Origin of the sequence: Loktanella sp. Alg231-35, assembly GCF_900143545.1 — a bacterium.
In the GTDB taxonomy this organism is placed as follows: domain Bacteria; phylum Pseudomonadota; class Alphaproteobacteria; order Rhodobacterales; family Rhodobacteraceae; genus Yoonia.
Map to the genome: position 1 here is coordinate 171,611 of NZ_FREV01000001.1, position 57,282 is coordinate 228,892.

Here is a 57,282-nt window from a genome sequence, read left to right on the forward strand (position 1 = left end):
TGGCCTGTGATCTAGCGAATAAATACGACTCTGAAATTCACCTTGTGCATACACCACAGCCACAAACAGTTGCTTTTGCCTTGGGCGCAGTGGCTAGTTATCACGTTGTAACGACTATGCCGTCTGCCAGTGAGGTTCAGGAAGCAAGCGAGAAAGTCTTGAAAGCAGGACAGGAGCTTGCTGCGAAAAATGGCCAGACCATTGCGCATACATATGGCCAACAGGGTGATCCCGCAGATGAGTTGGTGGCTTGTGCCGAGAACTGCGGCGCGGACCTGATCGTGACAGGACGCCGCGGATTGGGCAGCGTTGGGGCGTTAGTGCAAGGAAGCACGTCACAGCGTGTCAACCATTTGGCCAAATGTGCCTGTCTGTCGGTGGTCTGACCGACCCGCCCATCGGGCGGCAGAATTGATGGCACATGCGATCAATTCCAAAGAAAAGAAAGGCGGCCTGCGCGGCGACGGACAAGGCCACCTCGCAGAGCTTTTTGATTACTTGTTGTAGTAGGCCCGGAACCCAGCCTGCACCGTCTGGAACCACTCGCCGTTGTTACGAATATTCGCCAGACCGGTGTTTACGGCCTCTAGAATGGCGTCTCCATCTGGGTTGTCCTTGTGTACATAGAGGGTCAGAACACTGACGGATGACACCTTGTCATTCACAGCAATCTGTTCGTCGACACCAAGACGGCCAACAACATCGGCAGCTTGGCTTAGCTCCAACTCGACTGCGTCCACTGATCCAGCAACCAATTGCTCAAAGCATTCCTCTGGTGTGGACGGACGGCTGTAGGTCACTGCGTTTTCGGCAACACCACCAGCAGACAGAACAATCGCGCTGTAACCATCGGGCACGCAAACAATCTTGCCTGTAAAATCAGCCGCGGCCGCAGCCGTTGCCAACGGGTCGCCATTGCGGGTGATCATGCCGGTCACGATTTCATAGACTGGGTCAGCAAAGCGGTAGTTGTCACAACGCGCCTGCATGTCGTCACTCAGCGCGTCAGCTTCACAGTTAGGAAGAATCCACGGGAATGTGCCGTCAAATGCGCCGGATGGCAGCAGCACTTCCATGTGGGAACCCCAGTCATTCACGAATGTGATCTTGGTGTCGGCTTGACCCTCGACGGATGCCAATGCATTGCGCAAAATTTGCGTGATGACCCCGCCGCCTTCCATATTCTCGTCGGTGAAAGGCTGGTAGTCGCTTCCTGTCACAAGATGAATGTCCAGCTTGTCGGCTGATGCAAGTGTGACAGCAGGCGTTGCGGTGGATTTTTGCGCGGCAGCGGCGGTTGCGCCCGGCAATGTGCCATCCAGGCAAGGCAGCTCCAGACGCATCCCAACAGAGATGGAATTGGGGTTGCTGCCAATCTGGTTGCGGTTCGCGTCCCAAACCTGCTGGTAGTTGATGCTGCCGTAGGCCTCTTTTGCAATTGCGCTGAGCGAGTCGCCAGCCTGAATCCGGTATGTTGTGCAGGCCTCTTGAGCGCTTGCGATGGAAGTGCCCATAAGGATGATCGCGCCTGCGACGCCCAGTTTAGCTGTCATTTTTTCTCGTGTCCTTTCACTAGAGTGTCTGAAAGCAGAGCAGCCGGTACCAACCGATGGCCAGACAACTTGTCCGGACCGCCAAGGATTGAATGAACAGAAACCCCACTCGATCTACCGGAATTAGAAAGCAATCGTGGTCAAAATTTGGCACAGGTGTGGCCGCTAACGTCAGGTAATCTTACAAAATTTGGGCTTGTGTTGGGCGCGCCAGTCGTGACGCGCCCAACACAACCTAGAGCCAATCCCGCAGGATCGGGATCAACGGAACATCTGCCGCTGGCATTGGGTAGTTCCGCAATTCATGCGCCCGCACCCATTTGAGCGCCTGCCCCTCACGCGATTGGGGTGCTCCATCCCATTTACGGCAAGCAAAGAGCGGCATGAGCAGGTGAAAGTCGTCGTAGCTGTGGCTAGCGAATGTCAGCGGGGCGAGGCAAGACGCCCAAGTGTCGATCCCCAGCTCTTCTTGCAATTCGCGGATCAGTGCCGCCTCTGGCGTTTCACCGGGTTCGACTTTGCCGCCGGGAAATTCCCACAGACCGGCCATCGATTTGCCCTCGGGGCGTTGGGCGATTAGCACGCGCCCGTCGGGATCGATCAATGCGACGGCAGAGACCAGAACCGTCTTCAAGACCGGTAATCCGCATTGATGCTGATGTAGCCGTGCGTCAGGTCGCAAGTCCACACAGTGCTTTGGCCCGTGCCAACCCCAAGATCAACGCCGACCTCTAGTTCCTGGTTTTTCATATACGCGCTGGCCGCATCTTCGGAGTAATCCGGTGCGCGCCATCCGTTTTCGGCCACGGTGATATCGCCAAAACGGATGCTCAACCGGTCCCGGTCGGCCTGCGCGCCGGATTTACCAACCGCCATGACGACGCGGCCCCAATTGGCGTCCTCTCCCGCGATGGCCGTTTTGACGAGCGGTGAGTTGGCGACAGAAAGCGCGACTTTATGCGCATCTAGGTCGTTTGTTGCACCAGTCACCGCGATGGTGACGAACTTTGTCGCCCCTTCGCCATCGCGCACCACTTGGTGTGCGAGATCTTGCATCACTTCGTGCAGCGCATTTGCAAATGCTGTGCTGTCCGTCACATCGGCGCCTGACGCGCCTGTCGCCCCGACCATGAGCGTGTCTGAGGTTGATGTATCGCTATCGACGGTGATGCAGTTGAACGTCTTGCTGTTCAGCTGCGCGACCAATGTTTGCAATGCGTCCTGTGCGATCAGGCCATCCGTAAAGATGTAGACCAACATAGTGGCCATATCGGGGGCAATCATGCCGGACCCTTTGGCGATGCCTGCGATTTTGACGGGTGTCCCATTGATATCGACCGTCGCCGCGGCACCTTTGGGAAAGGTATCGGTTGTCATGATCGCGCAAGCGGCATCGGCGATGCCTTTTGACGTCTGATTCTTGTGCAGTGCCGCGACCTTGTCGATGATCCGATCATGGGGAAGCGGTTCACCAATGACGCCGGTCGATGCCGTAAACACCCGGTTGGCCGCAACACCTGTCGCCCCTGAAATCGCCTTGGTCAGCGCTGTGACCGAGGCCACGCCAACGCCCCCCGTAAAGGCGTTTGAATTCCCTGAATTAACAAGGATCGCGGCCGGGCCGTCAGGATCGCTGCCCAGCTTGGCCTGACAGTCCAGCACTGGGGCAGAGCGTGTGGCGGAGCGGGTAAAGACCCCCGCCACAGACGTGCCCGATGCCAATAGCGCCAGCATCACGTCGTCACGATCAGCGTATTTCACCCCTGCCGCCGCAGAGGCGAAAGTGACCCCATCGATTTGCGGCAGATCAGGGAACTGGGCAGGGGCGAGCGGCGAGACCGGCAAGGGATTAGTCCAGCAGCTCGATCTGGTCGAGCAGGTTGGGGTCAAATTGACCTTCCTCCGGCTCAACAATGGTTTCGGCCTCGGCAAGTTCTTCTAGGCGCGCGGTGATCGCTGCCTCTTGCAGCTCTGCGGCAATTTCGCGGCCAACCTGATCAAGCGTTGGCTGGGGTTGCGCGCGTCTTTCGATCAAGGTGGCAACGTGCCAGCCAAATTGTGTCTCAAATGGTTCGCTCACGCCGCCGATTTCAAGCGATGTGATCTGATCCTCGAACTCGGGCACCATGGCGCCTGCGCCGAACCACCCCAGATCACCACCATTGGGCCCTGTTGGGCCAGTCGAGACATCACGGGCGACATCGGCAAAAGCGGCACCTTCATCGATGCGGGTCTTGGCAGCGGCAGCTTCTTCTTCGGATTCAACCAGCAAATGGGACGCGCGGAACTCGGGGATCTCTTCGGCATTGGCAAAGCGTTCGTCATAGGCCGCCTGCACGTCGTCTTCGGTCACGGCGGAATTGCCGATGTCGGTGATGACTTCTGCGGCGCGCAGCGAACGGCGCTCGTTGGTTAGGATATATGCGATGGTGCCCGGCTCGGCCTCAAGCGCGTCAGACAGAAGCTGCTGCTGGATCAGCTGATCAACAAGACCGTCAAAAAGCAGCTCATTTGGGAACTGGGCGTATTGCTGTGGCAGGTTTTGGCGGGCGATCAGCACCTCACCAAGGGTGATTTCGGTGTCGCCCACTTTGGCCACAACCGTATCAGCAGTGACGTCCTGTGCGGTGGCTGTCGTCGCCAAAGTGGCGCAGACAAGCCCGGCGCCCAAAAATGTCATATGTTTCAGCATTAAAACGATCCCTTGATGTGCCGCGGAGCCCCGCGACGTTGACACTATACATATGGCCCCTTACATCCCATGAAAGCCTCAGAGGGGGCCCGAAGTTGCGTAACCTTGGCCCCTTCTAAGTGGCCTAAGACGGGCCTACAAGCGACCTCCTCTCAAATAGATGTCAGACAGGCGCGACTGCGCCATCGGAGAGAATATGCTGGGTTTCGGAACGATTGCCAAAAAGGTGTTTGGCACCGCAAACGACCGCAAAGTCAAAGCGACCCGCCCGCTGGTCGCCAAGATCAACGACCTCGAGCCGGAATACGAGGCGCTGACCGATGAAGGCATCAAGCAAAAGACCGAAGAACTTGCCAAACGCGCGATGGGCGGAGAAAGCATTGATGCGCTTTTGCCCGAAGCGTTTGCCAACTGTCGCGAGGCCGCCAAACGTGCGCTGGGCCTGCGGGCGTTTGATACACAGTTGATGGGCGGCATCTTTCTGCATCAGGGCAATATCTCTGAGATGAAAACCGGTGAGGGTAAGACCCTCGTGGCGACCTTCCCCGCCTATCTGAACGCGCTCAGCGGCAATGGCGTGCATATCGTCACCGTGAACGATTATCTGGCCCGCCGTGACTCGGAATGGATGAGCAAGGTGTATGGCGCATTGGGCCTGACCACTGGTGTGATCTATCCCCAGCAGCCCGAAGACGAAAAAAAGGCCGCCTACGCTTGTGACGTGACCTACGCGACGAATAACGAACTTGGCTTTGACTATCTGCGTGACAACATGAAGGCGGAGTTGAGCCAGATGTTCCAGCGCGACCACAACTTTGCGATTGTGGACGAGGTTGACAGTATCCTGATCGACGAAGCGCGAACGCCGCTGATTATCTCTGGTCCCGCCCAGGACCGTAGCGAGATGTACGCCACCATCGATAAGATCGTGCCGGAAGTGTCTGAAGATCACTTTACGCTGGACGAAAAGACCCGCCAGGCGACGTTCACCGATGAAGGCAACGATTTTCTGGAACAACGGTTGAGTGCTGCCGGCCTCTTGCCAGAAGGGCAGACGCTTTATGATCCCGAAAGCGCCACGCTGGTCCACCACATCAATCAGGCCCTGCGTGCGCACAAGCTCTTTACCAAAGACAAAGACTATATCGTGCGCGACGACGAAGTTGTTCTGATCGACGAATTTACTGGCCGTATGATGGCCGGGCGTCGTTTGTCCGATGGCCTGCATCAGGCGATTGAGGCCAAGGAAGGATGCTCGATCAAACCAGAGAACGTCACGCTGGCCTCTGTCACTTTCCAGAACTATTTCCGCCTTTATAACAAGCTGGCCGGGATGACAGGCACGGCGGCCACTGAGGCCGAGGAATTTCAGGAAATCTATGGTTTGGGCGTTGTCGAAGTGCCAACCAACCGTCCCATCGCGCGTGCTGATGAAGACGACCAAGTTTATCGCACTGCCGCTGAGAAGTTCACCGGCATCGTGGAAGAGATCAAAGAAGCGCACGCCAACGGTCAGCCTATTTTGGTTGGCACCACTTCGATCGAGAAGTCAGAGGAGCTCGCCCGGCTGCTGGAGGCGCAGGGAATCACCTTTAACGTGCTCAATGCACGCCAGCACGAGCAGGAAGCCCAGATTGTTGCGGATGCGGGTAAGCTGAACGCGGTGACGATTGCCACAAATATGGCCGGTCGCGGCACCGACATTCAGTTGGGCGGCAACGTCGAGATGCGCGTGCTGCAAGCGGTAGCCGATGATCCAGAGGCCGATATCGAAGCACTCCGCGAAAAGATCGAGGCAGAAGTCGCCGACGAAAAGGAAAAAGTGAAAGCTGCGGGTGGTCTGTTTGTGCTTGCTACCGAACGCCACGAAAGCCGCCGGATCGATAACCAGCTGCGTGGCCGGTCCGGCCGTCAGGGTGACCCCGGCCGTTCTGCTTTCTTCCTATCACTCGAAGACGACCTGATGCGCATCTTCGGCTCGGAGCGTTTGGACAAAGTGCTGTCTGGCCTGGGCATGAAAGAGGGCGAAGCGATCGTCCACCCATGGGTGAACAAGTCACTGGAGCGCGCGCAGGCTAAGGTTGAGGGTCGCAACTTTGATATCCGCAAACAGCTTTTGAAGTTTGACGATGTGATGAACGATCAGCGGAAGGTCATCTTTTCGCAACGCCGCGAAATCATGGAAGCCAAGAACCTGTCGGACGTCACCAAGGACATGCGCGATCAGGTGATTGATGATCTGGTGCATGACTACATGCCGCCAAAAACCTATGCAGATCAATGGAATACGGAAGCGCTTTATGCATCTGTCATTGAAAATATCGGCATCGATGTACCTGTCATGGCGTGGGCAGATGAAGAGGGTGTCGATGACGATGACATCCGTGAGCGGCTTGAAGAGGCCGCGGATGCTTATATGGCCGAAAAGGCCGAGGCATTTGGCGACGATACGATGCGCAGCGTTGAAAAGCAGCTTTTGCTGCAAACGATTGATGCCAAGTGGCGCGAACATCTGCTGACGCTGGAGCACTTGCGGTCAGTTGTTGGTTTTCGGAGCTATGCCCAGCGTGACCCGCTGAATGAATACAAGACCGAAGGTTTCCAGTTGTTCGAAAGCATGCTGGACGGGTTGCGCACGGACGTGACCAACAAGCTGTCAAAGATCCGGCCGATGTCGAAGGAAGAGCAAGAGCAAATGATCGCGCAGATCCGCCAGCAACAACAGCAGGCAGCAGCGCAAGCTGCAGCAGCGGCTGCTGCCCCCGCCGCTGCGGCGGCGATTGGCGAAGCGCGCGAAGGTTTTGACGAGAATGATCCGGCGACTTGGGGCAATCCGGGGCGGAACGATTCCTGTCCTTGTGGGTCCGGCAAGAAATTCAAACACTGCCATGGGCGACTTGCCTAAATTCTGACATAATCGGGACACTTTAAGACCGCATTCCGGTCCCGCTCATGTCACTCTCAACCCTCATGAACGGGGCTATTGCTGCCGCAGAATGAGGGACGGGGATGTCTCGTTTTTCCACTATCAAAACGATTGCGTCGACTCTCACTGTCGCGGTCGCTTTGGGATTCGTGATGCAATACGGAGAGTCTGACTCTGGCGCTGGCACGTCGGAGGCCGGCAGCGACAACAGAATTGCACCCCAGACAATGATGATGGCGACAAACGCCCAGGGCGAGGCTGTGTTTGGCGTGCCCGATGTCGTCACCAGCCCATTGGATCACGCAAGCAACGTGCGGCCGATTGTTGCAGTTGACGTGGTCTATACCGAACTTGACCCGCCTTCCTTGGGTACAATTCAATCAAACCCAGTCGACGGCTGCGAGACTGCGCTGACCGCAAAACGTCATGCGGCCGCGATGATTGAACTGACGGTGTCAGCCCCTTGCTTGCAAGAAGAAGATTTCGTCATTCAGCATGAGAGCCTCGTCATTGCGGGTGTCACCGACGATGAAGGGTTGGCAGTTATCATGGCCCCGGCCCTACTGGCGCAGGCCAGTTTTTCGGTCGCCTTTGACAACGTACTTGAAGCCACAACAGACATCTTCGTTCCAGAGATCCGTCAGTATGATCGCGCGGTGTTGCAGTGGCAAACGGCTGACAACATGCGCCTGCACGCGTTGGAAGGTGGCGCAGGCATCGGTGATGCTGGTCACATCTGGTCCGCATCCATTCACACCGCCGAAGACGCACGTGCAGGCACGAATGGCTTTGTCGCCTTCCTGGGATCGACCGATACTGAAATCCCCTACCAGGCCGAGGTTTATACTTTCCCATCTGGCCAAGCGAGCCGTGACGGCGGCGTCACTCTGATGGTGGGTGTTGGTGTGACAAAGGACAACTGCGCCCGCGAAATCGATGCAGCAACGATCCAGACCAGTGCGGGGCAGATACTCGCCCAATCAGATGTCATCGTGCAGATGCCAGCGTGTGATCAGGTTGGTGAAGTTGCACTGCAGGACGACAAGTTCACCGATCTGCAACTGGCATCAAACTAAACCACATCAAACAAGCCTTCTGCGCGAAAACTCAGCTCGCAAGATTTTCCGACGATCAGATGGTCATGCAGCGTTACCCCCAATGCGTTCGCCGCGACGTTGATTTTCTGGGTCATCTCGATATCGGCGGGTGACGGCGTCGGGTCCCCAGAGGGGTGATTATGCACCAAGATCAACGCAGCGGCATTCAATTCCAACGCCCGTTTGACAACTTCGCGTGGGTAGACCGGTACGTGATCAAGCGTGCCTTGGGCTTGCTCCTCATCCGCGATCAGCACGTTCTTGGTGTCGAGAAAGAGGATGCGAAACTGTTCGGTCTCACGGTGCGCCATCGTCGTGTGACAATAGTCCAGCAAGGCGTTCCAACTGGATACAACATGCCGTTGCATCACCTTGGCGCGTGACAGGCGATGCGCCGCCGCCTCGACAACTTTGAGCTCGGTCACAACCGCACCTCCGACACCGTCAACTTGCGTCAGCTGCGTTGGGCGCGCTGATAGGACCCGGTTGAAATCGCCAAATGTATCGATCAGTCGCCGCGCGAGCGGTTTCACATCTTGGCGCGGCAACGCGCGAAATAGGACAAGTTCCAGCAACTCATAGTCGGGCATGGCTGCGGCTCCTCCGGTCATGAACCGCTCACGCAGGCGTTTGCGGTGGTCGCGCATGTAAGACGGCACACGGCCCTTAGCCAACGGCGGAGCGTCCGCAACATCGTCATGATCAGGGAAAAGAGAGGGGATTTCAGCAAACTGGGACATAAGCCCAGTTTGCTGGATCGGTGGTTACTGCGTGGTTAACGCTAGCTTTTCATGGAGTCCCAAAAACCCTTGACCGTGTCGAAGAAGTTGGACCCCTGCGGGTTGTTTTCTTCGCTGAGCTGATCAAATTCCTTGAGGATCTCGCGTTGGCGTGCGGTCAATTTGACCGGCGTTTCGACGACCAGTTCAATGAACATATCACCGGTGCCACCGCCACGCAGTGCGGGCATGCCTTTGCCACGCAGGCGCATCTGGCGGCCTGACTGCGACCCTTCGGGCACCTTCACCCGGCTGCGCCCGCCATCAATGGTGGGCACTTCGATTTCGCCACCCAATGCGGCCGTCGCAATGGAAACCGGGACGCGGCAATAAAGACTGTTTCCATCCCGTTCGAACAGCGCGTGATCCTGCACCTCGATAAAGATGTAAAGGTCACCTGTTGGCCCGCCACGCATGCCCGCTTCGCCTTCGCCAGCAAGACGAATGCGCGTGCCGGTTTCAACGCCGGTCGGGATATTGACCGAGAGTGATTTCTCTTTCTCGACGCGGCCTTGGCCGTGGCAAACCTTGCAGGGGTTCTTAATTGTCTGGCCCATGCCGGAACAGGTTGGGCATGTCCGTTCGACCGTAAAGAACCCTTGCTGCGCGCGCACCTTGCCAATGCCGGAACAGGTGGGACAGGTCTGCGGTTCTGAGCCACCTTCGGCACCGGTGCCGCTACAGGATGCACAGCCGACAGCCGTGGGGACCGTGATGGTCTTTTGCAGGCCAGCGTAAGCGTCTTCGAGGTTGATGCGCAGGTTATACCGCAGGTCATTGCCGCGCTGGGCCGCACTGCGGCGCCCGCCGCCGCGTCCGCCCATGAAATCACCAAACAGATCATCGAAGACGTCAGAGAAGGCACTGCCAAAATCGCCTTGCCCGCCACGAGGTCCACCGCCGCCCATACCGTTTTCAAACGCCGCATGACCATAGCGGTCATAAGCGGCTTTCTTGTTCTCGTCTTTCAGGACTTCATAAGCCTCATTGGCTTCTTTGAACTGAGATTCGGCGTTGGGATTGTCGGCGTTGCGATCTGGATGCAGTTCTTTCGCCTTTTGGCGATAGCCCTTTTTAATCTCGGCGGCATCAGCGCCTTTGGCGACACCAAGCACATCGTAATAGTCACGTTTTGCCATGATATTTTCCCCCTTGGGAATGAAAAAAGACCGGCCCGGTTTTTGGGCCGGTCAATTCTCAGAGGCTTGCAGCCTTAGTTGTCGCGCTTGTCGTCGCCCAGATCTTCAAAATCCGCATCAAGGATTTCTTCGTCTGCACCGGGTGCATCAGGCTCTGCTTCGCCAGCCTCTTCCTGGCTGGCTTTGTAGATGGCTTCGCCCAGCTTCATGGCTGATTCTGTGACGTTCTGGACGCCGGACTTGATCTTGTCGGCATTCTCGCCTTCCAGATCGTCCTTAAGTGCGGCAATCGCCAGTTCGATCGCTTCGATCGTGGTTGGGTCCACCTTGTCGGCATGCTCTTCCATCGACTTTTCGGTCGAGTGGATCAGGCTCTCTGCCTGGTTTTTCGCATCCACCAATTCACGGCGTTCCTTGTCGGCCTCGGCATTCGCCTCGGCGTCCTTGACCATTGCTTCGATATCGTCATCCGACAGACCACCAGAGGCTTGGATCGTGATTTTCTGCTCTTTGCCGGTGCCTTTGTCCTTGGCGCCAACTTCAACGATGCCGTTGGCGTCAATGTCGAAGGTGACTTCGATCTGCGGCAGGCCGCGCGGCGCTGGTGGAATGTCCTCAAGGTTGAACTGACCCAACATTTTGTTGTCAGCGGCCATCTCACGCTCACCTTGGAACACACGTAGTGTCACGGCGTTCTGGTTGTCTTCGGCGGTCGAGAAGACCTGAGACTTCTTCGTCGGGATCGTTGTGTTGCGGTCGATCAGACGGGTGAACACACCGCCAAGGGTTTCGATCCCCAGCGACAATGGTGTCACGTCCAGCAGAACCACGTCTTTGACGTCGCCTTGCAGAACGCCGGCCTGAATGGCGGCACCCATGGCAACCACTTCGTCAGGGTTCACGCCTTGATGGGCTTCTTTGCCAAAGAACTTGGCAACTTCTTCCTTCACCTTCGGCATGCGTGTCATACCACCGACAAGGACAACCTCATCAATGTCGGATGTGGACAGGCCTGCATCCTTGATGGCGTCCTTACACGGCTTGATCGACTGTTTGATCAAGTCGGACACAAGGCTTTCCAGCTTGGCGCGTGTCAGCTTCATCACCATGTGCAACGGCTGCCCGTTTGACCCCATAGAGATAAATGGCTGGTTGATTTCGGTGCTCGAAGACGAAGACAGCTCGATCTTTGCTTTCTCGGCAGCTTCTTTCAGACGCTGCAGCGCCATCTTGTCTTTGGTCAGGTCGACCTGGTTCTCTTTTTTGAACTCACCGGCAAGGTAGTTGACGATGCGCATGTCAAAGTCTTCACCACCAAGGAACGTATCACCGTTGGTGGACTTCACTTCGAAAAGGCCGTCGTCGATCTCAAGGACCGTGACGTCGAATGTACCGCCGCCAAGGTCATAGACAGCGATGGTTTTGCTGTCTTTCTTGTCGAGGCCATAGGCAAGCGCCGCCGCAGTCGGCTCGTTGATGATCCGCAGCACTTCGAGGCCAGCAATCTTACCGGCGTCTTTGGTTGCCTGACGCTGGGCGTCGTTAAAGTAGGCAGGAACCGTGATAACGGCCTGTGTAACGTCTTCGCCAAGATAGCTTTCGGCGGTTTCTTTCATCTTACCAAGGATGAAAGCAGAGATCTGGCTGGGGGAATACTTCTCGCCCTTGGCCTCGACCCATGCGTCGCCATTGCCACCGTTGATGATTTCGAACGGCATGTTCTTTTTCTCTTTGGCGAGGTCTTTGTCGTCGAACCGACGACCGATCAGACGCTTCACAGCAAAGATTGTGTTTTCGGGGTTGGTCACGGCCTGGCGTTTCGCCGGCTGGCCAACAAGGCGTTCATCATCTGTGAACGCAACGATTGATGGCGTCGTGCGCGCACCTTCGGCGTTTTCAACTACACGTGGCTTTGCACCATCCATGATGGCGATGCAGGAGTTCGTGGTTCCCAGGTCGATACCAATAACTTTGGCCATTTTTCAAATCCCTCTAGTTCAGGCGGTTTGAGCAGCGCGAGCCCATTGCGGCACTCGTGCCAATTAGATGTCGTCGGTTCAGGGCGAGGCCTGAATCTTTGATCTTGGCGTATATAGGGTTGGCTTATTTAGCCTGCAACGCCTCAAGTAGGGCAATTTGATGAAAATAGCGGAAAAACGTGGGTTACATCGGGTGTTTTGCAGGATTCGGTCAGCGACCTGCGGCCCAGCTGATTGATGCATGCTGCCGCGAGAAGAATTCGCCCATCAATCCGATCATCAGGCACACCAGCGCAAGATAGAGAGGATAGGTCGTTGATGTCACATGCGGGTTGTAGTGCAGAAAGACAGCGCCCCTGATCTGATCGATGGTGTGAAACAGGGGGTTCCATTCAAAATAGGGCAAAAGATGCGCTGGCAGGGTATTCACGACAAGCATTTTACCCGAAAAAATCATGTTTGATCGCCGGTAAAGCTGCATCAGGATCGTTGTGAACTTTGGAAACCACGGTCTTAGCGCGAGAAAGAGCAGCCCCACGGCACATCCGGTGAACCAGGCCAAAAGGAAAAACCCAAAGGCCGGAATGGGATCGTCGATCACCACAGGTGTAAAGGCGGCGTGGTAAATGCCCAGCACGAAAACCAACGTCAGGAATTGCTGATACAAACAGGCCATGGCCGCCGCGACAATGGCGATGATAGTGTTCATCGGCCCATGCAGCATCATCGCCGAAGTGGAGCTGCCCGCGCCTGCCACCTCTTTCACAGCTTTGATGTGGGTCAGGAACAGAAACACACCTGTGATCAAAAACAGCAGCATATCACCCCTGATCGGTGAACTGCGCATCCCTAGCACACGGAAAAACAGATAGAACATGCCGACAAGCATGACGCCTTGCATCATGTTCAGCAGGAGCGCCACAATCGCATTGCGGTGCCCGCTGCGGGCGCTGCGCACGATCGAGTGGTAAACAACCGTAAGCATCGCCACGAAGCTCTGCGTCTTTGTTCTGTTTACTCTGACCTGAAACATGTCCTGCTTTCGTGAAGGCGCCGGATAACAGTGCCAAGATAACCTTGATGATCGTTTGACGAAACACCATAAACAGCCCAATCAGGGCAAATTGATGGCGGGTACAAACTTGGATTTTGACAAACTGACAGCGGTAATGCGCGAACTGGCACTTCAGGCCGGGGACAAAATCATGGAGATTTATGCCGCCGATGACTTTGAGGTGCGCGCCAAAAGCGACGAAAGCCCGGTAACTGTCGCCGATGAGGCCGCAGATGCAATCATCAGCGCTGGTCTGCGTTCCGCTTTTCCCGATGTCCCGTTGGTGACAGAGGAACAGGCAGCCTCGCATACGCAGACTGTCAGCACGTTCCTGATTGTCGATCCGCTGGATGGGACCAAAGAATTCATCAAACGTCGTGGAGATTTTACCGTCAACATCGCCTATGTCGTTGACGGCGCCCCGGTTCGGGGGGTTGTCTATGCGCCCGCCAAAGAACGCCTGTTCTACACAAATGCCGACGGCCAAGCCGTTGAAGAAAGCGCCCCATTTGCAAAGGGGACCATTGGTGCGCTTCAGCCGATCCGGGTTTCGACGCCGGACAATGCAGCATTGCTTGTTGTTGCCTCCAAATCGCATCGTGATCAGGCGACAGATGATTACATCAGCAAATATGCTGCAAAAGACATGAAAAGCGCGGGGTCGTCGCTCAAGTTCTGCCTTGTCGCTACCGGTGAGGCGGACATCTACCCGCGGCTTGGTCGCACGATGGAGTGGGACACAGCCGCAGGTGATGCAGTGTTGCGTGGTGCCGGCGGTGCTGTTGTCCGGTTCGATGATCATTCCGTGCTGCGCTACGGCAAACCCGGATTTGAGAATCCGTTCTTTATCGCGCATGCTCCCGGTGTTGGGTTGGAGCAGCCCTGATGTCCGTTCTCATCGCCATTCCCGCCCGCTATGCCTCGTCCCGCTATCCCGGTAAGCCATTGGTAGAGCTGCGCGGGGCGGGCGGTGTGTCCAAAAGCCTTATCCGCCGGTCTTGGGACGCGGCCCAGCAAGTCAGCGGTGTCGATCGCGTTGTGGTGACAACAGATGATGACCGCATTGCCGATGCTGCGCGCAGTTTCGGAGCAGAGGTCGTGATGACGTCGACGGAGTGTCAGAACGGGACCGAGCGCTGTGCCGAAACTGTGCAAACACTTGCCGAGGAATTCGAGATTGTCGTTAACCTGCAAGGTGATGCACCGCTGACCCCCGCTTGGTTCATCGAGGATCTGGTCGCAGGCCTGCGCGCAAATCCAAAGGCAGATGTAGCCACGCCTGTTTTGCGGACTGATGCGCGCGCGTTGAACGGATTGCTGCTGGACCGCAAAGAAGGGCGGGTTGGCGGCACAACCGCCGTCTTTGGTGCGGATCACAACGCTCTTTATTTCTCAAAAGAAGTTATTCCCTTTCGGGGCAAAACCTATGCCGAGGGCGATGAGACTCCAGTGTTCCACCATGTGGGTGTCTACGCTTACCGCCCAGATGCGCTCGCGGCTTATGCGGGCTGGCCGACTGGACCGCTGGAACAACTCGAAGGGCTAGAGCAATTGCGCTTTCTTGAGCGGGGCGTGCCGATGCTTTGCGTCGAAGTGGCCGCTAAGGGGCGGCAGTTCTGGGAGTTGAATAACCCAGAGGACGTTCCACTTATCGAAGAAATGCTTGCGGAAATGGGGCACATGTAACTGCTGAATTGTGCTATGCCTTCGCAACTGCACCAAAATTTCTTTGTTGTGTCTTAATGCGATGATGATACGGAAACATGGTTAAACTAGTGAATTCAGTGAAGGCAAATTAATGAATAGAAGAGTCTCAAAGGCGATCTTTCCCGTTGCGGGTCTTGGCACGCGGTTCCTTCCAGCGACCAAATCCGTTCCCAAAGAAATTATGACTTTGGTTGACCGTCCCTTGATCCAATACGCGATTGATGAGGCGCGGGCAGCAGGCATCGAGGACTTTATCTTTGTTACCTCGCGTGGGAAATCCGCGCTTGAGGATTATTTTGACCTTGCCCCAGATCTGGAATCCGCGTTGGAGCAGAAGGGCAAGACAGAGCTTCTGGAAATTCTGCGGTCAACAAATATGGACAGCGGCACCATTGCCTATCTGCGCCAACACAAGGCGCTTGGTCTTGGTCACGCTGTATCCTGCGCGCGCAAACTCATCGGTGATGAACCGTTCGCCGTGATCCTGCCCGATGACGTGATTGCGGCAGAAAAACCCTGCTTGCAGCAGATGGTTGAGGCCTATCAGGATACTGGCGGGGCGATGGTTGCCGCGATGGAAGTCGCGCCCGAGCAGACATCATCCTACGGTGTTTTGGACGTTGCCGACCAAAATGGTGCGGTGACCAAGGTGCGCGGTATGGTCGAAAAGCCAGCGCAGGGCACGGCCCCGTCCAACCTTGCAGTCATTGGCCGTTATATTCTGACCCCGCAGGTCCTTAAGAACATGGATAGCATTGGTAGAGGCGCTGGAGGTGAAATCCAGCTGACCGACGCCATCGCCCAAGAAATCACCGCCGGGCGTGACGTGTTTGGTTATAGCTTCAAGGGCGAACGCTATGATTGCGGGTCCAAGGCGGGGTTCTTGCAGGCCACGGTTGCCTTTGCGCTAGCGCGCGACGATTTGCGGGATGATCTGGCTGGTTTTCTGGCAGACTTGCATAACGGACAGCAGGCCTAACGACAGGACAGGGTGCCCATGACAGCTGCCAAAGACCGGCTGAACAGTTTTGGGCACGCCTATCGGCTTCGTTGGAAGCGGCGGCGGTTGTTGTTTCGCATCTGGCGCAAGCGACGCCAGATTGCCGTCCGCTCTGACAAAACAAAGCAGATTTCACCTGACGCAATCCTCGCCTTTGCGACGATACGCAATGAGATGCTGCGCCTGCCATACTTCCTTGCGCACTACCGTAAGCTGGGCGTTGATCACTTTCTGATCGTGGACAATGACAGCGACGATGGGACGGCGGCGTATCTGGCACAGCAGCCGGATGTCTCTGTTTGGCATACATCGCGCAGCTACCGTTTAGCGCGGTTTGGCATGGATTGGGTGGGATGGCTGTTGTGGCAATTTGGGCATGGCCACTGGTGTCTGACCGTCGATGCGGATGAACTGCTGGTCTACCCGCAAAGCGCGGAACGTGATTTGAAATCACTGACCGCTTGGCTGGATAAGCGGGGCCGGACGAGTTTCGGCGCGATGATGTTGGACCTTTATCCCAAAGGACCACTGGAGGATGTAACCTATGCGCCGGGGGATGATCCGACGCGCGTGCTGAATTGGTTTGATCGGGGAAACTATCGGCAACAAACGCACGCATACTATGGCAATCAATGGATTCAGGGCGGTGTCCGGGAACGCGTGTTTTTTCGCGATGAGCCTGCACGCGCGCCAACCCTGAACAAGACGCCGCTGGTACGGTGGCATTGGCGCTATGCCTATGTTAGTGCGACGCATCAGATATTGCCGCGGCAATTGCACGACGTGTTCGCCGAGAATACAGCAAGCGGAGCGCTGCTGCACACCAAGTTTTTACCCAACATTGGACAGAAATCTGCGGAAGAACTGGTTCGTAAACAGCATTTTGAGAATACGGCGCGATATGAAAGCTATCACCAGCAACTGACCCGCAATCCGGTCCTGTGGCATGAGGGATCTGAAGAATATGTGGGAACTGAGCAACTGGTGGAACTGGGCCTGATATCCAAAGGGGATTGGGTCTGATATGCTGGGCAAAACAAGACGATAGGCGACGACGGGCTTTGGGTATTCTAACATCATATCGGCTGCGGTTGCAGCGGCGGCGCTGGCGCTTGCGGGCCAAGCACAAAGCACGCGAGCTGACGGCGGTTGCTGATCGGACCAGCAAGATTGCCCCGAATGATATCCTGCTGTTCAGCACCTTCCGGAACGAAGACGTGCGCCTGCCCTATTTTCTGGATTACTATCGCAACCTTGGCATCAATCACTTCCTGATGGTCGATAACGGCAGTGAAGATGGCGGGCAGACCTTTATGAAGGACCAGCCTGACGTGTCGCTTTGGACCACCGACGCGGGGTATGGCGATGCCCGTTTCGGGATGGATTGGCTGACCCATCTGCAGGGCAAATATGCCCCCGGTCATTGGGCACTGACCGTTGATGTGGACGAGTTCTTTGTCTACCCGTTCTGCGATACGCGCCCTTTGCGTGGTCTAGCCGATTGGCTGGACGCATCCGAGGTGCGGTCTTTCGGGGCGATGTTACTGGATATGTATCCCAAGGGTCCCGTCGGGCACACATCATACGAAAGAGGGGCCGATCCGTTTGAAGTGTTAAACTGGTTTGATCCGGGCAACTACATCATTTCACGCAATCCGCTGTTGCAAAACCTGTGGATCCAAGGCGGCCCGCGCGCACGGACCTTCTTTGCCAGCAAGCCAAAACAGGCACCTGCGCTGAACAAAATACCGTTCGTGAAATGGCAAAGCCCCTACGCCTACGTCAGTTCGACCCATATGATGCTGCCGCGCGGCCTGAACCTTGTTTATGACCAGCAAGGTGGGGAAAAGGCCTCTGGCGTGTTGTTACATGCCAAGTTCCTGAACACTTTCGCAGATCGTGCATCGCATGAGGCTGCGCGCGCCGAACACTACAGGGATGGGAGTGAATACAAGTCTTATGCCGAACGCCATGGTGCCGATCCTGATCTGTGGTGTCAGTGGAGCGAGAAATACATCAACTGGCGACAACTCGAAGTGTTGGGGCTGATGTCCAAGGGGAACTGGGCATGACGCTGGGTGTGATCATGCTGGTGCACAACGCTTTTGAGCGCGCCGAACAGATGGCGCGCCACTGGACGGATGCGGGTTGCCCGGTGGTGATCCATGTCGACAGCAACGTTGCGGCCACCGACTATGATCGGTTTGTGCAAGTGTTGGGCGGGATCGAGACTCTGCGCTTCTCTAAGCGGCACAGATGTGAATGGGGCACCTGGGAAATGGTGGTTGCCACGCAAGATGCCGCCACGCTGATGCTGGAAGAGTTTGCAGACGTCAGTCACGTCTACCTTGCCTCTGGCGCCTGCCTGCCGCTGCGGCCATTGGCCGAGCTTTGTGAATACCTTGATCGGCATCCCGACACGGATTTCATTGAAAGTGCGACAACCGCAGATGTACCTTGGACGGTCGGTGGGCTGGACCGCGAGCGGTTCACGCTGCGGTTTCCCTTTGCATGGAAAAAGCATCGGCGCATCTTTGACGGGTTCGTCCGCGCGCAGCAGCTTGTCAGGTACAAGCGCAGCATTCCCGAAGGGCTGGTACCGCATATGGGGTCGCAGTGGTGGTGCCTGACCAGGCAAACCCTTGATGCGATCCTCAGGGACCGAAACCGTGACAGATATGACCGGTATTTTCGGCAGGTCTGGATTCCCGATGAAAGCTATTACCAAACACTGACGCGGCTTCATGCGCGCCGGGTAGAAAGCCGCTCACTCACCCTGTCGAAGTTCGACTTTCAGGGCAAACCACACATCTTTTTCGATGACCATCTAGAGCTTTTGCAACGCTCTGGCTGCTTTGTTGCGCGCAAGATCTGGCGGCATGCAGGGCTGCTTTACCGCAATTTCCCTCGGCCCGCCGACCCCGAACGCGCGAAGGCCGAGCCTCGCACAGGAACCGTTGACCGCCTGTTCTCCCATGCCGTTGAGCGGCGGACGTTAGGGCGGCCGGGACTTTACATGCAAAGCCGCTTTCCCAACAGAGAAAGCCAGAACAGTTTCGCGGCGGCACCCTATGCTGTCTTGCAAGGGTTTGATGATATCTTTCCTGCGTTCCAGCCTTGGTTAACCAAACAAACCGGGGCCGCTGTGCATGGCCGGTTGTTTGCCAAGGACAGGGCGCATTTTGCCGACGACAGCACCGTCTATCGTGGGGGCATTTCTGACAATGCGCGTTTGCGCGACTATAACGGCAGCATGTTCCTGACCAACCTGATCTGGAACGCACGCGATCTGCACCACTGTTTTCAGTTTGGACCAACCGACAGTCAGGACATCCGCTGGACCGTTGCAAAAGACACCAATGCAAGTATCTGGGTCGTTTCGGGCGCATGGTCGGTGCCGCTGTTCCTTTCTGGCCGTTCCGCCGGAGAGATGCGCACAGAGGCCGCGCGATTGCAGCAGATCGAAGCAAAGTTCCTGAAATCCCTGCGGTCGCCAAATGCCCGCGCGCGGATCCATATCACGACGCTCTCTGACTTTATCGAAGCGCCGATGGAAACCCTGCAAACCATCATTGATGACATCGCAGGCCATAAGGGTAATGCCTTGGCTGAAGTGCCAAAGATGGCTGATCTGACCGGGTTGCCTGAGTTTCTACAGGACCTCAAAAATCAGGGGATGCATCCCTTTCTTACCGGCGACATCACCGAACAAAGTACACAACCGGCCGCAGGGACGGCGCGCCGCAAACCCTATGTGATCTCGCGGAAATGAGCAGGTTTGACAGTTTCATCCTGCTTGCGGAAATGCGGACGGGGTCCAATTTCCTAGAAGCCAACCTGAACATGATCGATGGCATCACTTGCCATGGCGAGGCGTTCAACCCGGCATTTGTGGGATATCCTAAGACAGATGCCCTATTGGGAATTGACCGCGAAGCGCGTGAGAATGACCCAGATGCGCTATTGGAAAATATCAGGCAAAGCGACGCGTTGGGTGGCTTCCGGTTCTTCAACGACCATGACCCAAGGGTGTTGAGCACCTGCATTGATGATCCCCGATGCGCCAAGATTATCCTCACACGTAATCCCGTTGATAGTTTTATCAGTTGGAAGATTGCGCAGGCCACGGGACAGTGGAAACTAACCAACGCCACCCATGCCAAATCCCACCAGGTGGCGTTCGAACCGGAGGCGTTTGAGACGCATCTGGAGGCGATTCAGGCCTTTCAAACCCGCGTTCAACGGGCGTTGCAGGTGTCCGGTCAGACGGCGTTCTATATCAATTACGATGATCTACGCGACGTTGATGTCATCAATGGTCTGGCGCAGTTTCTTGGTGCAAAGGGGCGCTTGCCTAACATCAACAAGAAGCTGAAAAAGCAAAACCCAGCCCCGCTGGACCAGAAGGTCAGCAACTTTGATGAAATGCAGAAGGCCCTGCGCCAGTTGGATCGGTTTGATTTGGGGCGTACCCCCCATTTTGAGCCCAAACGCGGACCAGCGGTGCCGACCTATGTGGCGGCAGCGCAATCCGGGCTGTTATACATGCCATTGCGATCCGGGCCTGATGTGGCAGTACAGGCTTGGCTGACCGGGCTGGATGGCGTGGACGAAGGGCAGTTGCTGACCAAGCTCTCGCAAAAGACCCTGCGTAGATGGCAGTCAGACCATAAACCGCACCGCAGTTTCACCGTCCTGCGCCATCCGGTAGCGCGCGCGCATGCCGCATTCTGCGACCGTATCTTGGGCGACAGACCGGGCAGTTTCCCCGAGATCAGGGCTAACCTGCGCAAGGTGCATAACCTGCCACTGCCAGAGCATGTGCCGGATCTGACCGATCCCGGCTATGACATTGCGGGTCACAAGGCGGCGTTTCACGGGTTTCTTGGCTTCTTGCGCAGTAACTTGGCTGGCCAAACCAGCATCCGGGTTGATCCTGCCTGGGCGGGGCAACTGACCTTACTACACGGCATCGCGCAGTTGGTGCCGCCAGATTTGATCTTGCGAGAAGAAACATTGGCGAATGATCTGACGGCATTGGCGGCACAGATCGGACGCGACGCGCCTGTATTGGGGGATACGGATCACCCTCAGACTGCTTTGCTGCGCCAGATCTACGACAGTAACACAGAGAAAGCAGCGCGGGCGGCTTACGCCCGCGACTATACTGTTTTTGGATTTGAGGATTGGGCCTAAGCTGCTTGCGAAGCCTGTACTTCGGTCAGGATCGCATGCAGCGTACTGGCGTCACTGTTCGCGCGCAGTTTGGCACAAGTGCCGTGGTCGCGCAGGGTGCGCGAGACAAGTGCGAGCGCTTTGAGGTGATCGACGCCAGCATTTTCGGGGGCAATTAGGGCAAAAACCAGATCAACCGGCTGCCGGTCAACGGACTCAAAGCTCAGCGGTTTTTCGAGGCGCAGGAACAAGCCAATCACCTGATCCACATTCGCCAGTCGTGCGTGGGGCAGTGCCACGCCCTGCCCCACGCCTGTTGGTCCCAGACCTTCGCGTTCGATCAGCGCATCAATGACGCCGCCCGCATTCAGGCCATGGCTGGCCTCGGCCAGTTCGCCAAGATCATGAAAGAGGCGTTTCTTGCTAGTGCAAGACGCAATAGATTTAACCGCATTCGGCTTTAGGAGGGTGCCAAGTTGCATTGCGCGTAACTCTCATCAAGTTGTTGGAATTACCCGGATGTCCGGGGATCTATCCAGCCAATATTTCCATCGTCGCGTCGATACACGACGTTTATTCCACTATGTTTCTCGTTTCGAAAGACCAGAACTGGAGAGCTAGCGATTTCCATCTGCATTACAGCTTCGCCGACCGAGAGAGACGGAATTTTTGTTTCCATTTCGGCGACAATCATCGCGGTTACTGTATCTTGTTCGGCCTTATCCGACTCGTCCGTTGGAGCGAGGATATAGGACCCGGCATCTGAAAGTTCAACAGGTTGTGAACGTTCTTTGTGATGGTCCTTTAGACGGCGTTTGTAGCGGCGCAACTGTTTGTCCATCTTTTCGGAACTTGCATCAAATGCTGCGTAAATTTCGTGCGCCTTCCCAGTGGCTTGCGCGTTCAGACCAGTCGAAAGGTGCACAACGGATTCGCAGACGTATTCATTGCCCGACTTTGAAAAAACCACATTCGCTTCGGTCGGTCGGCCGGCATATTTGCTTAGCATGTCGTCCAACTCGGTGCGCACATGGGTTTGTAGAGCCGCGCCAATGTCGATTTGCTTTCCGCTGATTTGGTAACGCATCGTTTCTCCTTTTTTGGGTCATGACGGCATGATCGCGACGCCTGCCAAGGCAGTCAGTGACCGGACCGTTATGTGAGTGGTAAGTGATAACGCCCTGAATTCATTTGCTTTACCAGCATTCTTCGGCGGAGCGCCGATAGACATGCGGGAAAAGATCTCGGGTCAGTCATCACCTACATTTGGCGATGAATCCCTTGGTGTTGTCAATGATGCAGTGGGGGAATAGCTGAAAAGAATCAGTTCACGCGGAAATTATTGCCAAGATAAACGCGGCGCACGTTTTCGTCCGCGATCACTTCCTGGGTGGTCCCGCTCATCAGTACTTTGCCGTCATGCAAGATATAGGCGCGGTCCACGATCTGCAGTGTTTCCTGCACGTTATGGTCCGTGATTAACACGCCAATACCGCGGTTCTTGAGGTCAGCCACCAGATGGCGGATTTCGCCCACGGCAATCGGGTCAACCCCGGCAAAAGGTTCATCCAGCAACACATACTTCGGGCCTGCCGCCAAACAGCGCGCAATTTCAACCCGGCGGCGTTCACCACCTGACAGGGCTAGGGCGGATGCGCGACGCAGGTGCTCAATCGAAAACTCCGAGAGCAATTCTTCCAACCGCTCCCGCTGGCGGTGCTTGCTGCGCACCGCGATTTCGAGGATCGACATAATGTTGTCTTCGACAGTCATGCCGCGAAAAATAGACATCTCTTGCGGCAGGTAACCGATGCCCAACTGAGCCCGGCGATACATTGGCAGCGTCGTCACCTCGCGCCCGTCAATGACGACGCGCCCGCCTTCGGGTGTCACAAGCCCTGCGATGGAATAAAAACAAGTGGTTTTACCAGAGCCATTTGGACCCAATAGCGCGACGACCTCGCCCCGGCCCAAATCCATGCTGACGTCGCGGATCACAGGCCGTTTGCGATAGCTTTTGCGCAGGTTGCTGATGTGCAATCCTACGTTGCCATCCTGCACTGAAAGGGTCGGCGCATCGGACATTAGTTGTTGCCTTGCTGCAAAACTGTACGCACACGGCCCGCCATGGTGGCGGTGCCGTCATCGACGTTAATGATCATCTCTTCGGCCGATATGGCGCTTGCACCTTGAGTTAACAAGACCTCGCCACGCAAAGACAAAAGACCGGTCTCGATATTGTAGTCAGCGCTTTGCGCTTCTGCGGCCTCTGCGGTGGTCACAAAGGTTACGCCGCCCGTCGCAATCAAACGCGCGATCTGCGACGTGTCGGCGCCATAGATCACTTCGACCCGTTCGGCGGTCAGGCGCAGGTCGCCTTGCCCGATAAACACATCACCTTCAAAGACAGCGACACCGGTGTCCTGATCGACCGAAAGACTGTCAGCTGTGACCTCAATCGCGGAGGTGGTATCAACCGTCATGCCACCAAGATCGACATTGGTTTGCGCCGCAAGACCGCTTGCCATGGCGACACACAGCAATGCGCTTAGCAAAATCTGTTTCAGCATCTGGTGTCGATCCTTTTTTACGGCGTTTGCGGTTTGTATAACAGGCGCACCCCGTTGGTGAACAGCATCTGCTGACCCAGCGCATCGGATGTGACGCTGAACGTGACATTTCCCGCTGTCAGTTCGCCAAATGGTGCGCGGATTTCTATCAAACCGAGGGACTCCATCACGCCTGTATTCAGGTCCGCAATCAGCCCGTTTGTTTCCATCCTGTAGCCGGACGATGTCTCTAGCCTTGCCAGTCCTAGGAATTGCGCAATCCGTTTGCGTCCTTCTATTTCGCCCAATGGCGCGGTCACCTGAACGTAGCTGCCATCGGTGTTGTCCATGCGCAGAAAGATGTCATCGACGCTGACGGTATCGGGTTCGTCGCTGTCGGGGCGTGCGGATTTGGCCGATATGACCACCACAGCCCCCTCGTCCGTGACCCCTGAAAACTCTGGCGCTGACACCCGTTGTTCGCGGGCGATGCGCGCGACCTCTTCCAGATCAATGTCTGTGGGCTGTGTTGGGGTGCGGGCGAAAAGGAACAATGTCGAAAGAAGCGCCAGCGCACAAATAGGAAGCAGAATCTTTGCCCACCCCACAATTTGCGAATGCAGGTTGCTTGTGTCGGGCATGGTCAGATGATGCCCGCGCGCAGGCAGTCGTGGATATGCAGGATTCCTACGGCTTTGCCTTGCGCGCCGGGATCAACAGCGAAAAGGCAGGTGATTTTCTTTGCGTTCATCAACGCTACAGCCTCTTCGGCCAATGCGTCAGGTGACACTGTTGTGGGCTCAACCGTCATGACCTCACGCGCGGTGTGGTCCAAGAGCCCAGCCATATGCCGCCGCAAATCACCATCCGTGATTACGCCAACCAAGGCACCATCCGCATCAGTCACGCCAACAACGCCAAATCCCTTCTGGCTGATCGCCAAGAGCGCCTCACCCATGGGTGTATCGTCTGAAACCAGCGGCATTGCGCCATCGCCATGCATCAGATCAGAGACTTTCGACAGCCGCGCGCCCAGTTTGCCGCCGGGATGGAATTCGCGGAAATTTTCAGGCGTGAAGTCCCGGTGCTCCATCAAGGCGACGGCCAGCGCGTCACCCAAGGCTAGCGTCATTGTGGTCGAAACCGTTGGCACGACGCCAGTGCCGCAAGCCTCGCCGAGATTGGGCAAGATGATAGCCACGTCGGCGCGCTGCAAAAGAGTGCTGTGCTGCTTGGCGGCGACGCCGATCATCGGGATGCCAAAGCGCCGGGTATAGGCGACCAGATCGGCCAGTTCGGGTGTTTCACCTGAATTTGACAGAACCAGCACCACATCGCCGCGCGTCATCATGCCAAGGTCGCCATGGCTCGCCTCGGCGGGATGCACAAAATGGGCGGGCGTGCCGGTGCTGGCAAAGGTCGCTGCAATCTTGCGTGCGATATGTCCTGATTTACCCATGCCGCTGACGATCACCCGCCCCTTGGCATTCAAGAGCAGATCAACGGCCTGCGCAAAACTGTCCCCCAGCTGATCGGCAAGCGTATTAAGCGCCTCGGCCTCTTGCCGGATCACCTTTTGCGCGGTGGCGTGGAACTTGGCGGGATCAGTCATGAATGCGCAAAGATGTCCGTCTCTGGCCAGCCTGCCAAGTCAAGCTCTGCTCGGGTGGGCAGAAAGTCAAAGCAGCTTTGGGCGATTTCGGTGCGACCTTCGCGTGCCAACAGTACATCGAACTTGTTTTTGAGCTGGTGAAGGTAAAGCACATCAGACGCAGCATAATCGAGCTGGGCGTTGGACAGGATATCCGCACCCCAATCGCTTTGCTGCTGTTGTTTCGAAATATCGATGCTCAGCAGTTCTTGTAGCAGGTTCTTTAGCCCGTGCCGGTCGGTATATGTGCGCACCAGTCGCGATGCTATTTTGGTGCAAAAGACTGGTGCGGTGCGGGCGCCAAAGCTGTGCATCAGTGCGGCGATGTCAAAGCGGCCAAAGTGAAAAATCTTGAGCACATCAGGGTTTTCCAGCATGGCGCAGAGATTGGGTGCTGCTGTTTGGCCTTTGGCCACCTGCACCAGATGGCATTCACCGTCACCGCCGGACATTTGGATCAGGCACAGCCGGTCACGGTGTGGGTTCAGCCCCATGGTTTCGCAGTCGATGGCGACAACAGAACCAAGGTCAAGCCCGTCGGGCAGATCGTTTTGATATAGATGGTTGGCCATTGCGTGCCCTTTCGGCCTGTGCTGTTGAGCTTTCAGATACGGTGTCCGACCCCAATCCTCAAGGGCGCTTGGTTCATAACATGCATCACGGCCTTAGGCGGATGCTGCGAAGTCCGGGCTGATATCGAGCGCCTTGTCTGCGTTTATCTGCAGCCACTTATGGAAGTCGTTTGGCGACATTGGCTTACCATAGCCAAAGCCTTGCGCTACCGCACAGCCGCGCTTGTTCAGATGCGTTGCCTGTGTTCTTTGCTCGACCCCTTCGGCAACGACCTGCAACCCAAGTTCTGCCGCTAGCGCCAGAATAGCCCGCACAATGCTGTCTGCCCCCTGATCCGGCAAAAGGCTGACCAGTGATCGGTCAAGTTTGAGTCCTGTCAGGGGAAGTTGGGCCAGCCTTGAGAAAGAGGCGAACCCGGTTCCAAAGTCGTCAAGTTCAACGGCGACACCGGACTCTGCCAGACTATCGATATTGATCGCAACGATATCGTCATCGCCACTGATAAATGTGGTTTCCAGCAGTTCTACATTCACTTGATCTGCATCCAGCCCAGAGCGTTGCAATGCCAGCAGAAACCGTTCGAGAAAATGGGGGTCTGCGATGGTGTCAGGTGCCACATTGAGCGAGATACAGGGATGCCAGACACCTTCATCTTGCCAATTCCGGGCGTATCGCAATGCGGCGGCCCAGACGGCGTGATCAAGATCGATCATCAACCCTGCCCGTTCTGCAGCAGGAAGGAAATGAAACGGTGACAACAACCCGCGGGTTGGGTGGCGCCATCTTGCAAGCACTTCTGCCCCATGTAGGCGACCATCATCCAGTCGCACTTGTGGTTGGAACCATGGTTCGATTTCGCCGTTTTTTATGGCGTCAAGCAAATCGATTTGCAGGTTTTGGAATTGGTCCAACTCGGTCCGCAGGCCGGTGGTAAACTCATGCGCGGTCTTGCCACCGGCGGATTTTGCAGACTGCAACGCCACGGCTGCATCTGCGACAATCTCAAGCGGTGCGCGCGTTTGCGTACCAACCGTGAGATAGCCAATGCTAGCGTTGGTTGGTATGCGCCGCCCCTTGATCGTGTATGGTTGATCGAGCGAGGCCATGATGCGCCCGATGACAACTTTGGCCGGTTCCGATGAAATCAGCACAAATTCATCGTTGCCCATGTAACCCACGAAGTCTTCTTCATCGACACAGCTTTTCAATGCCTCGCTGATGGCAATGAGCAGCGCGTCACCTTAATCTGCGCCCAGTGACTCATTCAGCGCCTTGAAGTCATCCAGACCAACCAGAAGCAAGGCACTTTCGCTGATGCTTTTGTCGGCGATGGCATTTGTCATGAATTCCGAAAGGCTTTTGCGGTTGGGCAGGTCGGTTAGTGGATCATGCCCAACCAAATAGGCAAGCCGCTCGTTCATGTCTTTGAGTTGTGCCCCTGAGTTACGCAACACAGAGGTTTGACGCCGCAATCTGCGGAAGGTTGATCGAACCAAGCGGTCAGCGGGCAAGAAGATGAGGAAAATCTCTGCCAGCAGCACGCAGATGGAAACGACAAACAGGGCAACCCTGAGATCGAATGCCCTTTTCGACGTGGCTACCATTTGGTTCGAGAAAAACGATGTCAGCTCTGTCAGTTCTTGCTGCAGGCCGCCGTTGACAAATAGATCCTGCAATCTTGTTAGCGCTTCGGCCTGTTGCGATCCGGTCACCTCGGTGACCAAAGTGGCGAGAGAAAGGAATTCTCGAATCCGATAAAAAAGCGGTGCGTCACCTTCAAACAGACGTTGTTCGACCGGAGCCCCCAGATCGCTTGTATTGGCAAGCGTGTGGTGAAGATCACGAAGCTGAAGAATTGCTTTGTTGAGTTGCCGCATGTCGGCAGTATCCCCAACAACCAATGCTGTGGCCGCTTCTACTACGGTTTGGGCGTGAAGCAGTTGCAATGTGCTTGCTTCGATGACGTCAGATGCGCGTCGACTGTTCGCTGCCTCGACCCGGTCGAGAAGATGATTGCCCAGAAAAAGACAAAAGATAATAGAGATTGCAACGCTGTAGTGAACCCACAGTCGCTCTGGATTGCGCAGTTCTATGCGCGCAAGAAGACGTCTTGCCTGCTGTAAAACTGCATTCATTCCGGATATTCCCACGAAACTCTTGGGGAACAATATTGTCCGATTGTTTAAGGTATCGTTGAAGCCAAGAAGTTTTGGAGATTTTGGTTAAAGATCAAACCGTTTCCTGATCCGATCAACGCGGGTGCCATCGCGCAGTGGCACATCGATCAACCGGGCATAGTCCACAAAACCCAGCCCGCCATAGTAACGCAGCCCCGGCACATTGTCGGCGCGGATCGTCGCATCAATGGTTTTGACGCCTGCCTTGCGCGCGGCCTTTTGCGTGGCTTTAAACAGCATCTGGCCAATCCCTTGCCCCGCCGCCTCAATCGCAACAAAGCTCGCGATAACCGCCCAGCCGTCTGGCATTGGCGGTTCGGGGTTTGGCCAGCCAACCCACTGAAAGCCAAGTACGGCCCCACCCTGTTTGGCCACATGGCAGCAAACCAGTTCGGGCGGGGAAATATAGTGTAGCTGCATCCTTTCGGTGTCGTAGGGCGTCTGATGGGCGGTTGTGCCACCGCGCGCAATGATCGCGTTCAGAACCATGGTCATGCCAGGCGCGTCGTCTGACGCGGCGGTTGCGATTATCATAGGGCGTCTGCCAATGCGCGATAAAGACTTGTGAATTCATCGCGGGCTTCGACTGGCGCACGCAGCCGGATGCGAAGTGTCTTGACCAGTGCGGCATCCTGTTTGCCAAAGAACTTGTCAGCTTCGGCTTCGGAGAATCCAGCGATCTGCACGGCCTCAAGCCAGGCCGACAGTTTGTCGGCCTTCTTGATCTGGCGCTTTACCGTTGTCGGTATTTGCGCAGGCAGGCCAAAACGCAAGTGAATAGCCGCCGTCAGACGCTCATCAAGGGCGCCATAGCCGGGGCCAACGGCTGCTTTCACGGGGCTGATCATATCGCCAATGACATATTCAGGTGCATCATGGAGCAATGCCGCCAAGCGCCACTTTGTCGGGGCCTTGGGGTGTTGGCGCGTAAAAATTTCGGTCACCAACAGCGAGTGTTCGGCGACGGAATAGGCAAAATCACCCTGCGTCTGGCCATTCCAACGCGCAACAAAAGCAAGGCCATGGGCGATGTCCTCAATCTCGATATCCATCGGTGTGGGGTCCAGCAGATCCAATCTGCGCCCCGACAGCATGCGCTGCCATGCTCTGGGTTGTGGTTTGGGCATGGGTGCTCCGCGAAATGACCTTTGAAATGACATAGAGCGTGTGCATAGACAGGTAAACCAAGCGGCACCGAAACCAGGTGCATCTTTGGTTAACCAATGCACCTTAAAGCAGGATTGAGGCCCGGTTGCGTGGGCTGTGACGTTGCGCCCATTGTGGCAAGGCTTTGGCCCTGCTATCAGGCGGCGAAACATAATCAACACGAGCCCGGAGGCTGTTATGAAAGATTATATTGTCAAGGACATCTCCCTTGCTTCATTCGGCCGCAAAGAGCTGGATATTGCAGAAACAGAAATGCCCGGGCTGATGTCCCTGCGGGAAGAGTATGGTGACAAGAAGCCGCTCAAAGGCGCGCGGATTGTTGGATCGCTGCACATGACGATCCAGACGGCGGTTCTGATCGAAACGCTGGTCGATCTGGGCGCTGATGTGCGCTGGGCCTCCTGCAATATCTTCTCCACTCAGGATCACGCGGCGGCTGCCATTGCCGAGGCGGGCGTGCCAGTCTTTGCGATCAAGGGCCAATCGTTGGAAGAGCATTGGGATTACGTTGATAAATCCTTCATGTTCGCGGATGGACCAAACATCATCCTCGACGATGGTGGTGATGCGACGCTTTACGTTTTGCTGGGTGCGCGGGCCGAAGCGGGCGAAGATATCATCGCTGTTCCGCAGTCCGAAGAAGAAGCTGTTATCAAAGAGCAGATCAAAAAGCGTATGGCCGCCAGCCCCGGTTGGTTCACCAAAACGCGCGATGCGATCAAAGGTGTGTCCGAGGAAACGACAACCGGCGTTCACCGCCTTTATGATCTGCACAAGAACGGCCAACTGCCGTTCCCTGCGATCAACGTGAACGACTCTGTAACCAAGTCGAAGTTCGACAACAAATACGGCTGTAAAGAATCGCTCGTTGATGGCATCCGCCGTGCGACGGATACGATGATGGCCGGTAAGGTTGCGGTGGTCTGTGGCTACGGCGATGTGGGCAAAGGTTCTGCCGCGTCACTGGCTGGTGCCGGTGCGCGCGTGAAGGTGACCGAGGTTGACCCGATCTGCGCGCTGCAGGCTGCAATGGACGGTTTCGAAGTTGTCGTGCTTGAGGACGTGTTGGATAGTGCCGACGTCTTTATCACCACCACCGGCAACAAGGACGTCATCCGCATCGAGCATATGCGCGAGATGAAGGATATGGCAATTGTTGGAAATATCGGCCATTTCGACAATGAAATTCAGGTCGCTGCGTTGAAAAACCACAAGTGGACTAACATCAAAGAACAGGTGGATATGATCGAGATGCCTTCGGGCAACCGTCTGATCCTGCTGTCCGAGGGGCGTTTGCTGAACCTTGGCAACGCGACTGGTCACCCGTCCTTTGTCATGTCAGCCTCTTTCACCAATCAGGTGCTGGCGCAGATGGAATTGTGGAACAACGGCGACGCTTACGAAGTCGGCGTTCATATCCTGCCCAAGCATCTGGATGAAAAAGTTGCCCGTCTGCATCTGGGTCGAATTGGCGTCAAACTGACCGAGCTGAAGAAGGAACAGGCGGACTATATCGGCGTCTCGGTCGAAGGCCCCTTCAAGCCCGAGCACTACCGGTACTAAACGCGCATGCGGCATGCCAGACGTCAACAACTGGCGCGGTATGCCGCTCAGGCCAAACGCGCGGAACGCGGGCGATTGCGGGCCATTTTGAATGGTTTGCTCGCGTTCTCATTTGCCGGGCTTCTGGGGTATGGCGGGTATCAGGGCATCGTGCATCCCGAAACACCATTGCCGCCGCAATGGAACCCGATCGAACCACTCCAGATCAGCCACCCGGTGACGCCACTAAGTGGATGGAAGTTGAACCGCGCCGCGGCGGATGCGGCAAGTTGCCTTGCCGCGCTGGCCGGTCAGGCGACGATTGAGGTTCTTGAACCTCGCAACGACAGTGATCAGTGTTTTATTGCGGACCGTGTGAACGTCGATACCGTTGGTCATGCGCAAGTGGCGTCACTGGAAACCCGTTGCGCCATCGCTTTGCGCATGGCGATGTGGGAAGAACACAGCTTGCAACCCGCCGCAGAACGCATTTTCGGAACCTCCGTGACGCGGATCGATCATATCGGCAGCTATAACTGCCGCCAATTGCGCACCGTCCAAGGACCGTCAGAACGGATGAGCACACATGCGACGGCGGATGCGGTGGACATCACGGGTTTTACATTTGCGGATGGACGTCAATTGCGCCTGTTGGAAGACTGGGACAGCGCGGGTGCCAATGCCGAATTTCTGCGTGCGGCGCGCGACGGGGCCTGCGATTGGTTCGAGCTGACGCTATCGCCTGATTTCAATGCGCTGCATGCGGATCATTTTCACTTGCAGTCACGCGGCTGGGGCGGATGCAGATAAGGAAACGGCGCGAGATATCCAGCCCGCGCCATCCTTGGGAAGCGTGTCTTCAGCTTAGAAGCTGAAAGAAACGCGGGCTTTGAGGGTTGTGACACCAACATCGATGCCGGTGTCGTTGTAGTCGTCAAACTCGTGCGTCAACAGCTCAGCACCGACCAGCATGTTCTCTGTGACAGGCATGTCGTAGCCAATCCCAAAGAGGTAGCCGTTGTCATCGCCAAGCTCTGGTGATGTGGCCCAAACGATACCAGCCGTCCCGTAAGCCATGCCTGTGCCCACAGCCGTACCAACGCGGACTTTCAAGCGTGTTGTGGAATCGACTTCGGCAGCACCGTCGCCAACGTCATATTCAGTGACGTCATAGTCAATCTCACCACCATAGACCAAGTTGCCGTTTGCGACGTTGTAACCGGCAAAGATGCCGTAAGATGGGCCGTTGCCGTCAAGTTCTGCACCATCGTCGGTATCGATTTCAGAACCTCCGATCTGGAAACCTGCATATGGGCCAGTCCAGTCCTGTGCAAATGCGGCGGCCGGGGCGACAGCCAGGACGGCGGCCAGAATTGTGTTCGAGAGTTTCATGTGACTTCCTCCGTTTGGTCAATGCTTAGGATTACGGGCTGACTTGCGCTCCGGATCAGGGAAGATGAACACGAAGCCGTGAGCCCAATACACCGCCACCCTCCTTGCCCGTCGCAAGGATTAGCGAAACCTCGCTACATCTCCCCTTTTTTCTTTACGATTGCAGATCAGAGACAGTAACGTGCTACAGACGGAGCCTTGGGGGCCCCGCGAAACAAAAATTTAAACAACGGGGACATTCTCATGGGTAAAAGAGACGATTTGATTGCGAAGTATGCCGAGGATCTAAAATCCAAATGCGGTATGACGCCAGACATGGACCTTCTGACCAAGGTCACAATCGGCTGTGGTCCGGCAATCTATAACGCTGATGCGTCTACTGTTGCTGCCAGCCAGCCCGCAGAACTTGAGACTGTGAAGAACAATTTCCTGATCAAAAAGCTGGGCCTGAAAGACGGACCAGAACTTGATTCCGCCATCGCGTCGGCTCTTGACACCTATGGCCAGTCAGAGCGCAACAAATACCGCGCGGTCGTTTACTACATGCTGACAAAGCATTTCGGCAAAGAATCCGTTTACGGCTAAGCCGCGGCATAACCAAATCAAAGATGTCCGCCGATTTGGCGGACATTTTGCGTTTTAGAACAGCGTCAGTACCGCGCCGATGACCGTCGCTGCTGATGTTGCATAGCCAGCATCAATCACCGCGAGTTTCCAGGGCCGGTCTGAATAGCCGGTGTTTATGAAAATCCACGGGCTGATGAAGAATAAGCCAACACCAAGCCCTGATTGAATGCCCTTGCCGAACGTCTCGATCCCGGACAGCGCAAAGGTGTGCCGCATCATCCCCGCCACTAGCAGGATGCAGATGAACGAGACGACGTAGGGTGTCGGGTCACTGCTGTTGACCGGATTGCCATCCTCGCCCACTTCTATGGCGGCCGCTTCCATCCATGGCTTTGACAAGACCATGTAATAAACGGCCCCGAATGCAAATGCGGCGACGGCCGCGACGATCACTGCGAGAATTCCCATGTTCCCCTCCCTGCTTGCGTTGGTTGGGGTCAATATTACCGGACAGATTGTCGCAGGCTAGAGGTTTGTCACATTTTGATTTTGGTAACCTTAATGAAAGGTTTGCAGGTCACTCTGCCCTCATATCAAGGGGAACATGCATTCATGCTCGATAACGATACATCCGAACAAATCACACAAGATCCGGCGACGGTGCAGATCAACGCTGAAATCACAGAACGCACAGCTGCGAAAGCGGCGATGCCAGTGGTTGAACTTGACCCGGTGCATACTGAAAACTGCCGCGTTTTGCCTGACCGGCGGGACCTGCTGCGTCGCCTGCCCAGGGGCGGCATCGGGGCCGAGATTGGGGCCGCCTTCGGCGATTTTAGCAAAGAGATTTTTGCATTGAACAAACCGGCCCAGCTTCATTTGATCGACGCCTGGGCGACAGAGCGTTATCGCAGCGGGCTGGACCGGATCAAAGAAGATTTTGCAGATAAGATCACGCGTGAGGCGCTGGTGATCCATCAGGGATATTCGACTGAACGACTGGCCGAATGCGCCGATGATTTCTTTGACTGGGTCTATATTGATACCAATCACACTTATGAAACGACGTATGAAGAACTTGTGCTTGGCGCGCAAAAGACCAAATCAAACGGTCTGATTGCAGGTCATGATTTCTGTACCGGAAATGTGGTGAAACCTGTGCTTTATGGCGTTGTTCAGGCGGTGAATGAATTCTGCGTCACACACGGTTGGCAGTACCGCTACTTGACATTGGAAAGCCACGGGCATTTCTCTTTCTGTCTTGGGCGGATTGGGCACTAAGGTCAGAAGCCTAGTTCGGTGACGTCCCGCCCATTGCGCAGACAATCTGCCACTCCTCATCGGTAACCGGCTGCACGGACAGGCGCGAGTTGTTGACCAGAACCATAGCGGCCAGACGCGGCTCGGCCTTGATGTCTTCCAGAGTGACGGGTTCTGCAAAGGGCCGCACGGCTTTGATATCGACGCACTCCCAGCGGTCATCGTCGGTTGTGCTGTCGGGGTGTGCTTCGGCGCAAACCTCAACAATGCCGACGATTTCAAGCCCGGTGCGCGAGTGGTAGAAAAACCCCCTGTCGCCCAGCGTCATTGCCCGCATGTTGTTGCGGGCCTGATAGTTGCGCACGCCGTCCCATTCTTCGCCAGCTTCGCCTTTGGCGACTTGGTGGTCCCATCCCCACACATCCGGTTCCGATTTAAAAAGCCAATGTGCCATCAGCCGATCACTTTCTTCCATGCGCGCAGGGTCACGTTGCTGAACAGACCGGCCTTGGCATAGGGGTCATTGTCAGCCCACCCTTGCGCCGCCGCTAGGTCTGCGACCTCCAGTACGATCAGTGACCCGCACATCTGGCCGTCATCATCCAACAGCGGTCCGGCCATTTCGACCACGCCCGTGTCTGCGATATAGGCAAGGTGCGCGTCGCGGTTATCCATCCGTGTTTGCAGGGCACCGGGTTTATCTTGGGTCATCAAGGCAAAGCGCATTTATTCTTCCTTCAAGGGGCGCGACAAAAGCGCGTTTAGTGCAGCGGCGACGGTCAAGCTTCCGTCGGTGAGATCCGCAACCACGTTGCAGATAGGCATATCAATCCCGCGATCTGCTGCCAACTGGCGGACGGCCTGCGCGGTTGCGGCCCCTTCCACAGTTGTGGTCGGATCAAAATCTTCGCTGCGACCCAAGGCGAGGCCGAAGCCGTAGTTGCGCGATTGTTCTGACGTGCAAGTCAGCACAAGATCACCAAAACCTGACAGGCCCGCAAGAGTCTCGGCTTGCGCACCGAAATCTTGGGCGAGGCGCTGCATTTCGGGAAACCCACGGGTGATGAGCGCGGCGCGCGCGCTTTCCCCATACCCCGCCCCGATGGCGATGCCCGACGCAATCGCCATCACGTTCTTAAGCGCACCACCCAGCTCTGCTCCGGTCGTATCCGTGCTCCGGTAGAGGCGCATGCTGGTCGTCGACAAGGCCGTTTGCAGGATCGCCCCGGCCTCATCATCTGCGCAGGCCAGCGTCAGCGCAGTGGGCAGACCGCGCGCGATATCGGCGGCAAAACTTGGTCCTGTCAGCATGGCGGGCACAGCGTCAGGTACCAAATCACGGATCGTGCTGGCCGGTCCTGTCATCCGGGTCAGATCAATGCCCTTGCAGCAAGCCACGAGGTATTTGCCGTTCAAGTGTGACGCGTGTTCGGTCAGAAAGGCGCGCAGCGTTTGTGCTGGGGTGGCCAGCAGGATGATGTCGCAGACAAAAAGCGGCTCTAACTCTGCGGAAAACACCATGTTTTCTGGCAACACCACACCGGGAAGCCGCGCATTGCTGCGGTCCTTTGACATTGTTGCAACCGCGTCGGCATTGCGTGCCCAAAGCAGGATATCATTGCCATCCAGCGCCAGTGCCACCCCAAGTGCGGTGCCAAATGCTCCCCCGCCTGCAATGCCAATCTTCATGCCTTTGCCCCCTTCTTGCCCGATCCAAGCATAGGCGCTGCCCTATTGTCCAATGGCCAACGCGGCCGTGCCGACAGTGTCAGGTCATCCCGCGCACCTGCCGCCATTTGCTCAAGCCCGGCAAAGGCGATCATTGCGGCATTGTCGGTGCAAAGACGCAAAGGGGGTGCAACAAAATCAGTGTCTAACGCAGCGCAAAGCGCTGTTAGCCGGTCCCGGATTGAACCATTTGCCGCGACCCCACCGGCGATTGCAAAGGATGGTGTTTGCGGGTTCAGGGCCAGATAGATTTCTAGCGCGCGGCGGGTCTTTTCTGCCAGAACGTCCGTCACCGCCGCTTGAAAACCTGCGCTCAGATCGGACTGATCCTGCGCCGTCAGCCCGCCCTTTTCCGCAACAACCGCGTCGCGTGCGCGCAGGATCGCTGTCTTAAGGCCAGAGAAAGACATGTCACACCCTGGTTGGTTCAGCAAAGGGCGCGGAAAGGTAAAACGTTTGGTGTCGCCAGTCAGGGCGGCCTTTTCGACTGAAGGCCCGCCAGGCTGAGGCAATCCCAGAAGGCGCGCGACTTTGTCAAAGGCTTCGCCCGGCGCGTCATCAATGGTGCCGCCGATGCGACGAAAGCGATCATGTCCCTCAACAATCAGGAACTGGCAATGGCCACCCGAGACCAACAGCATCAGATAGGGATAAGGCAATTGATCGGTCAGGCGTGGGGTCAGGGCGTGACCCGCCAGATGGTTGACCCCAATCAAGGGCAGTCCGGTCGCCGCCGACAGGCCTTTGGCGCACATCACGCCCGATAGGACACCGCCGATAAGGCCCGGCCCAGCGGTCACTGCAATGCCATCCAGCGCCAAGAGCGGCAGATCAGCCTCGTGCAGCGCCTGTTCAACGCAGTGATCCAGCTTTTCGGCATGCGCGCGCGCTGCGATCTCTGGAACGACCCCACCAAAAGCTGCATGCAACCCTGTTTGGCCATAGACCACCGAAGACAGCACCTGCGTGCCGCGCACGACGGCTGCGGCTGTGTCATCACAGCTGCTTTCAATGCCGAGCAGGGTGAGCGGTGCAGTCATGGGTGATCCGGTTGCGTGTTTCGTTCAGCGAAGTAACATCGCACTGACCCGCAAACAATGGCCCGCCAATGACACCCACGCTCATCATGACACGGCCAAGGGCCCAAGGCGAAGGCTTTGCCGCCAAGGTGGCGGAGGTTTGGGGTAAACCGCTTACCGTCATCCCTTCGCCCTTGATCAAGATTGTCTGGCTGGATGCAAAGCTAGAGACACCAGATGGTTTGATCTTCACCTCGGTCAATGGCGTGACTGCAGCCAAACGGATGGGTCTGCCCAAAGGTTTGCCCGCCTGGTGTGTGGGCCAAAAGACAGCCCAAGCGGCGCGGGATGCCGGATTTGATCCGACAGTCGGGCCGGGTGATGCCGAGGGACTGATCGCAGATGTCATTGCTGCCAATCCTTTGGGCAAGCTGGCCCATATGCGCGGCATACATACGCGCGGCGATGTATGTGAGCGGTTGCAATCTGCGGGGATCACCTGCGCAGATGTGATCGGCTATGATCAGCAGGCGCAAACCCTCAATCGAGAGGCTAAGATCGCCCTTGGGGGGAACTCTCCGGTGATTGTCCCATTGTTTTCGCCGCGCACAGGGATGATTTTCAGCGCGCAAGGGCCATATCAAACGCAAGTTTATGCCCCGGTGATCAGTGCGGCTGTGCTGGATGGTCTGGACCCGTCATTGGACGCCAGTGTTTTTCTGGCAAAACGGCCGGATGCAGAGGCCATGCTGGAGGCGACGGTGGCGGCACTAAAGGCCGCAACAGCGTCAACCTAGCGCAGGCGCTTTGCTTGAGGGTCCGGCGCAGGGGGGCTAATGTGTTGTATCGCTCGTACAATTTTCGGGTGAGCACGTGAAAGGGTGGAATAACGTGGCAAAACAGCCAGCCAAGGGCCGTAAAGCGCCCGAAAAAACGGAAAACGAAGTTATTGAGGCCAAAGCCCTGTCCGAATCGGACGGTGTTGTGCCCTCGATTGATGCGATTCCGGCTGAGGTACATGGCGACGTTAAAGCGGGCGATATGCCCACGCCGCAACAACCTGTTGAGGCAGAAGCAGAACCGACCCCGGTTGAACCTGCCGCACCCCCGGCAGATTCACGTAATGCAGGGTTCTTTCCGTTGGCCTTGGGTGGATTGCTAGCTGGTGTGATCGGTTTCGCCGTCGCCACGTTCACGGCGCCGCAGCCAGACAACACGCTCGCCAATCAGGTCGCCACACAAGCGACCGCGATCGCGGCCCTCGAAGACCGTGTTGCAAACCCGCCCACGGTTGATCTTTCTGGCATTGTTTCGGCACAAGACGCGTTGGGCGCCACGCTGAATGAACTTTCCGTGCGCGTTGCGGCTCTTGAAGCGCGCCCCGTAGGCACGGGCGGATCTGTCTCTGTTGATACCTCGGACGTGCAGGCAGAAATGGACGCATTGCGCGCTCAGATTGCTGAAATGACGGGTGCCGCCCAAACCGAATTGGAAGAAGCTCGCGCCGCCGCCGCCTCCATCGAAGAAAACGCCGCAGCCGCTGCGCGCAGTGCGGCTGCCCGAGCGGCCCTTGCCCGTGTGCAAACGGCACTCGAAAGTGGCGCGCCAATCGGTGCCGCACTCGGTGACCTCGAAGCGGCTATTGGCGACAGCGCACCTGCGGCACTGATCAGCCTACAAGATGGGGTGCCGACCTTGGCCGGATTGCAAGACCAGTTCCCCGACATGGCCCGCGCTGCTCTGGCCACTGCACGCAGCGAAGGCGTGGCGGGTGAAGAATCCGGCGGCATCGGGGCCTTTATTCGCAACCAGCTTGACGTGCGTTCTACCACACCGCAAGACGGCGACAGCGCCGACGCGATCCTGTCACGGGCCGAGGCAGCTGTGCGCACTGGGCGCTTGTCCGACGCGCTGGCAGAAATCAGCGCCTTGCCGGAGGTGGCCCGCGCGGAAATGTCCGACTGGCTGGGCCAGGCCGAAGCCCGCGCCGATGCAATTGCGGCTGTTGAAATGCTCTCTACCTCCCTTTCTGATAACTGAAGGCGCCTGTTATGCTTTGGTCTTTGATAAAAATTCTGGCATTTGTCGTCGCGGTCACCGCGCTGACCTATGGCGGCACACAGTTAATGGAAGTCGATGGCGGAATGACCGTCGATGTGGCGGGGCAGGAATTCACGCTCAGCCCGATAGAGATGGTCTTTGGCCTTGTGGTACTGGTTGTCGCCGTGTGGTTGGGTCTCAAGTTGCTGGCGCTCTGTGTGGCGACGTTCAAATTCCTCAATGGGGATGAAACGGCGATCTCGCGCTATTTCGACCGTAACCGCGAGCGCAAGGGGTATGAGGCCCTGTCTGAAGGGATGATGGCGCTCGCCTCTGGCGAGGGGCATCTGGCGATGACCAAGGCGGCGCGTGCAGACAAATACCTGCAACAGCCACAATTGACGAACTTGCTGACGGCGCAGGCGGCCGAGATGACAGGTGACCGCAAAACAGCGGAAGATACCTATAAAAAGCTGCTGGCGGACGACAAAACCCGCTTTGTCGGCGTGCGCGGGATCATGAAGCAGAAGCTGGCGGATGGTGACACCGACACTGCGATGAAGTTGGCGGAAAAGGCCTTTGCGTTGAAGCCAAAGCATGAAGAAACGCAGGATGTTCTTTTGCGCCTGCAGGCGGATGCATCAGATTGGGCCGGCGCGCGCAAAACGCTGGGTGCCAAGCTAAAATCAGGAAGCTTGCCCCGCGATGTACACAAACGGCGCGACGCGGTGCTGGCGCTGTCAGAGGCGCGTGATATCCTTAGCGACGGCAAGACGATTGAGGCGCGGGAAGCGGCGATTGAGGCCAACCGCCTGTCCCCTGATCTGATTCCAGCTGCTGTTATGGCGGCACGTGGGTATATCGGTGAAGGCAATGCCCGCTACGCCACGCGGGTTCTGACCAAGACGTGGAATGCTCAACCGCATCCTGACATCGCCGCAGCCTTTGCCGAAGTGGCGCCCGATGAAAGTGCCGAAGAGCGTCTGAAGCGCTTCAAGACGCTGACAAAGGCCACCACCGACCATCCGGAAACCAAGATGCTGATAGCGGAACTGCAAATCGCCGCAGAGGATTTTCCCGCCGCCAAACGCGCGCTGGGCGATCTGGTGGGAACTGACCCAACGGCCCGTAACCTGACGCTGATGGCCGCCATTGAGCGTGGCGAAGGTGCCGATGATGCCGTGGTCCGCGGTTGGCTGACCAAAGCACTTACCGCACCGCGCGGACCGCAATGGATCTGCGAGAACTGCCAGCACATCCATCCCAGTTGGGCTGCTACCTGCAGCAATTGCGGATCATTCGACACGCTTTCGTGGAAAACGCCCCCCGCAAGCGAGGTGGCGATGCCAGCTGGCACCGAAATGCTGCCCATGATCGTGGGGCAACCCGCAGAGGTGGCAATACCTGCGGCAGAGATCGTGGAAGACGCTGACGTGATGGAAGAATCAGAGGTAAAATAGACCTTTCACGGGTTTTTCCGCAATGCTATCAAAGCCCCGGATGCCGCTGTAGCTCAGCTGGTAGAGCACGTCATTCGTAATGATGGGGTCGTAGGTTCGAGTCCTATCAGCGGCACCAGTACAAATCAGGTTAAGTCAGACACTTACCCATGTTGCGTGTGCAATGTGCATAGCTGATTTGAATGTTTGTCACAACACCTTGTCACAGTTGTCACAGTTGTCACAGTAGGCCCATCAATGCGAATGGTCAGCGCTCCGCTTGACCTGCCCGCCGCTAGCGGGGCCGTGCTCTACCAGCTGAGCTACAGCGGAAAATTTCTTGGAAAAAATGCAGGGTTCTGCATCCTGTAATGAACTCATGCGCATCGTTCACCTCTGCCAACGACGTCGGGGAATGAACGAAAGTACAGCTTGTCTACGAATGATGTTCCTGAAATGTTCCTTCAATGGTTCGACGCTCCACACCTCAAAAGAAGTCTGATGAGTCGGCTTTTCCCGTACGTATTCGCTTTTCCGTACCACCGACAGGCTTTGGTATGAGGCTGGATGACCTCCAAAGATGGCTGACAAAGGAAGTCGGTAGTGGTCAGTTTGCTGTCCACTCTTCCAATGGCTTAGCTAGAGATGCTATTGGAGTTTACTTGCGCAATCCTGAATGTGCTCAGGCTGTCGTTGCGGCGTTTCCTGACTTCACCCTTGCTGACGGCCTCGAAAGTCGCGCATATTCCTCACCAGCCCACGACAGAGCGTGGTCAGGTTCAGAGTTGTTTGGTGTGTGCAATCTTTATTCAATGACAAAGGCCCAGAGCGCTATCCGCGCGCTGTTTGATGACATCAAAGACGAAACGGGCAACTTGCAACCACTTCCGAGCATCTACCCTGACCAGCAGGCACCTGTCGTTGCAAACACGGCAGACGGACTTGTCCTGTCAATGATGCGTTGGGGTATGCCGTCGCCAGCGTTTGCGCTAAAAAACCGGAACTATGACCGTGGAGTAACAAATGTACGCAACACACTGTCACCGCATTGGCGTCGCTGGTTAGGTGTTCAGAACCGTTGCGTGGTGCCATTCACGTCATTCTCTGAGCCCGGCAAGGACAAGAAGCCAGTTTGGTTCGAGCTAGGTCAGGATCAACAATTGGGCTTCTTCGCTGGGATCTGGACGCCGTGGACTTCAGTTCGAAAGGTCAAGGATGGCGAAACGACGGACAACCTGTTTGGCTTTCTGACTTGCGATGCGAATGAGACCGTAGGTGCGGTTCATCCAAAGGCTATGCCCGTTATTCTGACTCAGAAGGATGATGTAGAAAACTGGTTGACCTCGCCAACGGCTGATGCGCTCAAACTACAGCGGCCATTGGCTGATGATGAATTGAGGATCATTTCGAGCTGAAGGAGAGGAATCGCCAAATTGATCAGTTTGAACAGACATGGCGGCTTAAACCGACGGCGTGCACTTGACCTCTGGATTTCAACCAGTTGCCCAAATCGTTTGCGCCACCCTGCCGGCCCGAAGCGAATTCCGGTTCAGCTTGACTTTGAAGCGCTTGATCGAAGCGTTCTTCACCCTCTCCACCCAAAGTTTCGACAAAAACATGCCGGATAAAGTCCAACGTGTGAACTTGCCCATCGGGCAGTGGTTGATTGAACTGATAATTCGCCATATCGGCGACGCCAAAAACATAGCCGAGCGCAAAACTATCATGCTTGAGGCGTGCACATAGGCTCATGGGGTCGAGACCACACAACGGCAATTGCATGAATATGATCTGCATAGCCGTATCGGTGCCGGGAAGTTCAGATGTGGCTTTGGAAGCATCCCGCGTCTTCATTGATTCCTCCATTTGCGCTGATGACAAACCTTCGTTGTAGCGTGAAATCTGTTCCAAGAAGCGATCTATGCTTTGCTCTTTGGGAAACTTCACTTTCAGCCTTTTGGCCCCCGCCGCAGCAGGTTCACATGACGCTGTGGCCAGCTCTCGCAGAATCTCAGCCTCCGGCTCACTCGACCTTCGAAACCATGCTTCATAATTTGCGAAATTGGTTCCAACCTCAGTCAAAGCCGATTTGTAGATTTGTCTGTCGACTCCGATTTCGTCCGCTAGCCTATTCATGAATTTTGAGCTTTTGAACAGCCTTGCCCAGAATTTCAGCATATTGACTCCGTTGCCTTGAACCCATGAGCGCCCGACAATCGATGACACCTATCACGAATGTATGCTATAACAGGTAGATTTAAAACCAACAGCGCCGACTTTGGCGTTTGTGAAGAGAACAACTAAAAGCCCCCTGCGAGATGTCTTCGCTAAGAATGTAAGGTTGGCTCGTGCAGAGTTGGGCCTATCTCAGGAGGGGCTGGCCCACGAAGCTGGCGTGAATAGAACGTATCTGAGCGCAGTCGAGCGATCAGAACAAAACATATCCGTTGATAACATGCACAAAATCGCAACTGCACTTGGCAAACCAGCGTGGTCTCTTCTAAAGCCATAGCTCCTCATTATGCCCGTCAGTGCTGAAATTTGCTCCTAGAAAACTTTGCAATCGACACTGCAAAACCCCTGCACACAAGAGCAGTCACAACGAAATTGGTGTGACAAAACGTGTACCCATCTGAAATCGTTATGTTGTCCCTGTCATACTCAATGATGCAGCCTAAGGAGGAAATGAGGGGTAGCCCCCAGGGGCATGGGGTTCGCCTTGTTTGTTCATCGTAATTCAACAGATTCTCGGAAAAAATTGAGCAATTGGAGCCGTTAACGACACACGTGGTGTCAGTGCAGACTCCACGCGCAAACCAAAACCGGGATTGAACGTATCGGATTTAGCCAATTTGAGCAGTTAAGCTATTGATTCTTTGTAGATAAACAGAACAAATCCATCAGCGTTCAAACTTGCACAATTGCTGTTTCGCAACGGTAGGTCTAGGTTTCTGAAATGAAAAAAGAACCCGACGACTGGTATGACACAGATCTTGGCGAGGCAGAAGGAATGGCGCTTCGTCACTCCAAGCGCCTAGACGTGCATACTTGGTCTGAGCACCCGGAAGTTAACGGGTTTGTTGATGAGATTTATGCGCAGTTAAAGGTTTCTGGAAATGAGAATATCCGCAAGAAGCACCTTAAAGTAGTACTGCTTGATCTATACTTGAACTGGTCGAGTGACCCGACGCTAAGGACTTCATTTCCTCGAAGCCCGAACGAGTATGGCGCTAGTTCAATCTATAACGAACTTAATATCTCTCGCCTGACAATCGACGTTGTAGATTGGCTCTCAGAGGCTCAACTAGTCGAGTTGAAGAACGGCTTCTTTAACAAGCAAACCGGAAAGGGCTTCTTGAGCAGGATGTGGCCAACAGACCGCCTGATCAAGCATTTTGAGCAGGCTCGATTTAGTGCCTATGATCTGGGCTACCATCAAGATCGTTTGGTAATTGAGCTTAGAAACGAAGAGAAAGAGGCCATAGAATTTGAGGCATCAGGTGAGACGGACGCAATGTCGGCTGCGCTTAACGCCTACAACACTCTGTTAAACCGAACGTTCATTTTACTCCACTCGGCTGAGGGCAACATTGCAACGAACCAAGGTCCTATTGTTCTTGCCAAGCAGCAAGGCAAGTTTACCAGACGTGTTTTCAGCCGAAGCAGTTTTCAGCTAGGCGGGCGCTTTTATGGTGGGTGGTGGCAACGGTGTCCCAGCGAGTTGCGTGCAAACATCTTGATAGATGATAAAATCACTGCTGAAGTCGACTTTGGCAGCCTTCACCCCAATTTACTTTATGCACGGTTGGGGCTCGATATGTGGGAGGCTTTGTCTGTCGAGCCTTATCAGATAGAACCTGTTAGTTTTGAGTCCAACCCTTCGCAGCTTAGACTCCTAGCCAAACAGCTACTCCTAACGATGTTAAATGCGCCTGATATGAATTCAATTCCGGCAGCTTTTCGGCACAATCAGGGACCCGGGACGGAATGGAAGAAGTTGACCGATGAGGAGGTGTTTGAGGTCACTGACCAACTCATTGAGTTGCATGAACCAATCGCAGCAAGTTTTGGAAGTGATGTTGGAATAGAGCTGCAATTCTTAGACTCCCAAATAGCGGCTGAGATCGTAGATTATTTCACTCTCTTGTCCGTTCCGGTTCTTGTCATTCATGACAGTTTCATCGTGCCTCAAGGATGGGAAGTTGAACTCGAATTGGTCATGGAGACTAGCTTCAAGAAAATTACAGGTACGGATTTTGCGTCCAAACTAAAGTACTCAAAGATGACTTATGACGATGTGATGAACGAACTGGTGGATCGCTATAACGTTAGACATGGAGTGAACTCGGACGAAGAGGACGAAGCGGATATGGAAATATATAGAGTTGCTCATCCAGTTCGAACGGATTGGTATGCCAATGAACTTCAGTCATTCCGTGCATGGCAAATCACATTAGAGATCGAAGAGGAAGCAGAGCCTACTTAATACATAGAGGTGGAGCACAGTTGAACCCTTTGACTAACAAACCAACCGTACTTCTCAGCAGAGACAATACTAATGACAACTACTAGAAGTGATATAATTAAGTTACTACGATAAATTAGGTAACATACATTACTAATACATTTCTAGGCATGGAACATCATAGCTATGTAACCATAAGGAGAAGTTGGGCGGAAACCAGACATTCATTGCGGCGAGCAGAGACGGCAGAGACGAACAAGTAGCGATTTCAAGAAAGCCCTGCCATCTCTCGAAAGCGGTCGTTAATGCCGAGTCTTCGACTACATCAGACGCTTCTAGATCCCGAAGTGTCGACATTTGAAGCTATGATGTCTGCTCGCTTGTCCAGTGCTTCCAAAACCTTACCCGCTTGAACGGAGTCAAGAGCAAGCCAAACGCTGGAAATTTTCTTTTCAATCAAAAATTGGACCATGTATAAGCATATTGCTCTAACAATTTGCCGGGGTCAGCCCGGAGCTTCCGGAACAAGTACAGAAGCGACACTGTCTAGAACGCTCCGATGGGATGGAATGTAGTGGGGCGCCAAGGCAATGAAGGCCCAAGCCCAAGGTTTGTAGTTCTCGCCTTTGGGGTTGAAGTAGCGATCCGAGGGTAAATCCAATAGCTCAAGTGCATTTTCACGCACTACCGCATTTCTTGTGCCGTCAATTTCGACGTGATTTTTAAATTGGGGAAAGTCATTTTTATTCTTTGCTAATTGCGTTTCAGCTTCCTCGGGTGTGAGAAAACTGCGCGGCAAGTGGGCTTGATTAACTTTTGATGGGCTTTCGTCTTTGAATGCCATGAAGACAAGTAAAGGCGCATCAAGAGGACGATCCGCGTAGCAGCGCAGCGCAATTTCGATCTTCAGCAGTATTCGCTTTGTCTTTCGCATTGAGAAGCCACACTCGACCGCGAGTATGCTCGCCAATTCCGCTGCTCGCTCCACTGAAAAAGCTTCTTCCTCGCCATACGGAATCTTCAATGGTAAATCACAGGCCAAGTCGTACACAGCGGTCTTGAACGTGTCCGGATTTGGATCAAGTTTCAGTCGGATATCGACGAACTTATCGAGGTATTTTTCGTCTTCCTTTGCGACTCCAAAGCGGTGTCTCGCTAGGTTCTCCAAGTAGTCCGCATTGATCATTAAGCAGAAAATGAAGCCGGACTGGCCGAAGATGAGTTTCGTCGCCTCCAAGAAGGAAATCGCATATTCTGGGTGGCAGCGATCAAGCTCGTCTATGATCACCACGACGCGCTTGTTTTCATCGCCTTCAACTAGTGCGGCCCGTAGAGCTTCAAGCTGTTCAGGAAGTTCAGTTTTTCGAACTCTTTCAGCGGCCATCTGCGAAACTATCAGTTGCCCTGCCACCTTCGACATTTCACTACCAACGCCTTTGATGACGCCATCGAGCACATCGAAATTTTCTAGCTGGTCGATAGCGCTGTCGGTTATAGCGTCAAACACTTCGTCTGCGCCAGACTTAAGCATGGCGCGGGTGAGTGCGCGAGCGCCAATGGCCCCAACCTTCTTGGCGGATTCCAACGCCTTCTCGCCCTTGCCTTTTCCGCCTTTTGGTAGCGCATCCACAAGTGCGCCGAGCAGTGTAATGACGGGATCGCCAGAGTGATCAGATTGCTGCACGTCGACTTCAACGACAACTTCGCCAGCGCTTTTGAGATGTCTTGCCCAAGCTTTGCGGAAGAAGGTCTTGCCGCGACCGAATCCGGCTTCGATTGAAATAACCTTTTCTGTCTCAATCGACTGGATCAGGTTCGTGAAGGCGTGGCCTATCTCTTTGTAGCCTAACCGATCGCTTTCCCAAGCCTCTTCCACTGATGCTGCGTTCTTCAAAACAAGTTCCCTCAATAATCCGTCAAGAACATAATTCCCTTTTATTAGAGCATGAGGCGCCGCCTGTTGAAATAGAATAAGGCCATTAATTGGCTGAAGGTCCGCAATTCCACTGATGGAAGTCTGTTTTGAGGGGCAGATATTTCCGGGGGCACTCATTCCCAACGCGAAGCGTGAAAGTCCGCTTAGGGCCGAATGCCAAAGATCATCGATCTGTTCATATGGCCTCAGGAAGTTCAAGCCCATACTCCGATCTCCACCAATTGCGGTTCTCGAAGTTATCAATCAATCGGCTGCCCATTTCCCCTTGCCTATGATTGGAGATCATCCTGATGGCCGACGGGACTTTCGAGAGCCAGGCGAAATTTGCCTGTAGCTCCTGCCAGGTGATACTTTGCGTTTCATTGTTAAGTTCCCAAGTTAGGGTGGCAGGCTGATTGTTCTTGGTAGCTGAGAGCCCGACCAAACCATGGCAGACACCGTTCCGGACATCGAGCGGATGTTGAAGTTGACTTCGAAGCGTAAGGGCGAGCAATGTGCGCATCGGCGATGCGTTTTGTGCATTTCTTACGATAGCTTCCCAAGCCTTGAGAACAGCCGCAATGCCATACGCTGACTTAGGAAGTTGTCCCTCGTGAGCACTTGCGACTTCTTCACGCGCAGCTCTTTCGATGCTCGACCACAAAAACAAGAGAGACCCTAATGAAATTTTTGCCTGTTCGAAGGACACATTCTCTTTGATCCGCTCCAAATTCGGCCTCCGACTTCTATGCGTCTAATGCGCCCCAAATAGGCTGAGTTGGCTTGTCCTGAAATGTTGCACTGTGCACGAATGACCGCAATGTCAAAGGTGCACTGCAGCACCAACTCAGCTCGTGAAGGTCCGCAATGGGCCGTCCTTTCTGGGGTGGCATCATCCTAAAGGTGAGCATGCTGCGACCGATCTAATGGCGGCGATGAGCCCTAAGTGGATAATGCTGCACTAGACTGAAGTGTCGGCTTTGCTCGAAAAGATAACCGCAAAAAGCCTGCTAGCTTAGCCAATAAGTGCCGGTCCGTTGAGAACGCTCTGTTGAGTTAGCGCAGCGCCTGATACGTTGATTGAACAGGAAAGCAGGGCCTGCGAAACCGCGATAGAGCGGGCTAGCCAAACAGGTACCTTTGGATCGGGGCAACTGAATTTGGCCAGAATTTTACTTGACGTTATTGAACGCTTGAAAGCTCGGTTGAGGCAGCCGTTGGGCAGCGGCTTGGAACAAAAAAATATGGACAGTCAGTACCAAATCAAACACGCCGTGCGGATCGAAAAGATTGCTCCGTTGCCCGCTTCAGAGGCACCTGCTGGATATTACGGTGGCAAACCCATACTGCCTGACCACATCGCATGGCCATGTCATGAGGGAGAGCCGATGGTGTTTCTTGCGCGGCTTGATTGCAGCAAGATACCTGCACGCATTTGGGGTGGTGATGGTCCACGGACTGGGTGGTTGCTTTTCTTTCTGCCATATCGTTTTTCAGGCGCGTTTAAGGATTTGCGCTGCGCGGTTCTGCATGTCGACGGGTCTTGCACAGAAAGGTCAGTTGAAGTCCCTACGAGCCTAGTTGGAGATCTTGCTTGGGCGCGATATGAAAGCAAGAATTTCTTACCGGCAACAACAACACCTTTTCCAATCTGTCCAGTGAGGTTCCTGGAGATAGAGGAGACGGGCAAATTTGAGGGTACCACAACTGGCAAAAACGCTTCGGTTGCTCCCGATCAAAAAGCCGACCTTGTTGATCGGACATATCCGATCACTTGGGATCTGTTTGAACATCTACTTGACACGCTGACGATCAATCTCGACGAGCGTTGTGCGCAATACAAGATGCAATGGAAACGACATTACAAGCAGATTAGGTCCATTCACGCCAAGCCACCGGAAGACAGGACATACGCAGACGAGCAGCGTTTAGCGATATGCAAGGACACACTTGCCGCACTAAGACTTAACTGGCCAAAGCTGCGCCCTGCGAAAGAGCACCTCGATCAATTTCTTGAGTTATACAGGGCGCAGCGCACGTCCGGCATTGTGGAAGAGTCAATCTGGAGAGGATTCTTTCATGAGATTTCTAAGATAACCGTGCCTTCCCTTTACTGGGTCACCCAGCGCCGCAGCTACGAAAGGATTCAAAAAGAAACCTTCAAGTATGTAAGGGCCTTTGAGGCTCGACCGGGCAGTTATCTGGAGCTTTCAAAGAGGCTGACAGCAGTCATTGTCGCGGCCAGCAATGTTCTCAGAGGCAGCGCTGGCAAAGTATCAGTTGCAAAAGGCCACGAACAGACAGGCAAAAACTTCGAAAGAGCTGCGGAAGAGTACTCTGACAGAGACGATACAGATCCAGATGTTGCCGCGTATCTTGATGTAGGTCGCAAGATTCTAGAAGAAAATGGCGCAGAAATTGAAGCTGCCATCGCCGTTGCAAACGACTGCCATAAACGTGGGATGGAACTGAGAAATTCTCTCGAAGGGCGAGATGGATATCCCGAAAAGATTCCAGACGACGTCATTGAGCAGCTTGAACCACATTTGGAAGGGTTATTCGTTATCGAACGTAACTCTGAGAACGGGGTAGAGAGACTTGGAGCTTTAGAGAAGCTTGAATTCAGCAATAGCAGCCTTATCGGCAAAGAGGGATTCCACAATAGAGAGTGGAAGGCGAAACAGCATTTTGAGTTGCTCCGTCGGTATTCTGAAGCACCAGATACGCTTCCCCATGCAACACGCAGCTATCAGGAAGGGCTCTACCTGCGGGCCGCCAACAAACACCACGACGGTCTTGGCGGACTTCCGCGTTGGGATTGGTCCGACATAAGTTGGTTTTTGTCCTACGATAGTGCTTTAGAAGAAGAGAGTAAGCCGTATGTTACAAGGGCCAACCCACCTTTCGACAAAGACAACGCCGTATTGCTCCAGCTATTTTCGAGTGACCTACCGGGATGGATGTTCGGGGATGTAAGCCATATCGTTTTTATCATTCCGCAAGCCAACCTTGCGCGGTGCGATTTTTCGGCTGTTGTACCGATTGTTGGCGGCTGAGGGGGTCTAGTTCGTCGATAGTGCGATTGAACGGTCCTGGCACTATTGCGCGTCACGCCCCAAAGATCGGATTTCCCGCCTGCAAAGAGATTTGTAAGCGATACAATGGGTTTCACACATTGCTAACGCGCCAACTGAAAGCGGCCATTGCTGCAACTGGAGTAAAGGTCGGCTTTGTCCGCAACCCAGTCATCTGGGCCCTTATTTTGCTGCAGGGGGAATAAACGACGGCTTGGATCGCCGCGCCGCAGCACATTTCAGTGTAGTTCGCCGGACGGTCATCGGGAACTTCAACCTGACATGAATTCATAATCCGTGTTGATCCAAAACACCCTGTTTGCAGCTTTCATAACGGCGGTCTCGTTCTGCCTCTTTGGCTTCATCTAGGTCTGATGCCGGTGACCGATGATAGAGAGTACAATACTGATGTGCATTCTGCGCAATTCTCTCAATCGCGCACGACTCTATGTCGCGCGACGGTATCAATTGGCTGCCCCTCTCACAGCTATCGCGATAGTACGCCAATCTCTCGTCAGCACTTGCTTGCCCAAGAAACCAAGAAGGGCCGCCAATGCGGTCAGGATCTGGAGAGCTGCTTCCACCACAATACCCAGTTGGATTATAGCAACCGAGTAGGTTTGGATTTGAACACGAAACCACCCCAAGCCCGATAATCCCTGCTCCAAGCCAAATGAACTTTCTCAAAAGCTAATCCCCTTAATCGGTTCTGTTTTAGGTTGCCAAAAACCATATGGGCATAACAAGATGGATCGTGTCGCGGTTTTACAATTCTATGCGCTTATCGGCCAAACTGAAACCATGGTTTGGTGAGCAGTGCGCCGAACCGGACATTGGGACACTTGTGGCGAAAGTCGGCAAGGTCCCGCGCACCGGACCTACGTGTCGCGAGAATGCTGCAAATCGGTCAAGGTCCGTTTGACGGGCCGCACTGCAGCATCGTATGTGCTAGATGAACGGCAACAATGGGCCGTCCTTGCCTAGGGTGGTTAGCCGCGCAAACACACCCATATCGCTCCATCGCTTCCAGCGGTTGTACAACGTCTTGGCAGGGCCATAGTCTGCGGGCGCATCACACCATCGTAAGCCGTTGCGATTGATGAATTAAATTCCGCTCAACACACGCCGCTCATCAACGCGTGGTCGACCTCGGCTATTTGGAAAGAACGGTCGAAGTCGCACCATTTGCGTTTCTGTCAGCCAATAGAGATTGCTCATCTGTCCCCCAAATCATTGGGGTTCGTGAATCATGCCGACAACGTAGCATCAAGCCGATCAATGGATCCTGAACCTAGGAAGCTCTCATTGCCACCAAGAACTCGAACGGTAGATTTGTCCGCATTGCAATCAGCTACACCCTAGATGTAAGTGATGAACCTGCCCAAGAGCGTCAGATGGCCGCATTGAAAGAAGATTGGAAAATTGCTTTCGGTCCAACAAGACAGCGTAAATTTTTCAGCTAGAAAATCCTAGAACTAGCACTGCAGAACCACCAACTCCTAGTCTATCAGATCAATGACGTCCTTCACGCTGAGATGAGTGTAACGCTGGACGCTGCGGGAGTCCCTATGTCCACTGACCATCATTATCTGAGCTTGATTGAAGCCACGTTTTGCTACTTCCGTGATCCTTGTATGACGCAACTGATGCATCCTCACATGATCGCCTAGCCCTGTTCGCTGTCTGGCCCTTCTAACGGCCGTAGAGACGCTATGTGGCGCCACTGGGTACAACCTTGAGTCAAACGTAGCGGCGCGCTGTACGGCCCCTCTTAGCAGCTCTACCGCCCTCTTGGTCAGAGGGACGAAACGATCACCAGTTTTGCCGTCTTCAACCAACAACGTGCGCCCCGGAATATCAATGTTGCGTGGAAGAAGTTTGGTGATTTCCGCCCGCCTCATGGCTGTTTCGTACGCCAATTCTACGATCTCGCGCATTAATGGGTTTAGATCTGCCATCAGCAGATGGAGTTCTTCCTTCTCCACTACCCTTGTTATTGGTTTCGAAGCGGGTGGAAGCGCTATGTTTCGGGCGGGGGAGCCAATGGTTATGTCACCGAATATCATCTCTCGCTCAGTCCATCGAAATAGCTTGTTGATTGATTGGATTTCTTCACGAACGGTGGGGCCGCTCACTTGAGACATTCTCTTGTTCTTAAACTCGTTGACATGAACCCGCGTGATAGAAAGAAATGGCTGCTCGAAGTGTTTTGCAACGCGCTCAAACCGCATCAACATCAAATGTCGAGATGGTTTCCCCTTTAGCTGGTTGTCGCAGTACAGTTTGCCAATCGACAATAATGTATGTTGTGGCTTGGCGTTGGGACTTTCCTGACCGGTCCAAGCTTGTTCTTCTCTTTTGACCCATTCCTTGGCGGCATCTTGATTGTCAAAGGTCTTTGATTTGGCTGGTAGGCCTGATTTGCGTATCTGAACACAGAACTTCCCGTTGTTGCGCTTACGTATTGATGCCATTGTGACTAGCCCCTCTAAAGTGTTGGGCGTGTCAAACTTCCTGTGATTTTCGTAATGATGGGGTCGTAGGTTCGAGTCCTATCAGCGGCACCAGTCATCATCTACGGCGCATAGATTTCACGCAGCAGGTTCTTCTGCACTTTGCCCATCGTATTGCGCGGAAGCGCGTCCATGATGATGTATTGTCTGGGATGTTTGAACCGTGCCAGTTGGGGTGCAACCGTTGCTGCGATGCTTTCGATTGAAAGTGACGCCTCTTCAAGCACAATAGCCGCAAGGACAGTTTCACCGAAATCGGCATGCGGCACACCGAATACAGCGCTTTCAAGCACACCGTCGATGTCGTTGATGACGTCTTCGATTTCTTTGGGGTAAATGTTGTAGCCGCCCGAAATGATCAGGTCTTTTTGCCGGCCAACGATGGAAATCCTCCCGTCTGCGTCCTTCACTCCCAGATCGCCGGTGATGAAGAAACCATTGTCGCGCAGTTCTTCTGCCGTCTTCTCCGGCATCTTCCAATAACCCTGGAACACGTTGTTGCCGCGCACTTCGATCATGCCAATTTGGCCTGCGGCGACAGGTTTGCCGTTCTCGGTGATTGTGACCTCGGTATCAGGCAGCGCATGGCCAACGGTCCCGGCAATCCGCGCGCCATCGTAGGGGTTCGAGGTGATCATATTTGTTTCCGTCATGCCATAACGCTCAAGGATATGGTGGTCGGTCCGCTCCGCAAAGGCAGTGTGGGTTTCGGCCAATAGCGGGGCCGAGCCGGATATGAACAAACGCATGTTTCGGGTCAAATCCCGATCGAACCGTGCATCATCCAGCAGGCGGGTATAAAATGTCGGCACGCCCATCAACAATGTCGATGCAGGGATTTCGGCCATCACTTTGTCGAGATCGAAACCAGCCATGAAACGCACCTCTGCCCCTGCCAACAGCGATGTGTTCAACGCCACAAATAATCCGTGCGTGTGAAAGATGGGCAGCGCGTGTATCAGCCGGTCCTGAGCCGTGATCTGCCACAGTTCGGTGAGTGTTTGGGCATTCGACAGCAGGTTCTTATGGGACATCATGGCCCCCTTGGAGCGTCCGGTCGTGCCTGAGGTATAAAGCAATCCGGCAAGGTCATCAGGCCCGCGTGCTGCCGTTTCAAAGGTTGTGGGCTTGCCATCCGCTTGCACGGACAACGATCCGCTGCCGTCTTGGGCGAGCGTCAAAACGGGTGTGCTGTCTTGGCAAATCGCAGCAACTTCTGCCTCGGCTGCTGCGTCACAGACAACCAAGGCCGGTGCTGCGTCACCCAGGAAATAGCTGACCTCATCTTGTGTATAGGCGGTGTTGAGCGGCAGATAGACTGCACCAGTTTGCACAGTGGCACCATAGAGAGCGACCGTGTCCATCAGTTTGGGTGCTTGCACGACAACCCTGTCGCCCGGTTGCACCCCTGCATCCCGAAGCACATGCGCCAGTTGCGCCACGCGACGGACAAAGCTGGCATAACTGACCTCTGTACCATCATCGCCTACCAGAAAGGTGGCCGTGTTGATGGCATGCGGTGCAAAGAGTGCATCATAAAGCGTGTTGGTCACAACAAGAGGTCCTTGAGTTTGGCTGCCGATATGTCGACCTCTGGATGAAAGCCTACGACGTGGTGCCGCGGCACAACCGAATTTGATATCTCGATGCCATGTGCAGGGATTTCCGGCAATGGATTTGTCGATGATGTGGATAGCGTGATGGGTTCTACCAACGGCAGCAACTCTAAGCCGCGCAATCATTGGAAAGTTCCAAAATCTTTGCACAATGCAACGCTGCAAAGTTGATTTTTTGCGCGCGCCAAGAAATGATGCACTGAGTCAAGTTCAAGGCGCATCGTCGCGCGCCTGACGGAAGGATGCAGCATGGCAGACAGTAAAATCAGGAACATGGAGCAGTTTGCGGCCATTAGCGGGATTTCCCGGCCGACGATCTCAAAATATTTCAATGACCCTGACAGTGTGCGCAGTTCGACCCGCGAGCGGATTGAAGCGGCGATTGAGAAGCATGACTATCGTCCCAACATCTATGCGATGAACCAGAACCGTAAGCTGACCAAGAATGTAGGCATCGTGCTGCCGTTTCTGGCGGACCCGTTCTTTACCGAGATTGCCCGCTCGATTGAGCAGCACTGCATTGATGCAGGTTATCGACCCACGCTATTCAGTTCGCACGGTGATCCTCGGTTGGAGACCGAGATTCTCGACACGCTGGCGTCGATGAAACCTGCGGGGGTCCTTTTAGCGCCTTTGGGTCGAGCGTCCGACAAGTCCGCGATTGAGAAGTTCTGCAAGCAGGTTCCAACCCTGATCTTTGACAGCAGCGTGGATGAGTTGGGCATCGCCTTTGTGGGCTCTGACAACTTTCAGTTCACCGAACTCATTACAGATTACCTTTGCCGGACCGGCGAGCCGCCCTGTTTTTTCGAGATGAAGACGCCTGCCAACCCCAACGCGCACCGTAGGCGTGCCAGCTATCTAAACGCGATGGAAAAGTTTGGGTATGAGCCGCAAGTTGTTTCCGTGCCGGGTGAGGGCTGGGATTTTGAAGCGATTGGCATGCAAGGTGGGCGGGCCGCGCTTGCTGATGGGCGGTTCAAGACCAATACGGTGCTGTGCAGCAATGACCGGTTGGCCATTGGTATGCTTGCGGCCTGCTATGCCGAAGGGCTTAGAGTGGGGCGCACGAAGGATGATGCGATTCGCGTGGCAGGGCAGGATGGTCATCCGTTTTCAAGCTACACCTGTCCGCCTTTGACGACAGTTGCACATGACTATCAGGCCGTTTCGCAACATGCAGTAGAGACGCTGTTTCAAGCCATTGAAGGTTCTGTAAGCGATTGGGAAAGCACGCGTTTTGAAGGAAAATTGATCATGCGACAATCTGCATAGGTTAATCAAAACTTACCGCGCGTAAAGATTTTATTGACGCCGCGTCTTCGTTTTACTAGCCTTGGTTCACCATAACATCCAATCTAGGGAGGAAACGGATGTCTCTTAAGAGCACACTTCGTGCAGCGACCGCATTGTCGCTGATCACGGCTGGAAGCGCATTCGCGGATGGTCATTCTGCCACAATCACAATTGCGACTGTGAACAACGGCGACATGATCCGCATGCAAGGCTACACCGATCAATTCACCGAAGCGACAGGCATCGCCGTCGAGTGGGTCACACTCGAAGAGAACGTCCTGCGTCAGCGCGTTACAACCGACATCACCACAAGCGGTGGTCAGTTCGACATCATGACAATCGGCATGTACGAAACACCCATCTGGGGTGCCAACGACTGGCTCGTTCCTCTGGACGACCTGTCAGCTGAGTATGACGCCGGCGACATCCTTCCAGCAATGGCTGGTGGTCTGTCGTACAATGGCACGCTGTTTGCTGCACCATTCTATGGTGAAAGCTCTATGATCATGTACCGCACCGATCTGATGGAAGCTGCTGGTCTGGAAATGCCAGCCGCGCCTTCTTGGTCGTTCATCGCCAAAGCGGCGCGTGAAATGACGGACCGCGACAACGACATCAACGGTGTTTGCCTGCGTGGTAAAGCGGGTTGGGGCGAAGGTGGTGCATTCATCACTGCGATGTCCAACTCCTTCGGCGCACGCTGGTTCGACGAAGATTGGAACGCGCAGTTCGACACTCGTGAGTGGTCCGACACGCTGAACTTCTACAAGAACATGATGGATGACTCAGGCCCAGCTGGTTTTGCAACAAACGGTTTCAACGAAAACTTGTCCCTGTTTAACCAAGGCAAGTGCGGCATGTGGATTGACGCAACTGTTGCGGCATCCTTCGTAACTGGTGCTGATTCAACTGTTGCTGACAGCGTTGGTTTCGCACTGGCACCAGACAACGGTTTGGGCAAGCGCTCCAACTGGCTCTGGGCTTGGGCACTCGCAATTCCTGCCGGTACACAGCAGGTTGACGAAGCCAAGCAGTTCATCGAATGGGCAACAGGTACTGGCTACATCGAGCAGGTTGCTGCAAACGAAGGTTGGGCAAACGTACCTCCGGGCGCACGTACATCTTTGTACGAAAACCCTGACTACCAAGCTGTACCTTTCGCACAGATGACGCTGGACTCAATCCTGTCGGCTGACCCAACAGACTCTACTGTTGATCCAAGCCCATACGTTGGCATCCAGTTCGCAGCGATCCCAGAGTTTGCAGGCATTGCAACCGAAGTAAGCCAGGAATTCTCTGCCGCTTACGCAGGTCAGCAGTCGATCGAAGAGGCTCTTGAGAAGGCCCAGGCGATCACAAACGAAGCAATGGAAGCTGCTGGCTACCGCTAAGCACTCCTCCTGACCCAAGGGGCGGCACAATTTGCCGCCCCTTGGGCTACCACCCTTTCCAAATATACTGTCACCTGAAAACAGTGCGTGAGATCAATCCGCCTGTGACCAGAGGAGGTACATCCAAATGGCTACCAAAGCATCAAGGTCCGCTGCCCGCATCATGATGGCACCCGCTGTGATCCTGCTCTTGGGCTGGATGTTGGTTCCTCTCATTATGACTTTGTGGTTCTCTTTCCGGGTCTATTTGCCGCTGCGAGGCGGCGACCAGGGCTGGGCGGGATTCGACAACTACACCCGCTTCGTCAGTTCCAGTTCTTTCTGGCCTGCTGTGCAGACAACCCTGATCATTGTCCTTGGCGTTCTTGCTATTACCGTGATCTTTGGCATCCTGATCGCCCTTCTTCTGGACCAACCGATCTGGGGGCAAGGCGTCGTGCGTATCCTTGTTATCGCACCCTTCTTCGTCATGCCCACGGTGTCCGCGCTGGTCTGGAAGAACATGTTTATGGACCCCGTAAACGGCCTCTTTGCCCATCTCTGGCGGTTCTTCGGGGCTGAACCCGTTAGCTGGCTCTCGGATGCATCGATGGGTTCGATCATCATGATCGTCAGCTGGCAGTGGTTGCCCTTTGCCACGCTGATCTTGCTGACTGCCGTGCAATCGCTCGACAGTGAGCAGTTGGAAGCCGCCGAGATGGATGGCGCGCCGTGGCTCAAGCGTTTCTGGTTCATCGTTCTGCCACACCTTAGCCGCGCGATAACCATCGTGATCCTGATCCAGACTATTTTCCTGCTTGCGATATT

General features: G+C 55.0%; 53 protein-coding genes, 1 tRNA gene and 2 pseudogenes (2 of these 56 only partly in view). 25 read left to right on the plus strand and 31 right to left on the minus strand.

Annotated features, from left to right (window positions below; translation table 11 throughout):
• Positions 1-386: the 3' portion of a universal stress protein gene (locus DHN10_RS00835; protein WP_108813365.1), read on the plus strand. 61 nt of this gene lie to the left of the window's left edge; only the last 386 of its 447 coding nucleotides appear in the window; its start codon lies beyond the left edge, outside the window; its stop codon occupies positions 384-386.
• A 108-nt stretch (positions 387-494) separates the two neighbouring features.
• Here DHN10_RS00835 and DHN10_RS00840 read toward each other — a convergent pair whose 3' ends face one another.
• From DHN10_RS00840 to DHN10_RS00855, 4 genes are all read right to left on the minus strand, one after another.
• Entirely contained in the window at positions 495-1,553 is a 1,059-nt protein-coding gene (locus DHN10_RS00840) for a LysM peptidoglycan-binding domain-containing protein (protein WP_108813366.1), read from the minus strand.
• Positions 1,554-1,788: 235 nt separating this feature from the next.
• Entirely contained in the window at positions 1,789-2,187 is a 399-nt protein-coding gene (mutT, locus tag DHN10_RS00845) for an 8-oxo-dGTP diphosphatase MutT (protein ID WP_108813367.1), read from the minus strand.
• Positions 2,184-3,398 carry a bifunctional glutamate N-acetyltransferase/amino-acid acetyltransferase ArgJ gene (gene argJ / locus DHN10_RS00850; protein WP_108813368.1) on the minus strand — a complete coding sequence of 405 codons (1,215 nt, stop codon included), beginning with the start codon at positions 3,396-3,398 and terminating at the stop codon, positions 2,184-2,186. The genes mutT and argJ overlap by 4 nt, the downstream gene beginning before the upstream one ends.
• Before the next feature lie 4 nt (positions 3,399-3,402).
• Entirely contained in the window at positions 3,403-4,233 is an 831-nt protein-coding gene (locus tag DHN10_RS00855; protein WP_234416939.1) for a peptidylprolyl isomerase, read from the minus strand.
• A gap of 208 nt (positions 4,234-4,441) precedes the next feature.
• Between DHN10_RS00855 and secA the strand changes: the two genes are divergently transcribed.
• Both secA and DHN10_RS00865 read left to right on the plus strand, forming a co-directional pair.
• Positions 4,442-7,150: a preprotein translocase subunit SecA gene (secA, locus tag DHN10_RS00860; RefSeq protein WP_108813876.1), complete on the plus strand. Its 2,709-nt coding sequence runs from the start codon at positions 4,442-4,444 to the stop codon at positions 7,148-7,150.
• Between the two features lie 254 nt (positions 7,151-7,404).
• Positions 7,405-8,247: a hypothetical protein gene (locus DHN10_RS00865; protein WP_159086884.1), complete on the plus strand. Its 843-nt coding sequence runs from the start codon at positions 7,405-7,407 to the stop codon at positions 8,245-8,247.
• Here the strand turns inward: DHN10_RS00865 and radC are convergent.
• From radC to DHN10_RS00885, 4 genes are all read right to left on the minus strand, one after another.
• Positions 8,244-9,008, minus strand: a complete 765-nt coding sequence (radC, locus tag DHN10_RS00870) for a RadC family protein (RefSeq protein ID WP_108813371.1) — start codon at positions 9,006-9,008, stop codon at positions 8,244-8,246. The genes DHN10_RS00865 and radC overlap by 4 nt on opposite strands.
• A gap of 41 nt (positions 9,009-9,049) precedes the next feature.
• Entirely contained in the window at positions 9,050-10,186 is a 1,137-nt protein-coding gene (gene dnaJ, locus DHN10_RS00875) for a molecular chaperone DnaJ (protein ID WP_108813372.1), read from the minus strand.
• 74 nt (positions 10,187-10,260) lie between these two features.
• Positions 10,261-12,165, minus strand: a complete 1,905-nt coding sequence (gene dnaK, locus DHN10_RS00880) for a molecular chaperone DnaK (RefSeq protein ID WP_108813373.1) — start codon at positions 12,163-12,165, stop codon at positions 10,261-10,263.
• Positions 12,166-12,376: 211 nt separating this feature from the next.
• A complete protein-coding gene (locus tag DHN10_RS00885) occupies positions 12,377-13,198 on the minus strand; it encodes an ABC transporter permease (RefSeq protein WP_108813374.1) in 822 nt (273 codons plus the stop codon).
• Between the two features lie 109 nt (positions 13,199-13,307).
• Here DHN10_RS00885 and cysQ point away from each other — a divergent pair, with 109 nt between their 5' ends.
• The 7 genes from cysQ to DHN10_RS00920 all read left to right on the plus strand — a co-directional run bounded on the left by cysQ (position 13,308) and on the right by DHN10_RS00920 (position 21,122).
• Positions 13,308-14,105, plus strand: coding sequence for a 3'(2'),5'-bisphosphate nucleotidase CysQ (cysQ, locus tag DHN10_RS00890; protein ID WP_108813877.1), 798 nt, complete (start codon positions 13,308-13,310; stop codon positions 14,103-14,105).
• The gene (gene kdsB, locus DHN10_RS00895) at positions 14,105-14,905 is read left to right on the plus strand and encodes a 3-deoxy-manno-octulosonate cytidylyltransferase (RefSeq protein WP_108813375.1); all 801 of its coding nucleotides are present in this window, start codon (positions 14,105-14,107) and stop codon (positions 14,903-14,905) included. The genes cysQ and kdsB overlap by 1 nt, the downstream gene beginning before the upstream one ends.
• 112 nt (positions 14,906-15,017) lie before the next feature.
• Complete coding sequence (gene galU, locus DHN10_RS00900) at positions 15,018-15,905, plus strand: UTP--glucose-1-phosphate uridylyltransferase GalU (protein ID WP_108813376.1); 888 nt, start codon at positions 15,018-15,020, stop codon at positions 15,903-15,905.
• 18 nt (positions 15,906-15,923) lie between these two features.
• Complete coding sequence (locus DHN10_RS00905) at positions 15,924-16,949, plus strand: glycosyltransferase family 2 protein (RefSeq protein ID WP_108813377.1); 1,026 nt, start codon at positions 15,924-15,926, stop codon at positions 16,947-16,949.
• A gap of 38 nt (positions 16,950-16,987) precedes the next feature.
• Positions 16,988-17,998, plus strand: a complete 1,011-nt coding sequence (locus tag DHN10_RS00910; RefSeq protein WP_108813378.1) for a glycosyltransferase family 2 protein — start codon at positions 16,988-16,990, stop codon at positions 17,996-17,998.
• On the plus strand, positions 17,995-19,698 hold the full coding sequence (locus tag DHN10_RS00915; protein WP_108813379.1) for a DUF5927 domain-containing protein: 1,704 nt from the start codon (positions 17,995-17,997) through the stop codon (positions 19,696-19,698). Before DHN10_RS00910 ends, DHN10_RS00915 begins: the two co-directional genes overlap by 4 nt.
• Positions 19,695-21,122 (plus strand): sulfotransferase family 2 domain-containing protein, encoded by a 1,428-nt coding sequence (locus DHN10_RS00920; RefSeq protein WP_108813380.1) that lies wholly within the window; start codon positions 19,695-19,697, stop codon positions 21,120-21,122. The genes DHN10_RS00915 and DHN10_RS00920 overlap by 4 nt, the downstream gene beginning before the upstream one ends.
• Here DHN10_RS00920 and DHN10_RS00925 read toward each other — a convergent pair.
• The 11 genes and pseudogenes from DHN10_RS00925 to DHN10_RS00975 form a co-directional block, all read right to left on the minus strand.
• Positions 21,119-21,583 carry a PTS sugar transporter subunit IIA gene (locus DHN10_RS00925; protein ID WP_108813381.1) on the minus strand — a complete coding sequence of 155 codons (465 nt, stop codon included), beginning with the start codon at positions 21,581-21,583 and terminating at the stop codon, positions 21,119-21,121. The two genes, DHN10_RS00920 and DHN10_RS00925, sit on opposite strands and share 4 nt — an antisense overlap.
• Positions 21,584-21,612: 29 nt before the next feature.
• Positions 21,613-22,188 carry a ribosome hibernation-promoting factor, HPF/YfiA family gene (hpf, locus tag DHN10_RS00930; RefSeq protein WP_108813382.1) on the minus strand — a complete coding sequence of 192 codons (576 nt, stop codon included), beginning with the start codon at positions 22,186-22,188 and terminating at the stop codon, positions 21,613-21,615.
• Between the two features lie 236 nt (positions 22,189-22,424).
• Positions 22,425-23,186: an LPS export ABC transporter ATP-binding protein gene (gene lptB, locus DHN10_RS00935; protein WP_108813383.1), complete on the minus strand. Its 762-nt coding sequence runs from the start codon at positions 23,184-23,186 to the stop codon at positions 22,425-22,427.
• The gene (lptA, locus tag DHN10_RS00940) at positions 23,186-23,671 is read right to left on the minus strand and encodes a lipopolysaccharide transport periplasmic protein LptA (protein ID WP_108813384.1); all 486 of its coding nucleotides are present in this window, start codon (positions 23,669-23,671) and stop codon (positions 23,186-23,188) included. The genes lptB and lptA overlap by 1 nt, the downstream gene beginning before the upstream one ends.
• 17 nt (positions 23,672-23,688) lie before the next feature.
• On the minus strand, positions 23,689-24,291 hold the full coding sequence (locus DHN10_RS00945; RefSeq protein WP_108813385.1) for a hypothetical protein: 603 nt from the start codon (positions 24,289-24,291) through the stop codon (positions 23,689-23,691).
• A 2-nt stretch (positions 24,292-24,293) separates the two neighbouring features.
• Positions 24,294-25,262 (minus strand): KpsF/GutQ family sugar-phosphate isomerase, encoded by a 969-nt coding sequence (locus tag DHN10_RS00950; protein WP_108813386.1) that lies wholly within the window; start codon positions 25,260-25,262, stop codon positions 24,294-24,296.
• Positions 25,259-25,873, minus strand: coding sequence for a ribonuclease D (locus tag DHN10_RS00955; protein ID WP_108813387.1), 615 nt, complete (start codon positions 25,871-25,873; stop codon positions 25,259-25,261). Before DHN10_RS00955 ends, DHN10_RS00950 begins: the two co-directional genes overlap by 4 nt.
• Positions 25,874-25,966: 93 nt before the next feature.
• Complete coding sequence (locus DHN10_RS00960; protein WP_234416975.1) at positions 25,967-26,857, minus strand: EAL domain-containing protein; 891 nt, start codon at positions 26,855-26,857, stop codon at positions 25,967-25,969.
• Positions 26,837-28,009: pseudogene (locus DHN10_RS20125) on the minus strand (diguanylate cyclase domain-containing protein); the annotation flags it as partial. The gene DHN10_RS00960 and the pseudogene DHN10_RS20125, both read right to left, overlap by 21 nt.
• A gap of 87 nt (positions 28,010-28,096) precedes the next feature.
• Entirely contained in the window at positions 28,097-28,585 is a 489-nt protein-coding gene (locus DHN10_RS00970) for a GNAT family N-acetyltransferase (RefSeq protein WP_108813390.1), read from the minus strand.
• On the minus strand, positions 28,582-29,178 hold the full coding sequence (locus DHN10_RS00975; protein ID WP_108813391.1) for an HD domain-containing protein: 597 nt from the start codon (positions 29,176-29,178) through the stop codon (positions 28,582-28,584). Before DHN10_RS00975 ends, DHN10_RS00970 begins: the two co-directional genes overlap by 4 nt.
• A 217-nt stretch (positions 29,179-29,395) precedes the next feature.
• On the opposite strand from DHN10_RS00975, the gene ahcY reads away from it, so the two are divergent.
• Positions 29,396-30,781, plus strand: a complete 1,386-nt coding sequence (gene ahcY, locus DHN10_RS00980; RefSeq protein ID WP_108813392.1) for an adenosylhomocysteinase — start codon at positions 29,396-29,398, stop codon at positions 30,779-30,781.
• Positions 30,782-30,787: 6 nt separating this feature from the next.
• Positions 30,788-31,570 carry an extensin-like domain-containing protein gene (locus tag DHN10_RS00985; RefSeq protein ID WP_108813393.1) on the plus strand — a complete coding sequence of 261 codons (783 nt, stop codon included), beginning with the start codon at positions 30,788-30,790 and terminating at the stop codon, positions 31,568-31,570.
• 54 nt (positions 31,571-31,624) lie between these two features.
• On the opposite strand, the gene DHN10_RS00990 is transcribed toward DHN10_RS00985, so the two are convergent.
• Positions 31,625-32,152, minus strand: coding sequence for an outer membrane protein (locus DHN10_RS00990; RefSeq protein WP_108813394.1), 528 nt, complete (start codon positions 32,150-32,152; stop codon positions 31,625-31,627).
• Positions 32,153-32,395: 243 nt separating this feature from the next.
• Between DHN10_RS00990 and DHN10_RS00995 the strand changes: the two genes are divergently transcribed.
• On the plus strand, positions 32,396-32,737 hold the full coding sequence (locus tag DHN10_RS00995; protein WP_108813395.1) for a DUF2853 family protein: 342 nt from the start codon (positions 32,396-32,398) through the stop codon (positions 32,735-32,737).
• A gap of 54 nt (positions 32,738-32,791) precedes the next feature.
• Here DHN10_RS00995 and DHN10_RS01000 read toward each other — a convergent pair whose 3' ends face one another.
• Positions 32,792-33,187: a DUF1761 domain-containing protein gene (locus DHN10_RS01000; protein WP_108813396.1), complete on the minus strand. Its 396-nt coding sequence runs from the start codon at positions 33,185-33,187 to the stop codon at positions 32,792-32,794.
• Between the two features lie 144 nt (positions 33,188-33,331).
• Between DHN10_RS01000 and DHN10_RS01005 the strand changes: the two genes are divergently transcribed.
• The gene (locus tag DHN10_RS01005; protein ID WP_108813878.1) at positions 33,332-34,000 is read left to right on the plus strand and encodes a class I SAM-dependent methyltransferase; all 669 of its coding nucleotides are present in this window, start codon (positions 33,332-33,334) and stop codon (positions 33,998-34,000) included.
• A gap of 10 nt (positions 34,001-34,010) precedes the next feature.
• Here the strand turns inward: DHN10_RS01005 and DHN10_RS01010 are convergent, their stop codons facing one another.
• The 4 genes from DHN10_RS01010 to tsaD are packed head-to-tail and all read right to left on the minus strand — an operon-like array spanning position 34,011 to position 36,747.
• Positions 34,011-34,433, minus strand: a complete 423-nt coding sequence (locus tag DHN10_RS01010; protein WP_108813879.1) for an EVE domain-containing protein — start codon at positions 34,431-34,433, stop codon at positions 34,011-34,013.
• Entirely contained in the window at positions 34,433-34,705 is a 273-nt protein-coding gene (locus DHN10_RS01015; protein WP_108813397.1) for a YciI family protein, read from the minus strand. Before DHN10_RS01015 ends, DHN10_RS01010 begins: the two co-directional genes overlap by 1 nt.
• Positions 34,706-35,668 carry an NAD(P)H-dependent glycerol-3-phosphate dehydrogenase gene (locus tag DHN10_RS01020; protein WP_108813398.1) on the minus strand — a complete coding sequence of 321 codons (963 nt, stop codon included), beginning with the start codon at positions 35,666-35,668 and terminating at the stop codon, positions 34,706-34,708.
• Positions 35,665-36,747, minus strand: a complete 1,083-nt coding sequence (gene tsaD, locus DHN10_RS01025) for a tRNA (adenosine(37)-N6)-threonylcarbamoyltransferase complex transferase subunit TsaD (RefSeq protein ID WP_108813399.1) — start codon at positions 36,745-36,747, stop codon at positions 35,665-35,667. The genes DHN10_RS01020 and tsaD overlap by 4 nt, the downstream gene beginning before the upstream one ends.
• A 68-nt stretch (positions 36,748-36,815) precedes the next feature.
• Between tsaD and DHN10_RS01030 the strand changes: the two genes are divergently transcribed.
• The 5 genes from DHN10_RS01030 (at position 36,816) to DHN10_RS01050 (ending at position 41,620) form a co-directional block, all read left to right on the plus strand.
• A complete protein-coding gene (locus DHN10_RS01030; protein ID WP_108813400.1) occupies positions 36,816-37,523 on the plus strand; it encodes a uroporphyrinogen-III synthase in 708 nt (235 codons plus the stop codon).
• A gap of 94 nt (positions 37,524-37,617) precedes the next feature.
• A complete protein-coding gene (locus DHN10_RS01035) occupies positions 37,618-38,766 on the plus strand; it encodes a COG4223 family protein (protein WP_108813401.1) in 1,149 nt (382 codons plus the stop codon).
• A gap of 11 nt (positions 38,767-38,777) precedes the next feature.
• Positions 38,778-40,226, plus strand: a complete 1,449-nt coding sequence (locus DHN10_RS01040; RefSeq protein WP_108813402.1) for a heme biosynthesis protein HemY — start codon at positions 38,778-38,780, stop codon at positions 40,224-40,226.
• Positions 40,227-40,268: 42 nt separating this feature from the next.
• A tRNA-Thr gene (locus tag DHN10_RS01045) sits at positions 40,269-40,344 on the plus strand.
• Positions 40,345-40,762: 418 nt separating this feature from the next.
• Entirely contained in the window at positions 40,763-41,620 is an 858-nt protein-coding gene (locus tag DHN10_RS01050) for an SOS response-associated peptidase (RefSeq protein ID WP_234416941.1), read from the plus strand.
• Between the two features lie 22 nt (positions 41,621-41,642).
• Here the strand turns inward: DHN10_RS01050 and DHN10_RS01055 are convergent, their stop codons facing one another.
• Positions 41,643-42,383 (minus strand): hypothetical protein, encoded by a 741-nt coding sequence (locus tag DHN10_RS01055; RefSeq protein ID WP_108813403.1) that lies wholly within the window; start codon positions 42,381-42,383, stop codon positions 41,643-41,645.
• 109 nt (positions 42,384-42,492) lie between these two features.
• Here DHN10_RS01055 and DHN10_RS01060 point away from each other — a divergent pair, with 109 nt between their 5' ends.
• Both DHN10_RS01060 and DHN10_RS01065 read left to right on the plus strand, forming a co-directional pair.
• Positions 42,493-42,717 (plus strand): helix-turn-helix transcriptional regulator, encoded by a 225-nt coding sequence (locus DHN10_RS01060; RefSeq protein ID WP_108813881.1) that lies wholly within the window; start codon positions 42,493-42,495, stop codon positions 42,715-42,717.
• 444 nt (positions 42,718-43,161) lie between these two features.
• On the plus strand, positions 43,162-44,691 hold the full coding sequence (locus DHN10_RS01065; RefSeq protein ID WP_108813404.1) for a hypothetical protein: 1,530 nt from the start codon (positions 43,162-43,164) through the stop codon (positions 44,689-44,691).
• Between the two features lie 484 nt (positions 44,692-45,175).
• Here the strand turns inward: DHN10_RS01065 and DHN10_RS01070 are convergent, their stop codons facing one another.
• Entirely contained in the window at positions 45,176-46,810 is a 1,635-nt protein-coding gene (locus tag DHN10_RS01070) for a KAP family P-loop NTPase fold protein (protein WP_108813405.1), read from the minus strand.
• Positions 46,782-47,315, minus strand: coding sequence for a hypothetical protein (locus tag DHN10_RS01075; RefSeq protein ID WP_108813406.1), 534 nt, complete (start codon positions 47,313-47,315; stop codon positions 46,782-46,784). Before DHN10_RS01075 ends, DHN10_RS01070 begins: the two co-directional genes overlap by 29 nt.
• Positions 47,316-47,661: 346 nt before the next feature.
• Here DHN10_RS01075 and DHN10_RS01080 point away from each other — a divergent pair, with 346 nt between their 5' ends.
• The gene (locus tag DHN10_RS01080) at positions 47,662-49,641 is read left to right on the plus strand and encodes a DUF1963 domain-containing protein (protein ID WP_159086886.1); all 1,980 of its coding nucleotides are present in this window, start codon (positions 47,662-47,664) and stop codon (positions 49,639-49,641) included.
• Between the two features lie 1,008 nt (positions 49,642-50,649).
• On the opposite strand, the pseudogene DHN10_RS01090 reads toward DHN10_RS01080, so the two are convergent.
• From DHN10_RS01090 to DHN10_RS01100, 3 genes and pseudogenes are all read right to left on the minus strand, one after another.
• A pseudogene (locus DHN10_RS01090) lies at positions 50,650-50,877 on the minus strand (transposase); the annotation flags it as partial.
• 281 nt (positions 50,878-51,158) lie between these two features.
• Positions 51,159-52,133, minus strand: coding sequence for a tyrosine-type recombinase/integrase (locus DHN10_RS01095; protein ID WP_108813409.1), 975 nt, complete (start codon positions 52,131-52,133; stop codon positions 51,159-51,161).
• A gap of 101 nt (positions 52,134-52,234) precedes the next feature.
• Positions 52,235-53,725: an AMP-binding protein gene (locus tag DHN10_RS01100; protein WP_108813410.1), complete on the minus strand. Its 1,491-nt coding sequence runs from the start codon at positions 53,723-53,725 to the stop codon at positions 52,235-52,237.
• Positions 53,726-54,037: 312 nt separating this feature from the next.
• Between DHN10_RS01100 and DHN10_RS01105 the strand changes: the two genes are divergently transcribed.
• From DHN10_RS01105 to DHN10_RS01115, 3 genes are all read left to right on the plus strand, one after another.
• A complete protein-coding gene (locus tag DHN10_RS01105; RefSeq protein ID WP_108813411.1) occupies positions 54,038-55,063 on the plus strand; it encodes a LacI family DNA-binding transcriptional regulator in 1,026 nt (341 codons plus the stop codon).
• A gap of 98 nt (positions 55,064-55,161) precedes the next feature.
• Positions 55,162-56,475, plus strand: coding sequence for an ABC transporter substrate-binding protein (locus DHN10_RS01110; protein WP_108813412.1), 1,314 nt, complete (start codon positions 55,162-55,164; stop codon positions 56,473-56,475).
• 127 nt (positions 56,476-56,602) lie between these two features.
• Positions 56,603-57,282, plus strand: the 5' portion of a protein-coding gene (locus tag DHN10_RS01115) for a carbohydrate ABC transporter permease (RefSeq protein WP_108813413.1). 184 nt of this gene lie beyond the right edge of the window; 680 of the gene's 864 nt are visible here — the first part of the coding sequence; its start codon is at positions 56,603-56,605; its stop codon lies off the right edge, out of view.

What these genes read in the sequence shown, in the direction of transcription:
- DHN10_RS00840 (WP_108813366.1), bottom strand. Translation starts at nt 1,553, where the DNA reads ATGACAGCTAAACTGGGCGTCGCAGGCGCGATCATCCTTATGGGCACT.
- DHN10_RS00855 (WP_234416939.1), bottom strand. Translation starts at nt 4,233, where the DNA reads ATGACATTTTTGGGCGCCGGGCTTGTCTGCGCCACTTTGGCGACGACA.
- secA (WP_108813876.1), top strand. Translation starts at nt 4,442, where the DNA reads ATGCTGGGTTTCGGAACGATTGCCAAAAAGGTGTTTGGCACCGCAAAC.
- DHN10_RS00865 (WP_159086884.1), top strand. Translation starts at nt 7,405, where the DNA reads ATGGCGACAAACGCCCAGGGCGAGGCTGTGTTTGGCGTGCCCGATGTC.
- radC (WP_108813371.1), bottom strand. Translation starts at nt 9,008, where the DNA reads ATGTCCCAGTTTGCTGAAATCCCCTCTCTTTTCCCTGATCATGACGAT.
- dnaJ (WP_108813372.1), bottom strand. Translation starts at nt 10,186, where the DNA reads ATGGCAAAACGTGACTATTACGATGTGCTTGGTGTCGCCAAAGGCGCT.
- dnaK (WP_108813373.1), bottom strand. Translation starts at nt 12,165, where the DNA reads ATGGCCAAAGTTATTGGTATCGACCTGGGAACCACGAACTCCTGCATC.
- DHN10_RS00885 (WP_108813374.1), bottom strand. Translation starts at nt 13,198, where the DNA reads ATGTTTCAGGTCAGAGTAAACAGAACAAAGACGCAGAGCTTCGTGGCG.
- kdsB (WP_108813375.1), top strand. Translation starts at nt 14,105, where the DNA reads ATGTCCGTTCTCATCGCCATTCCCGCCCGCTATGCCTCGTCCCGCTAT.
- galU (WP_108813376.1), top strand. Translation starts at nt 15,018, where the DNA reads ATGAATAGAAGAGTCTCAAAGGCGATCTTTCCCGTTGCGGGTCTTGGC.
- DHN10_RS00905 (WP_108813377.1), top strand. Translation starts at nt 15,924, where the DNA reads ATGACAGCTGCCAAAGACCGGCTGAACAGTTTTGGGCACGCCTATCGG.
- DHN10_RS00915 (WP_108813379.1), top strand. Translation starts at nt 17,995, where the DNA reads ATGACGCTGGGTGTGATCATGCTGGTGCACAACGCTTTTGAGCGCGCC.
- DHN10_RS00920 (WP_108813380.1), top strand. Translation starts at nt 19,695, where the DNA reads ATGAGCAGGTTTGACAGTTTCATCCTGCTTGCGGAAATGCGGACGGGG.
- DHN10_RS00925 (WP_108813381.1), bottom strand. Translation starts at nt 21,583, where the DNA reads ATGCAACTTGGCACCCTCCTAAAGCCGAATGCGGTTAAATCTATTGCG.
- hpf (WP_108813382.1), bottom strand. Translation starts at nt 22,188, where the DNA reads ATGCGTTACCAAATCAGCGGAAAGCAAATCGACATTGGCGCGGCTCTA.
- lptB (WP_108813383.1), bottom strand. Translation starts at nt 23,186, where the DNA reads ATGTCCGATGCGCCGACCCTTTCAGTGCAGGATGGCAACGTAGGATTG.
- lptA (WP_108813384.1), bottom strand. Translation starts at nt 23,671, where the DNA reads ATGCTGAAACAGATTTTGCTAAGCGCATTGCTGTGTGTCGCCATGGCA.
- DHN10_RS00945 (WP_108813385.1), bottom strand. Translation starts at nt 24,291, where the DNA reads ATGCCCGACACAAGCAACCTGCATTCGCAAATTGTGGGGTGGGCAAAG.
- DHN10_RS00950 (WP_108813386.1), bottom strand. Translation starts at nt 25,262, where the DNA reads ATGACTGATCCCGCCAAGTTCCACGCCACCGCGCAAAAGGTGATCCGG.
- DHN10_RS00955 (WP_108813387.1), bottom strand. Translation starts at nt 25,873, where the DNA reads ATGGCCAACCATCTATATCAAAACGATCTGCCCGACGGGCTTGACCTT.
- DHN10_RS00970 (WP_108813390.1), bottom strand. Translation starts at nt 28,585, where the DNA reads ATGATAATCGCAACCGCCGCGTCAGACGACGCGCCTGGCATGACCATG.
- DHN10_RS00975 (WP_108813391.1), bottom strand. Translation starts at nt 29,178, where the DNA reads ATGCCCAAACCACAACCCAGAGCATGGCAGCGCATGCTGTCGGGGCGC.
- ahcY (WP_108813392.1), top strand. Translation starts at nt 29,396, where the DNA reads ATGAAAGATTATATTGTCAAGGACATCTCCCTTGCTTCATTCGGCCGC.
- DHN10_RS00985 (WP_108813393.1), top strand. Translation starts at nt 30,788, where the DNA reads ATGCGGCATGCCAGACGTCAACAACTGGCGCGGTATGCCGCTCAGGCC.
- DHN10_RS00990 (WP_108813394.1), bottom strand. Translation starts at nt 32,152, where the DNA reads ATGAAACTCTCGAACACAATTCTGGCCGCCGTCCTGGCTGTCGCCCCG.
- DHN10_RS00995 (WP_108813395.1), top strand. Translation starts at nt 32,396, where the DNA reads ATGGGTAAAAGAGACGATTTGATTGCGAAGTATGCCGAGGATCTAAAA.
- DHN10_RS01000 (WP_108813396.1), bottom strand. Translation starts at nt 33,187, where the DNA reads ATGGGAATTCTCGCAGTGATCGTCGCGGCCGTCGCCGCATTTGCATTC.
- DHN10_RS01005 (WP_108813878.1), top strand. Translation starts at nt 33,332, where the DNA reads ATGCTCGATAACGATACATCCGAACAAATCACACAAGATCCGGCGACG.
- DHN10_RS01010 (WP_108813879.1), bottom strand. Translation starts at nt 34,433, where the DNA reads ATGGCACATTGGCTTTTTAAATCGGAACCGGATGTGTGGGGATGGGAC.
- DHN10_RS01015 (WP_108813397.1), bottom strand. Translation starts at nt 34,705, where the DNA reads ATGCGCTTTGCCTTGATGACCCAAGATAAACCCGGTGCCCTGCAAACA.
- DHN10_RS01020 (WP_108813398.1), bottom strand. Translation starts at nt 35,668, where the DNA reads ATGAAGATTGGCATTGCAGGCGGGGGAGCATTTGGCACCGCACTTGGG.
- tsaD (WP_108813399.1), bottom strand. Translation starts at nt 36,747, where the DNA reads ATGACTGCACCGCTCACCCTGCTCGGCATTGAAAGCAGCTGTGATGAC.
- DHN10_RS01030 (WP_108813400.1), top strand. Translation starts at nt 36,816, where the DNA reads ATGACACCCACGCTCATCATGACACGGCCAAGGGCCCAAGGCGAAGGC.
- DHN10_RS01040 (WP_108813402.1), top strand. Translation starts at nt 38,778, where the DNA reads ATGCTTTGGTCTTTGATAAAAATTCTGGCATTTGTCGTCGCGGTCACC.
- DHN10_RS01050 (WP_234416941.1), top strand. Translation starts at nt 40,763, where the DNA reads ATGAGGCTGGATGACCTCCAAAGATGGCTGACAAAGGAAGTCGGTAGT.
- DHN10_RS01055 (WP_108813403.1), bottom strand. Translation starts at nt 42,383, where the DNA reads ATGCTGAAATTCTGGGCAAGGCTGTTCAAAAGCTCAAAATTCATGAAT.
- DHN10_RS01065 (WP_108813404.1), top strand. Translation starts at nt 43,162, where the DNA reads ATGAAAAAAGAACCCGACGACTGGTATGACACAGATCTTGGCGAGGCA.
- DHN10_RS01070 (WP_108813405.1), bottom strand. Translation starts at nt 46,810, where the DNA reads ATGGGCTTGAACTTCCTGAGGCCATATGAACAGATCGATGATCTTTGG.
- DHN10_RS01095 (WP_108813409.1), bottom strand. Translation starts at nt 52,133, where the DNA reads ATGGCATCAATACGTAAGCGCAACAACGGGAAGTTCTGTGTTCAGATA.
- DHN10_RS01105 (WP_108813411.1), top strand. Translation starts at nt 54,038, where the DNA reads ATGGCAGACAGTAAAATCAGGAACATGGAGCAGTTTGCGGCCATTAGC.
- DHN10_RS01110 (WP_108813412.1), top strand. Translation starts at nt 55,162, where the DNA reads ATGTCTCTTAAGAGCACACTTCGTGCAGCGACCGCATTGTCGCTGATC.